Origin of the sequence: Burkholderia sp. SJZ089 (genome assembly GCF_007828315.1) — a bacterium.
GTDB lineage: Bacteria > Pseudomonadota > Gammaproteobacteria > Burkholderiales > Burkholderiaceae > Burkholderia > Burkholderia gladioli.
Map to the genome: position 1 here is coordinate 1 of NZ_VIUM01000023.1, position 56,833 is coordinate 56,833.

Here is a 56,833-nt window from a genome sequence, read left to right on the forward strand (position 1 = left end):
CTCAATTCGCCCGACAGCCGGCGACGCACCTGGTCGCGGTACTGCGCGACGCGTTCGTCGACGATCGTCTGGTCGTACTGGTCGTACTGATACATTCGGGGACCCCAGGGTTTCGTGTTGACCGCACGGCGTCCTAGCCACGCCGCGCCCGAATTCCACATCCGCCCGCACCGAGCTGCCGGCCGTCTAGCCCTCGGCCCGCTCATTTGCTAATGACGAATACAGATATCCATATTTGAAAAACCAGGGTGAATCGTAATAAACTCGCTTTATATATCAAACGACTAAAAAATTCTTTCCATATGCGGAAGGGTTATATATGAATCTGCACCAATTTCGCTTCGTGCGCGAGGCCGTGCGCCAGAACTTCAACCTCACCGAGGCGGCCAAGGCCCTGTTCACGTCCCAGCCGGGCGTCTCCAAGGCCATCATCGAGCTCGAGGACGAACTGGGCGTGGAGATCTTCACACGGCACGGCAAGCGCGTGCGTTCGCTGACCGAACCGGGGCGGATCATCCTCGCCTCGGTCGAACGCATCCTCCAGGAAGTCGAAAGCCTGAAAAGGGTCGGAAAAGATTACGCGGCGCAGGACCAGGGCAACCTGACCATCGCGGCGACGCACACACAGGCGCGCTACTCGTTGCCGGCCGCGATCGCCGAGTTCAAGAAGCGCTTCCCGAAGGTGCATCTGTCGATCCTGCAAGGCAGCCCGACCCAGGTGGCCGAGATGGTGATCCACGATCAGGCCGACCTGGCGATCGCCACCGAAGCGATCGCCGATTACAAGGAACTGGTGTCGCTGCCCTGCTTCCAGTGGCATCACGCCGCCGTGGTGCCGGCCGATCATCCGCTGCTGGAGCGCCGGCCGCCCTCGCTCGACGATCTGGCCCAGTACCCGCTGATTACCTACGACGACGCCTTCGCCGGCCGCAAGAAGATCAACCATGCGTTCGCGCTGCGCGGCTTGTCGCCCGATATCGTGCTCGAGGCGATCGACGCCGATGTGATCAAGACCTATGTGGAGCTCGGGCTCGGGGTCGGCATCCTGGCCGATATCGCCTTCAACCCGGAGCGTGACCGCAACCTGCGGTCGATCCCGGTCGGGCATCTGTTCGGCAGCAACGTGACGCGGGTGGCGCTCAAGCAAGGGGCGTATCTGCGTGGTTATGTGTATACGCTGGTGGAGTTGCTGTCGCCGACGCTCAACCGCAAGCTGATCGAGCAGGCGCTCAAGGGCGAGGCGGAGTCTTACGAGCTGTGAGCGGGCGCGGGCTGGCCTGTTTATATGTATGGATCATGGAGGATGCCCGTGGCAGCTTCAGCGCTTGCCGGGCGCCCGGATTTCCGACATAATCAGCGATTAGCCTTCGCGCAATCGTACGTGCAAGGTCTGAATTCTCTGCCCAGGTGGTGAAACTGGTAGACGCAGGGGACTCAAAATCCCCCGCCGCAAGGCGTGCCGGTTCGATTCCGGCCCTGGGCACCATGACATAGCTTCGGGACATTCCCTGAAGCCCTAAAACCCGCGTCAGCGCTAGGCTGTCGCGGGTTTTTCGTTTCAGGAGGCTCCAGGTGGAATCGGGCAAGCCCCAAATTCGGGGTGGAGATTTGTCGATTTGGGCGATACAGCTAGTGAGTGTCAGTGCAGCCAAATTGCAACCGGGACCTGCTGGATTGACCCTGAGCAGCCTCGGTCGTGCAGTTTGAAATTGCGTAAGCCCTTGACTCAACAGTATGTGTTGCGCGCAGGTAAAGCTCCCATGCGGTACTCAACGAGAACCGTTAGCGCCTCTGCCTCGGTGGACAACCATGCACCGACTGATCACGCGCGATCCGGTAATGTGCAGTCGGCATCGAGCAGCGGCGTATGAAGCAGCTTCGCCTTGTAGTCGACAAGCCGATCGTCTGATACATCGAAGCGCCGCAGCCAGTCATCGCTTTCGGCCGTCGTGGCGAAATACGGTGATGCCGAGCCTGGCTGGCCAATTTGCAACTGCCACACGGAAGGAACGCGCACCGATTTGAGGGCCGCGTTGAGGATCACGTAGTTGGGAGGCGGAACGGGTGGCCCGTTCTCATCGCCGTCGGTCGACGAGCCAGCTTCAGGGCGCCGGCCGGCCTGGATCACGACGCCGCCGTTCAGATCGTAGAGCGCGTACCAGTTAGGAGGCAGTTCGTTTCGCAGGGTATCGAGCCCACCGGCCTTATCGAGCAGTTCCTTGTCGAGCGCGGTAAGCCAGCCGACTGTCTTGATGCCGTCACGCAGTCGTGCCGCCTGTAGTAGCGGTTCGCCAACGTCGAAGGCAATCATCTGCTTGGCGAGCTGATATTCCGTCGGCACGTTTGCCGCGGTTTTTGCGAGACTGAGATTCAATGCGTATCCGGCATACCCACTGACAACTTTGAGCCGACGGGCGAAGTCTACGAACAGTGTCTGGAACGCAGCAGGGTTTTCGGCGACGTACAGCAACGACGTGGAAAATGTCAGTGCGTTCAGACCAGCATGCGGGCGAGCCTCGCGCCAGCGTTGCTGACCGAACACCTGAAAATGCCAGAACCCGGCGTCGGCGGAGGCATCCCCCGATGTCACGTATGCGGTCAATGCAGCCTTGTCGGAGTAGGACGTAAATGTGCCGGAGGGAAGGTTTCCGCCCTTGATCCTGACGGGTTCCTTGCCGTCCCGCCAAAGCCATTTCAATTCGTCCTTCGCGATCTCGCGATATTGCTCGTAGCACTCCGATATCGCCCGGCGTACTTCAGGGTCCGCAGCGTTCCGGAAGAACAGTGCGCCACGCACAGCGACGGCAGCACCGACATAGTCGTGCTTGTCGGTCGGCTCGAGCGCTCCTCCGGAAATCAGCGCTTCGAGCTGATGTGCTTTCGCGTATTCGATGAATGCTTTGTCGGTCATGTCCGTTAGAACACTGGAACGGGTACCGAAGGCGGCATGCCACCTTCTGGGGCGGGGCCAGCCCCGGTTTGGTTGAGCAGTTTCCTCACCTGCCTTCCAATCGACGAAAAGGCGTCACGCAGCGCGTCGGCGGTCGGACTGGATGACTCTTCGCCTCCGTCGTCAGGGCAGCCACAGGTCGCCGGATCGAATTCGGTGACCTTCGCGTGCGGGCCCGCGATTTCCCGGTAATCCGCTATCTGCTCGATGTCACGTCTGTCCGGCGGGAATTTCATTTCGACCACGCCGGACAGATTATCTTGCGTGGGCGGCTTTCCGGGGTCTTTGACGACCACGACATCAGGTCGTCGAATCCAGCCAGCGCCAGGGACGTAGCCTTCCGGGTGGTGAGCCTTGATCCAGTTCGGAATGAACCCGTGCGGCTCGAGCGGATTTCGCGACGACATGATGGGCGCGGGCGGGTATTCGTTCATGTTGTAGCTGATTTCGGGCTTGTAGATGCTATCGCCCCTGGCATCCAGCGCGTTCAGCTTCGTTGCCACGCATGCCTGCTTGAGTCGGGCGCCGATGATGCTGATGTTCGGGCCTTTCTTGCATTGGCAAAGCGCTCCGCAGAGTATTTTTTTATCCTGTTGATCGAGATCGTCGCCGAGATACACCTTAGTCGTCGTGCCTTCGGTCGACATTCCGCCGGGGACGTCGTGGCTCATTCAGGCTTCTCCCGACCAAAGATCAGGGAGACTGGCGAGTCTGCGTGATGCCACGGAGTGTAGCCGTCGGCATCGGTTGTGCCGCTGATGGTCTGGCCTTCTGGCGTTCGCAAACTGTACAGGCGGTTTGCGACCGGCTGCCCGTTCGCAGCGACGACCTGGAATCGACCGCGATAACGCTCCGCAGAACCATCGGCCTCATGCCGAGCTGATATCGTGGTTCCACCAGCACCCACCGGCATGTTCGCGACAGCATTGCCCTGGCTAGCCATCAGCGTCGCGCCACATGCGGTCATGTCTCCCTGGAATGCCGCTTGCCGACCGTCGAAATTCATGTCGGGATTCTTGCTGGTGACGATCGGAAATACTCCCTTGCACTTCGGGCAGGTAACCATCGTGCCAACAAACGCAATCGGCCGACCGTCGATGAAAGTAATCGCTCCGGACGACAGCACAGCGCCGCCGTGGGAAGTCGTGTCGCCTTCTCGAATGAATGCAAAGCTCATGGTGGGTCCCCGGACAAATGCACGCGAGGACTCTATAGGTGCAGGGCAGGAGCGACCAGATCGCTGATGCCGCATGCAGCCGAGATTCGAAGCGCGATCGAACCAGGGAGCGTGTGCATCTTTTTGCATGAACGGCGCCGCACCACGCGCCCTCTCCAATCGGGAAACCGGCAGCATCACAACGCCATCACATCAGATAGATGTGCCTCGATGCTACGTCGATTTATTTCTTTTGCTCGTGCATCGAGCCCGTATCACTCGACCGCATCTGGCATCCACCGCCTGAATATCTGACGTATCAGATCGACCGGTTGCCCGCCAGCGTCCAGAATCGCCCAGTCCCGTCCAGAGATCGACATCCCGCACGCAGCAACACCTCAGCCTCCATGAGCCAGCCGTCATTCCTTACTGTCGAAGGTGAACTCGCCAGGCCCTCGTTGCTGCCGCTGCTGGGCCTGCCGTTCGGTCGGGAATGGACCATCGGGAAATCGGCCTCGCCATGTCCCCTCGGCTATTGCGCCACGCTGTGGACATACTGCATCGACGTGATGGCACCGCATCCATCGTGTCGTTGGGGCGCTACCACATGCGAGTCCGCCGATCCGATCGACGTCGCCATTGCCCACATCCCATCGTCGCGCGGCCGCTCCCCGATCCGCCTCACGCCGAAACGACGAGAAGCCACAGCGTCGCTCGGTTCCATTACCTCGCGCATCTCCCTGATCAAGCTCATGCCGCGACCGCGATATCGCCCGATCGCCGTCAGCGCCGTGGCCGGCATGGCGATCGTGCTCGCCTGTCTGATGATCGGCTCGCCATATCGACGGACTCAGCCTCCCGAGGCGGTGACGGCGGACACTATCTCGCCGGCGCAGGCGGCACCGGCGACAACAACGACATCGAACCTCGCCGCGAAACCACGCCAACCCGCTTCGCCGAACGTGATTGCGCAAGTGCCGCGAGCAACCAATCCAAACCATGTCGCACGTAGCGATCGACGCAAAAACGCCGTGACAAAAATGTCACGGCACGAAGAAAACAAAACCAGGACATACACGGCTTCGGCAATGAAGCCTTCATCGCCTGACACCACGCGTCGGCACGCGAAGCCGCAAAGAGCATCGATCAAACCTCGCATCGCGACAGCTGAAGAAGCCGCGATTCTCGAGGCCTCGCCAATCGACACACCGCCGCTCGCGCCGCGCGCTGCAGCGTCCTTGCCGCAGATCGACTGGATGCCGCTGATGAAGCACCGCCGGCTTACCGAAGACAAGCGCTTCAGCCGCTAAGCCCTTATGCCCCTGACGTCGGGCACGGGACCAGTCACGCCAGCCAAGATCGTCCCAGCTCTGCACGCAGTGCATGCTGCAGCCCCTCATCCTTCCCGCGCCCGTCCAGGCTCCGAAATGCCTTCGCCTCGGCCTGCTGCAGCACCGCAAGCTCCTCGCGCAGGAAATCCAGCCAAGTGCGGATCTTCGCGTCCACATACTGCCTCGACGAATACAGCGCCCAGATCACCCCGCTGGGCGAGCGGCATTGCGGCATGACGCGCACGAAGTCCCCCGAGCGCAGGCCGTCGATCGCCGCGTGGACGGGCAGCACGCCGATCCCCATTCCCTCGCGAATCGCCACCGCCATCGCTTCATGGGAGTTCACGCGAAACGACGAAGCCGCCCTGGCGACATGCTCCGGGCCGTCGGGGCCGACCAGTTCCCACTCGCTCCTGCCGGGCGCCGGCGCTTCATAGGCCACGCAGGCATGCCTCGCCATGTCGGCGATGCGGCGCGGACTGCCATGACGATCGAGATAATCGCGCGAGGCGCACAGCACGCCGAAGGTCTCGCCGAGCCGCACGCCGATCAGCCCCGAACTCGGCAGCTCATCGTCGCCGACCACAACCGATACGTCGAAGCCCTCATCGACCAACGCAGGCGCCCGTTGCGACAAGGTCATGTCGAGCAGGACGTCCGGGTAGCGCTGCCGGTATTTCGCGAAGGCAGGAACGAGATAGTGCTGCCCGAGGCTCACCGCGCAATGCACGCGCAGGCAGCCGCTCGGATTGACATTGGCGTCGCGCGCCTCGGCTTCGGCTTCCTCGAGGTAGCCGAGAATCGAGCGGCAGCGATGCAAGTAGCGCTCGCCGGCTTCGGTCAGGGCAAGCCGCCGCGTGGTGCGGTTCAGCAAGCGCGTGTGCAGATGGGCTTCGAGCGCGGCAATCGCACGCGACACCTGCGGAATCGTCGTATTCAGCAGGCGCGCCGCGGCGGTGAAGCTGTTCGCGTTCGCGACGCACACGAAGATGCGCATGTTCTGTAGCTTGTTTTGCATGGTTCACGGCCGGGGAGAGGACGGCATCGCGAGCCGGACGCGGCGACGGCGGCGTGGCTGCGCTACGCGATGCCTATCCACAAAAGGAGGAGAACTGAGCAATTCATCGAGCCGGATCGACGACACGTCACCTCGCCCCGAGCTCGGGCAGTTTCTCGATGGAAAACGACATTCGCATGTTATGCGCCATGCCGCGCGACGATCATGAGAAGCATCAAGCCCAGCGCTGCACAGCGGCCTTGCACGCCCATCCGCCACCCGCTTGCTACAATGCGCGCGCCATGGATCTCGAAACCATTCTCTATTCGCAGGGCTTCGGCTCGCGCCGCCAGTGCCGCGCGCTCGTCGAGGCGGGCCGCGTCTCGATCGACGGTATCGTCCGCGACGATGCCGATGCCGACTTCGCCACCGACGATCTCCATTTCGACGTCGACGGCACGCGCTGGCCCTATCGCGCCCAGGCCTATCTCGTGCTGAACAAGCCGGCCGGCTACGAATGCTCGCGCGACCCGCAGCATCACCTGAGCGTGTTCTCGCTGCTGCCGCCGCAATTCGGCGCGCGCGGCGTGCAATGCGTGGGCCGGCTCGACCAGGACACCACCGGCTTGCTGCTGCTCTCCGACGACGGCCAGTTCGTGCATGCCTACACTTCGCCAAAGAAAAAAGTGCCCAAGACCTATCTCGCCGAAGTCAAGCACGCGCTCGACGAGGCGCAACTAGCCGCCCTGCGCGAAGGCGTGCTGCTGCATGGCGAACCGAAACCGATCGCGGCCGTCGCCGCGCGGGCACGCGAGCTGCGCAGCCTGGAGCTGACCGTGCTCGAAGGCAAGTATCACCAGGTCAAGCGCATGGTGGCCGCCTCGGGCAACCGCGTCGAGGCGCTGCACCGCGAGCGGGTGGGCGGCTACACGCTGCCGGCCGATCTCGCGCCGGGCGGCTGGCGCTGGCTCGACACCGCCGACCTGGCTGCCTTGCGCGCGGCACCGCCGGCCGCCTGAACGCGCCACGCTCCCCTGCGTTGCGCCGCCCCGACAGCTTCATTGCATCGCAATATGGACGCACGACAAACCGCCGCTATACTCGAATCACAAGAAGAAAAAAGAGCACAACGAGCGGGTCAGGGGAAGATCATGAGCATCAACAGTCCATTCGAACTTTCGACCGTGATACTGGTATTCGCGGTGATGGGCGCGGTCGCGATCGGCGCGCTGCTGGCGACGATGCATCTGCGACGAAAATATCATCCGAACCTGATTGGGGCGCTGATCGGCGCCCTGCTCTGCTTCCTGTTGATCGAGGCCTTGCCCGCGATCATCTGAGCGAGCCGAGTTCGCTGTCCGCGGATACGGTACGCAGGAAGTCGTCGACGGTCGGATAACGCAGCGCGAACCGCAGTTCGCGCTTGAGCCGCGTATTGACCAGCCGGCGCGATTCCCGCATGAAGGACAGCTGCACCGGTTCGAGCCGCGTCTCGGCCTCGGCGCGCGTGATGCGCGGCGGGCTGGCGCGCCCGCTGGCGCGAGCCACACGCTCGAAATACTCGCCCATCTTCATCTCGGTATCGTCCGAGGCGTGCACCACGCGCGCCGCGCGGCCGCGCACGGCCGCCGCCAGCAGGATGGCGGCCAGGTCGTCGGCGTGGATGTGGTTGGTATAGACGTCGTCGGCATCGACCAGCGCCGGCGTGCCGCGCTCGAGTCGCGCGATCGGCAGCCGGTTGGCGGCGTAGATCCCCGGAATCCGCACGATCCGCGCCGACAGCGCGCCGCGCGCCGTGGCCGCCCGCAGTTGGCGCTCCGCCGACACCCGCCGCACCGCGCGCGCGTTGGCCGGCCGCACCGGCCGCGTCTCGTCGACCCGCGCGCCGCCACAATCCCCGTACACGCCGCTGGTGCTGGCATAGACCAGGCGCAGGGGCGCGCCAGGCCCCTCGGGTACAATACGCGCTGCTCCAGGCGTGGCCTGGCCGCGGTCCGTGCCGCGCCGCCAGGCCCCGGCCAAGGCGCGCATCCGGCCCACCGGCGCCGCGCCCGAGCGGGCCGGGCCGCCCCGCGCACGGTGCCGTGCGCCGAGTGCCGCGATCAGCGCCCGGGTGCGCCGGTCGTCCGGGCCCGAAGGCTGCGGCGGCGCCAGCAGCAGCACCTGCCGCGCCAGGCCGCCGAGCCGCGCCAGCGTCGCCGGCCGGTCCAGGTCGCCGACCACCGGCACCACGCCCGCGGCGGCCAGCTCGGCGCGTCGCGCCGGCTGGCTGGTCAGCGCGATGATTCGCGGCGGACGAGCCCGCCCGCGCAACTGTTCGACGCAGCGCATGCCCACATCGCCGCAGCCGACGATCAGGACGCGCGAGCGGCGCAGGATTCGTGTCGCAATCATGGTGTTACCGGAATTCGTAGCGCAAACATTGTAGCCGCCGTGCACGATTCGCACGGTCCCCACTTTTGGTTCATGGACTTATGGCATTCAACGTAATCCTCAAGCAAAGCGGTCGACAGTTCCAGGTCGAGGCCGACGAAACCGTGCTGGCAGCCGCGCTGCGCCAGAACGTGCATCTGCCTTACGGCTGCAAGAACGGCGCCTGCGGCTCCTGCAAGGGGCAGATCGTCCAGGGGCAGGTCGAGCAGCGCCCGCATGCGGCCTCGGCGCTGTCCAACGACGAGCGCACGCGCGGGCTGGCCCTGCTCTGCTGCGCCACCGCCCAGTGCGACCTCGAGATCGACGTGCGCGAGATCGCCGGCGTCGACGGCGTGCAGGTCAAGAAGCTGCCTTGCCGCGTCAACGTGATCGAGCGGCGCGCCGACGACGTGATCGTGCTGAAGCTGCAGCTGCCGGCCAACGAGCGCATGCAGTACCTGGCCGGCCAGTACATCGAGTTCATCCTCAAGGACGGCTCGCGCCGCAGCTACTCGATGGCCAGCGCGCCGCACGAGGAAGGCCCGGTCGAGCTGCATATCCGCCACCTGCCCGGCGGCAAATTCACCGACCACGTCTTCAACACCATGAAGGAGCGCGAGATCCTGCGCTTCGAGGGGCCGCTCGGCACCTTCTTCCTGCGCGAGGATTCGGAAAAGCCGATCGTGCTGCTGGCCTCGGGCACCGGCTTCGCGCCGATCAAGGCGATCGTCGAGCACGCGCGGCATCGCGGATTCACGCGGCCGATGCGCCTGTACTGGGGCGCGCGCCGCAAGAAAGACCTCTACCTGTTCGAGCTGGCCGAGCAATGGGCGCGCGAGATCCCGAACTTCCGGTTCGTGCCGGTGCTCTCCGAGCCCGACGCCGACGACGCCTGGACCGGCCGCACCGGCTTCGTGCACCGCGCCGTGGTGGAGGACCTGCCCGACCTGTCCGATTTCCAGGTCTATGCCTGCGGCGCGCCGGTGATGGTCGAATCGGCCCAGCGCGATTTCACTGCCCACCACCAGTTGCCGGCCGAGGAGTTCTACGCGGACTCCTTCACCAGCGCGGCCGACCTGGCCCACGCCGTCTGAGGCACGCGGCGGGCGGCGGACCTGGGTCCGAACCGCCCGCTCGCGCCGCATCTTCATGCCCGGCCGGCGTCGCGCCCGGCATGAAAATGCAGCGCCGACACTCGTTTGTCGCAAGCGAGCGGTTTACTTGTTGCCGCGTCATGCCGTATGCTTGCGCCATGAACCGCTTCCTGTCCGCCCTCCGACGTCGCCGCTCGCCGCACCTCATGGCTGCCGCCGGCTCGTCACGGACGCACGCGTAACCCCCTCTTCGTTACGCACTAGCTGTTCGAACCACCAAGCCACGGCATTCCGTGGCTTTTTTGTTGTCTTTTTTTCCCTTGTCGCTACCCGCTGGAGCTCGCTGCCATGCCTCTGAACGAATTTCCGATCGACTCGCTGATGTACATCACGAACCGCCCCGACATCGTGTTCACGCACGGCAAGGGTTCCTGGCTCTACGATCACACCGGCAAGCGCTATCTGGATTTCATCCAGGGTTGGGCGGTCAACAGCCTGGGCCACTGCAACGACGGCGTGGTCGAAGCGCTGAAGACCCAGGCCGAGCGCCTGCTGAACCCCTCGCCGGCCTTCTACAACGAGCCGATGGCCAAGCTCGCCGGCCTGCTCACGCAGCACAGCGTGTTCGACAAGGTGTTCTTCGCCAACAGCGGCGCCGAGGCCAACGAAGGCGCGATCAAGCTCGCGCGCAAGTGGGGCCGCAAGTTCAAGGACGGCGCCTATGAAATCATCACCTTCGACCACAGCTTCCACGGCCGCACCCTCGCCACCATGTCGGCCAGCGGCAAGCCCGGCTGGGACACGATCTACGCGCCGCAGGTGCCGGGCTTCCCGAAGGCCGAGCTCAACGACATCGCCTCGGTCGAGAAGCTGATCACCGGCAAGACCGTCGCCGTGATGCTCGAGCCGATCCAGGGCGAGGGCGGCGTGATCCCCGCCACCCGCGAATTCATGCAGCAACTGCGCGAGCTCACCCGCAAGCACAATCTGCTGCTGATCGTCGACGAGGTGCAAAGCGGCTGCGGGCGTGCCGGCACGCTGTTCGCCTACGAGCTGTCGGGCGTCGAGCCGGACATCATGACGCTCGGCAAGGGCATCGGCAGCGGCGTGCCGCTCGCCGCGCTGCTCGCCAGGGCCGAGGTGGCGGTGTTCGAGGCCGGCGACCAGGGGGGCACCTACAACGGCAACCCGCTGATGACGGCCGCCGGCTACTCGGTGATCTCGCAACTGGTGGCGCCGGGCTTCCTCGAGAGCGTGCGCGAGCGCGCCGACTACCTGAAGCAAAGCCTGCTGCAACTGTCGGAGGAACGCGGCTTCGAGGGCGAGCGCGGCGAGGGCCTGCTGCGCGCCCTGCTGCTGGGCAAGGACATCGGCCCGCAGATCGTCGAGAAGGCGCGCGACATGGGACCGGACGGCCTGCTGCTGAACGCGGCGCGCCCCAACCTGCTGCGCTTCATGCCGGCGCTGAACGTGACGAACGCGGAAATCGACCAGATGATGGCGATGCTGCGCTCGATCCTCGACACGCTCTGATCGGACGACGAGGCCCGCCATGCATTCCGACGACGAGGACCTGAGCATCCGGATCTTCGAGCGCGCCGACACCGAGCGGGTGATCGCGCTCTGGATCGAGGCGTTCCCGAGCTACTCGGAGCGCAGCGCGCCGCATCGAGATCCGCGCTTCGCGATCGAGATGAAGCTCGCCACGCAGCCCGAGCTGTTCTTCGTCGCGCTGCGCGGCGCGCGCCTGGTGGGTACCGTGATGGCGGGCTACGACGGCCATCGCGGCTGGCTCTATTCGTTCGCGGTGGCCAACGATGCGCGCCGGCTCGGCATCGGCCGCGCGATGATGGCGCACGCCGAGGCCGAGCTCGCCGCCCTGGGCTGCCGCAAGATCAACCTGCAGGTACTGCAGGACAACGACGAGGCCTGCCGCTTCTACGCGGCGCTCGGCTACCAGGTCGAGCCGCTGGTCTCGTTCGGCAAGCGGCTGCCGATGACGGCCTGAGGCCATCCCGATCCGCGCCGGGCCGTGTTGGCCGGGCCGCCGCCCGAACGAAAAAAAGCCGCCACGGTTCATCACCGTGGCGGCTTTTTCATGTGCCGCGCGACACACCGGCCTGTCGACCGGCGTCGCGTGCCTTCATTGCGTCATTCGCCCAGGTAGGCGGCACGCACCTTCGGATCGTCGAGCATGTCCCGGGCATTGCCGGTCATGGTGACCGTGCCCGAGTCCATCACGTAGCCGCGGTCGGCCGCCTGCAGCGCGAGACGCGCGTTCTGCTCGACCAGCAGCACCGTCAGGCCTTCCTTGGAGATCTCGCGCACCACCTCGAAGATCTTCTCGACCATGATCGGCGAGAGGCCCATCGAGGGCTCGTCGAGCAGCAGCAGCTTGGGCTTGCTGATGATCGCGCGCGCCATCGCCAGCATCTGCTGCTCGCCGCCCGAGAGCGTGCCGGCGAACTGCGTGGCCCGCTCGCGCAGGCGCGGGAAGAAGCCGAACATGCGCTCGACGTCCTTCTTGATGCCTTCCTTGTCGGTACGCAGGTAGGCGCCCATCTGCATGTTCTCGAGGATCGACATGCGCGCGAAGATCCCGCGGCCTTCCGGCACCATCGCCAGGCCGCGCTTGAGCAGCTCGTGGGTGGGCACGCCCTTGATCGACTTGCCGTCGTAGAGAATGTCGCCCGCCGAGAACGGCTTGAGACCCGTGATCGCCTTCATGGTGGTGGTCTTGCCCGCGCCATTGGCGCCGATCAGCGTGACCAGCTCGCCCTGGCGAACCTCCATGTCGACACCCTTCACCGCCTGGATGCCGCCGTAGTTCACCTGCAAGCCCGTAACCGTCAACATTGCCGCTGCCATCAGTGCACCCCTGCGCCGAGATATGCCTCAATCACCTTCGGATCCTTCTGCACGTCCTGCGGCAGACCCTCGGCGATCACCTTGCCGTAATCGAGCACCGTCATCCGGTTGCACAATCCCATCACCAGCTTCACGTCGTGCTCGATCAGCAGGATGGTCTTGCCATCCGAGCGGATCTTGTCGAGCAGGCGCGTGAGCTCGACCTTCTCGGTCGCGTTCATGCCGGCCGCCGGCTCGTCGAGCGCGAGCAGCTTCGGATCGGTCGCAAGCGCGCGCGCGATCTCCAGGCGACGCTGGTGGCCGTAGGAGAGGTTGCGCGAGGTGTAGTCGGCGTATTGCAGCACGCCCACGTAGTCGAGCAGCTCGATCGCGCGCTCCTTGATCTCGCGCTCTTCCTGGCGCTCCGAGGGCGTCTGGAACACCGCGCCGAGCAGGCCGTGCTTCGTCCGCACGTGGCGGCCGACCATCACGTTCTCGAGCGCGGTCATGCCGCCGAACAGGCGGATGTTCTGGAAGGTCCGGGCAATGCCGGCCTTCGCCACTTCGTGCACGGCGGTCGGCGTGTAGTCGGTGCCGTCCAGCTTGAACTCGCCCGAATCGGGCGTGTAGAGGCCGGTGATCACGTTGAAGAAGGTGGTCTTGCCGGCGCCGTTCGGGCCGATCAGGCCGTAGATCTCGCCCTCGCGGATCTTCAGGCCGACGTCCGACAGCGCCTGCAGGCCACCGAAGCGCTTGTTGACGCCCGTCACGGACAGTCGAATGTTCTCGCTCATTGCTTGTTTCTCCGTAAGCGTGCGTTAGGCGCGAGCCGCGGCCTTCTTGCCGTTGCGCTTCGTGATCTTGGCGATCTTGTCCTCATGCTTCGCCGCCGGCCACAGGCCTTCCGAGCGGTACAGCATGATCAGCACCATGGCGAGGCCATAGAGAGCCTGGCGGATCACTTCGGTATCGACGATCTCATGGCCGAACAGCGCATGCTGCAGCGGGCCCATGGTGGAACGCAGCACTTCCGGGAACACCGCCAGCAGCACCGCGCCGAGGATCACGCCCGGGATGTGGCCCATGCCGCCCAGCACCACGCAGGCCAGCACCACGATCGATTCCCAGAAGGTGAACGATTCCGGCGACACGAAGCCCTGGAAGGCGCCGAACATCGAGCCCGACAGGCCGCCGAACGAGGCGCCCATCGCGAAGGCCAGCAGCTTGACGTTGCGGGTGTTGATGCCCATCGCCTTGGCGGCGATCTCGTCCTCGCGGATCGCCGCCCAGGCGCGGCCGATGCGCGAATGCTGCAGGCGCGTACAGACCCAGATCACCAGCAGCGAGCAGATCACGAACACGTAGTAGTACAGGTACACCGAGGTGATCGTGACGCCGAACAGCGTGTGCGATTGCGACAGGTTGAAACCGCCGATGTGCAGCGGCGCGACGCCCGTGATCCCCTGCGGCCCGTTGGTGATGTTCACCGGGCGGTCCAGGTTGTTCATGAAGATCCGCACGATTTCACCGAAGCCGAGCGTGACGATCGCCAGGTAGTCGCCGCGCAGGCGCAGCGTCGGCGCGCCGAGCAGCACGCCGGCCAGCGCGGCCAGCGCCATCGCGCAGGGCACCACGATCCAGTACGGCGTATGCAGGCCGTTCGGGAACATCGCGGCAATCCACGCGAACTGCGTGGTCAGGTGGGGCGAGGTCAGCAGCGCGGCGACGTAGGCGCCCACCGCGTAGAACGCGATGTAGCCGAGGTCGAGCAGGCCGGCGAAGCCGACCACCACGTTCAGGCCCAGCGCGAGCATCACGTACAGCATCGCGAAGTCCAGCACGCGCACCCAGTAGTTGCCGCCGGCCGCGCCGATCACGAACGGCGCGGCGGCGACCAGGATCGCCAGCACCACGCCGATGGCCAGGGTCTTGGCGGGGTTGCGCTCTTCGACGAGCGTGGTCGAGGTTTCGATCGGTTGAATGGAAGTCATCTTGGTCTCCTTATGCGCGATCGGCCACACGTTCGCCGAGCAGGCCCGACGGACGGAACACCAGCACGATGATCAGCACCACGAACGCGAACACGTCCTGGTAGTTCGAGCCGAACACGCCGCCCGTCAGGTTGCCGATGTAGCCTGCGCCCAGCTGCTCGATCAGGCCGAGCAGCACGCCGCCCACCATCGCGCCGCCGAGGTTGCCGATACCGCCCAGCACCGCCGCGGTGAAGGCCTTCATGCCGGGGATGAAGCCCATGTAGAAGTGCACGTTGCCGTATTCCGAGGCAATCATCACGCCGGCCAGCGCGGCCAGCGCCGAGCCGATCATGAAGGTCGCCGAGATCACGAAGTTCGGGTTCACGCCCATCAGGCTGGCGTTGTTCGGGTTCTCCGAGATGGCGCGCATGGCGCGGCCGAGCTTGGTCTTGTGCACCAGCAGCAGCAGGCCCGCCATCACGATGAAGGCCACCGCGATGATCACGATTTCAGTCGGCGAGATCACTGCGCCGGGCGTGGTGTCGGTCGGATGGATCACGTTGAGCGGATTGGTCGACAGCAGTTGCGGGAACGGCAGCGGGTTGCGCGACCAGATCATCATGGCAGCCGTCTGCAGCAGGATCGACACGCCGATCGCGGTGATCAGCGGCGCCAGGCGCGGCGCGCGACGCAGCGGCCGGTAGGCCACGCGCTCGATGGTGAAGCCGACCGCGGCGCAGACCGCGGCGGCGATCACCAGGCCGATCGTCAGGGTCGCGACGTTGCCCAGTTCCGGGAAGTGGTTCTGCAGCACCGTGATCGCCGACAGGGCCACCATGGCGCCGATCATCAGCACGTCGCCGTGCGCGAAGTTGATGATGCCGAGAATGCCGTACACCATCGTGTAGCCCAACGCGATGATGGCGTACACACTGCCGAGCACCAGCCCGTTGATGACCTGCTGGACGAAAATATCCATTAAAAGCTCCTTGGTCCGTGCCGTCGGACAGACGCTGCTCCACGCGGGTAGGCGAGGGATACACGCTCTCGACGGCACTGCGGGTACGAATAAATACCGATAAGGGTGATGACGTCCCGGCGCGCCTCGCGTGGCTGGTACACCACGGCCTGCCGCCGGGACGGATACAAAAACGGCACCGCACGATTCCGGTGCCGTCACGAGTCCCGTCGCTACATCGTCACGACATCGAGGACGTTGATCCTGGCCTCCATGAAGTCGTTAGGCATCCTTACACCCAGGTACGCCGCCTGCCGCCTGTCCGCGTCCGAGCGAGCGCCCGCCGCCGGACGGCGAGCGAACGGAACCCCTGGAACGGACATGAGGTGAGTGGCGCGCGCTGCGATGCGCTCGTCCTGCCGGCTCGCGTTCCGGCACGACCGCGCGGCACGCCGCGTCGGCCTGATGTCGGCGGCGCCGGCCTGCTGCCCGGCGGCCGACCCGCCCGCCGCCGATGCGAGCGCATCGACGGCGTGGCGAGCTTGCCGCGTCGCGTCTGGCGCGATCGCGGCGGATCCGGCGCCGCGCATCGCGCCGCCGGACATTCCCGCCCCGAAGACGGGCATCGCGACGCACATCATCGGTGCATCGATCCTGCCCGCCGTCTCGTCCGCCCGCGCTGCCGCGTCGGCCGGACGATTCAAGAAAAACGTATTCCGCACAATACCCAAACCGCCAAGAATGCCGGGCGCCCGAAGCGGGCTGGCCTGATGCGCCGCGCGGCTCGCGCGGCAGCTTCCGTTTCGCTCCGACAAATCAGCAATTTGCATGCCCATTGCAATCGGCACCGGCCATTCCGGGTCCGCCGAGCGGACCCGCGCGGCCCGCAGGCCACGCGCATGCATTGCTTCGATCCCCAAACAGACCTCGTTGTCGTTCTGCTTCCCGTTGTGCTGCTTCCCGTTCGACGCGCCGCGACCAGCTCCAAGCTCGTCATCCGGCCGGCACCCGGCCACCTCGATGACCATCGCGCCGACATGCGTCGCCGTACCCCGTTCCCGCGCTGCGCGAAGGATTGCAACCCTGCCTGTCACGGAGGGGGCAACGGCCAACTCCTGCTGCATTAAATCGGTCTCCTGCACACTGCAAAAACCTCGTCTGCAATGCATTACGGCCTGAAAACGCGCGCATTGTAACTCCAATTTCAGGACGACCAATATTCCTGATTCGACAGGGTTTTCCTGCATTGCAACCATTTTTTTATGAAATGGACGCAAAATCGTAGCAACCGGGTTGCACCTTATGCGAAGCGAGCAGTTGCAAAACGAAGCGCGAAAGCGAAACCGAAAGGCAAAACAAAAGCGCGCCGAGTGGCGCGCTTTGTCGGGGGACGATCGGATCGGGGAATTAATCCGACGAATGAAGCGGTTCGAACCTTAGACGGCGGGCGGCAGGTTGAGCCCGCGCGGAAGCGGGAACGAGACGTTTTCCTCGATCCCCTCGAGCGCGCGCACGTTGCGCACGCCGAGCTCGCGCAACCGCGCGATCACGGCCTGGGCCAGCACCTCGGGCGCCGAGGCGCCGGCCGTCACGCCGATGCGCCGCTTGCCGGCCACCCAGGCCGGGTTGATCTGGTCCGGCGAATCGACCATATAGGCTTCCACGCCGCGCTTTTCCGCGACCTCGCGCAGCCGGCTCGAGTTCGAGCTGTTCGGGCTGCCGACCACGATCACCACGTCGCATTGGGGGGCCATGAACTTGACCGCGTCCTGGCGGTTCTGCGTGGCGTAGCAGATGTCCTGCTTCTTCGGCTCGCGGATCGCGGGGAACTTGCGCTTGAGCGCGGCGATGATCTCGGCCGCGTCGTCCACCGACAGGGTGGTCTGCGTGACCAGCGCGACGCGCTCGGGATCGGGCAGTTCCAGCGCGAGCACGTCCTCGACGCTCTCGACCAGGTGCATGCCGCGCTCGACCTGGCCCATCGTGCCCTCGACCTCGGGGTGGCCCTTGTGGCCGATCATCACGATGTCGACGCCGTCCTGGCGCATCTTCGCGACCTCGACGTGGACCTTGGTGACCAGCGGGCAGGTCGCGTCGTAGATGCGCAGGCCGCGCACGTCGGCCTCGTCGCGCACCGCCTTCGACACGCCGTGCGCGCTGAAGATCACGGTGTTGCCCGAGGGCACTTCCTTGAGTTCCTCGACGAAGATCGCGCCCTTCTTCTTGAGATCCTCGACCACGTACTTGTTGTGCACGATCTCGTGACGCACGTAGATCGGCGAGCCATGCATCGCGATCGCGCGCTCGACGATCTCGATCGCGCGATCGACGCCGGCGCAGAAGCCGCGCGGCTGGGCGAGCAGGATTTCGGCGTCGGCCGCGACGGTCGGACCGGACAGCGTATCGGTAATGCTCATGGTTACAGAATCCCGATGATTTTCACTTCGAACGTAATGGCCTGCCCCGCCAGCGGGTGATTGAAGTCGAACAGCGCCGAGGTCTCGCCCACTTCCTTCAGCACGCCCGCATAGCGGCCGCCGTCAGGCGCATTGAACTCGATCAGATCGCCGGGCGTGAAATCCTCGCCGACCATGCCGTTCTCGCGCAGCGTCTTCATCGACACGCGCTGGATCATTTCCGGATTGCGGGGACCGAAGGCCTCGCCTGCCCCTAGCTGGAAGGTCGAGTGGTGCCCCGACTTCAGGCCGAGCAGAATGCTCTCGAGTGCCGGCGCGAGTTGCCCGGCGCCAAGCAGCAGGGTAGCCGGCTTGTCGGCGAAGGTGTTGACGATGTCGGCGCCATCGGCGAGCGCAAGCCGGTAATGAAGCGTGACGTGGGAACCGGGCTTCACTTCTGAAATATCGATGAGGCTCATGTTTACTCGTTCAGTCCGCCGCCGGGCGGCACAGCGCAAAACCCCTATTGTAAGTCACCTGAGCGCTCGGGGCGGAATGTCGCCCCGCGGCCGGCTCCGTCCGGTGTTGCGCGCTCGTCACCGGAGAACCGCGGATGCCTTCGAATCCGAGCGGCGCGTGCCATGACGCGCCCGAATCGCCAGAATCCCCCTGCGCGCCAGCGGTACGGGCCGCCGAGGCGGCACCCGCGCTGGCGGTGGTCGCGCCGGCCGCCGGCAGGCCCGTCGCGACGCCGGCCGGTTCAGCCGGCGCCCCTCGCAAGCGCAAGAAGCGCCTGGGCAAGGAGGCGTGCAAGAACCTGCCCCGCGAACGCCTGCTCCAGCGCGGCGCCGATGCGGTCACCGACGTGGAGCTGGTCGCGCTGTTGATCGGCAACGGGATCGGCTTCGGCCGCAGCGGCGACACCGCCCTGCGCGTGCTCGAGAAATTCGGCTCGCTGCGCGCGCTGCTCGACGCCCCGCACCACGAGATCCAGGCCGTCGAAGGTATTGCCGCGGCACGCGCGGCGGTACTGATCGCCACCACCGAGGTGGTGTGCCGCGCGCTGGTGGAGCGCGCCCGCGCGCGCTCGCAGGTCGATTCGCCGGGCGCCGTGCGCGACTACCTGCGGCTGAAGATCGGCACGCGCCGGCGCGAAACCTTCCTCTGCCTCTACCTGGACGCCCAGCACCGCCTGCTCGAACTGGAGGAAAGCACTATCGGCTCGCTCACGCGGATGGCCGTCTATCCGCGCGAAATCGTGCGGCGCGCGCTGGAATCCGGTGCGGCGGCGCTGATCGTGGCGCATAATCACCCCTCCGGCGTGGTCCGGCCCAGCGCCGAGGATCGTCGCCTCACGCAGTTGCTGCGCGACGCGCTCGCGCTGGTCGACGTGCGGCTGACCGATCACATCGTGGTGGGCGAGAGCGAGACCTTCTCCTTTGCCCAGGCGGGGCTGCTCTGATATGGCCCCGTTCGAGGCGACGCCACGTCGGGTCCATCAGGCAGGCCCGGTCGATCGACACCGGAAATTGGGTTGATTTTCCAGAATTTTTTCTGTTAGAATCGCCGTCTGACTTTTTTCCAACCAGTTCTGAAGCCAAAGAAGGGACGAGAGGTCTGGCCATCCAGTGTGGCTCGGTCTTTCCAAGACGGCAGCGGTCCGCAGTCGTTGAGCGAAGAAACTTCATCGGCGATTGAACCCGAATTCAGCGTATTAGGAGTGCTCTCATGGCACGCGTATGCCAAGTAACTGGGAAAGCGCCGATGAGCGGCAACAACGTTTCCCACGCCAACAACAAAACGAAGCGTCGCTTCCTGCCGAATCTGCAAAACCGCCGGTTCTGGGTGGAAAGCGAAAACCGCTGGGTGCGTCTGCGCGTCTCGAACGCCGGCCTGCGCCTGATCGACAAGAACGGCATCGATTCCGTGCTCGCTGACCTGCGCGCACGCGGCGAAGCCTAAGTCCAAGGAGCACGAAAATGGCGAAGGGCGCACGCGACAAGATCAAGCTGGAGTCGACCGCTGGCACGGGTCACTTCTATACGACCACCAAGAACAAGCGCAACATGCCGGAAAAGATGTTGATCAAGAAGTTCGATCCGGTCGTTCGCAAGCACGTCGAGTACAAGGAAACGAAGATCAAGTAATCTTCGCCTCCCTGGCCTGATGACACGAAAAGCCCCGCTCTCGCGGGGCTTTTTGTTTTCCGCGCACGCCGGCCCTGCGCCGCATCACGCGGGCGCCGTCTTTTTGTCTTCGCCGTGACACATTGCCACATGGATCGCGGTATGCTCTGCCTTCCTCTGCCAGGCCGCGCCGGCACGAGGCAAGCCAGCGGACGACAGCGCGGAAACGGAGAAGCAAGATGAATTTCGATGTGGCGATCGTCGGCAGCGGTCTTGCCGGTCTGTCGGTCGCGTTGAACCTGGCGCAGACGCGCAAGGTCGCGCTGATCGCGAAGCGATCGATGATGGAAGGCGCGAGCGACTACGCGCAGGGCGGCATCGCGGCGGTGCTCGATTCGGCCGACAGCGTCGAGAACCATGTCAGCGACACGCTGATCGCCGGCGGCGGCTTGTGCGACGAGACCACCACCCGCTTCATCGTCGAGCACGGCCGCGCGGCGATCGAATGGCTGATCTCGCAGGGCGTGCCGTTTACGCGCGACGCGGCGGCCGAACTCGGCTTCCACCTGACTCGCGAGGGCGGCCACAGCCATCGCCGCATCATCCACGCAGCCGACGCGACCGGCCATGCCGTGCTGGCGACGCTGAGCGAGCGCGCACGCAAGCATCCGAACATCACCTTCCTCGAAAACCATCACGCGGTGGACCTGATCACCTCGGATCGGATCGGCCTGCCCGGCGGGCGCTGCGTCGGCCTCTACGCGCTCGATGTGCGCACCGGGCTGACCGTGACCATCGAGGCGCCACACACGGTGCTGGCCACCGGCGGCGCGGGCAAGGTCTATCTCTACACCACCAACCCCGACACGGCGACCGGCGACGGTATCGCGATGGCTTCGCGCGCGGGCTGCCGCGTCGCGAACATGGAATTCATCCAGTTCCATCCGACCTGCCTCTACCATCCCTACGCGAAATCCTTCCTGATCTCGGAAGCGGTGCGCGGCGAGGGCGGGCTGCTCAAGCTGCCGGACGGCACGCGCTTCATGCCGGCCCACGATCCGCGCGCCGAACTCGCGCCGCGCGACATCGTGGCACGCGCGATCGACTTCGAGATCAAGAAGCGCGGCATCGATTGCGTCTATCTCGACATCAGCCACCAACCCGAGGCCTTCCTGCGCGAGCACTTCCCGACCATCCACGCGCGCTGCCTCGAATTCGGCATCGATATCGCCAAGCAGCCGATTCCCGTGGTGCCGGCCGCGCACTACACCTGCGGCGGCGTGGTGACCGACCTGGCCGGGCGCACCGACCTGGCGGGGCTCTATGCGGTCGGCGAGACCTCGTACACGGGCCTGCACGGCGCCAACCGGCTCGCCAGCAATTCCCTGCTCGAATGCCTGGTGATCGGCCGCGCTGCCGCCGAGGCGATCGAGACGGCCGGCTACGAGCGCGTCGCGCACGACGCCCTGCCCGCCTGGGACGAAAGCCGCGTGTCGGATCCGGACGAGGAAGTGGTGGTCGCCCACAACTGGGACGAACTGCGCCGCCTGATGTGGAACTACGTCGGCATCGTGCGCACCGACAAGCGCCTGGCGCGCGCCAAGCATCGCATCGAGCTGCTGCGCGACGAGATCCAGGAGTATTACGCGAACTTCCGCGTCAGCCCGGATCTGCTGGAGCTGCGCAATCTGGTCGACGTGGCCTCGCTGATCGTCGAGAGCGCGCGTTCGCGGCGCGAGAGCCGCGGCCTGCATTTCAGCCGCGACTGGCCCGATACGCTGCCGAAGGCGCTGCCGACGGTGCTCTCGCCGCGCCGCTGAGCGACGTGCGAGCGCGTGCCGCCGTCAATGACAAAGGCCGCTTGCGGAGGGTTTCCGCAAGCGGCCTTGTTCTTTCCAGGGATGGCGAGCCAGCGAGGACGGCGCATCACGCGCCACCATCGCCCGCGATCTCAGTCGACGATCCGCATCGAGAAATCGGTGGCGCGTACGTCCTTGGTCAGCGCGCCGATCGAGATCCGGTCGACGCCGGTCGAGGCGATATCGCGCACGGTCTCGGCATTCACGCCGCCCGACACCTCGAGCACGGCCCGGCCGCCAGTCACACGCACCGCCTCGCGCATCATCTCGAAGCTGAAATTGTCGAGCAGCACAGATTTCGCACCATGCGCGAGCGCCGTGTCGAGCTGGGCCAGCGTCTCCACCTCGACCTGCACGGGCACGCCCGCCTTGAGCGCGAAGGCGGCGTCGAGCGCCTCGCCGACCCCGCCCGCCGCGGCGATATGGTTCTCCTTGATCAGGATGCCGTCGTACAGCGCCAGGCGCTGATTCGCGCCGCCGCCGATGCGCACCGCGTACTTCTGCGCGAGCCGCAGGCCCGGCAGCGTCTTGCGCGTGTCGAGGATGCGCGCGCGATGGCCATCGATCAGCCCGACGTAGCGGCGCGTGGCGCTGGCCACGCCCGAAAGCAACTGCAGGAAGTTCAGGCCATTGCGCTCGGCCGTCAGCAGCGAGCGCGCCGGGCCCCGCAGTTCGCAGACGGTGGTGTCGGCGCGCATCAGATCGCCTTCGCGATAGGTCCAACTGACCTCGATGGCCGGATCGACCGAGCGCATCACCGCCTCGAACCAGGGCACGCCGCACAGCACCGCGTCCTCGCGCACGATGATGCGCGCGAGGCGGGCCGGGCCGTCGGGCACCAGGCGGCCGGTCTGGTCGCCGCTGCCGACGTCCTCGGCGATCGCATCGGCGACGTTGCGCGCGATCGCGGCCTCGAAGGCCGCGCCGTATTCGCCAACGATGTCCTGGTAGATCGGGGAAACCGCCGTGCTCATGCCGCCCCCACGTTCGAGAACAACTGCGCATCGCGCTGCAGGTCGCCGCTGGCCTGGACGCGCCGCTTGTGCTGCGCCGCGAATTCCAGCATGCGATCGATCGGCAGGCGCGCGCGCTCGCCGATCGCGCGATCGACGAAGATCTCGTTATGGCCGCGCTCCAGCACCTCGGCCAGGTTCGCCAGGCCGTTCATCGCCATCCAGGGGCAATGCGCGCAGCTCTTGCAGGTGGCGCTGTTGCCGGCCGTCGGCGCGGCGATGAAGGTCTTGCCGGGCGCCGCGAGCTGCATCTTGTGCAGGATGCCGAGGTCGGTCGCGACGATGAAGCGTTGCGCGTCGAGCTTGACGGCCGCGTCGATCAGCTGGGTGGTCGAGCCGACCACGTCGGCCAGCGCCACCACGTTCTCGGGCGATTCCGGATGCACCAGCACCTTCGCGTCCGGATGCTCGGCGCGCAACAGGTCGAGCTCGATGCCCTTGAATTCGTCGTGCACCAGGCAGGAGCCCTGCCACATCAGCATGTCGGCGCCGGTCTTCTTCTGGATATAGCTGCCGAGGTGCCGGTCCGGCGCCCAGATCAGCTTCTCGCCGCGCGCATGCAGGTCGGCCACGATCTCCAGGCCGATCGAGGAGGTAACCATCCAGTCCGCGCGCGCCTTCACGGCCGCGCTGGTGTTGGCATACACCACCACCTTGCGATCCGGATGCGCATCGCAGAAAGCCGAGAAGTCGTCGACGGGGCAGCCGAGGTCGAGCGAGCAGGTGGCATCGAGATCGGGCATCAGGATGCGCTTGTCCGGGCTCAGGATCTTCGCCGTCTCGCCCATGAAGCGCACGCCGGCCACCACCAGCGTCTGCGCCGCGTGATCGCGGCCGAAGCGCGCCATCTCGAGCGAATCGGCCACGCAGCCGCCGGTCTCGTCGGCCAGCTCCTGCAATTCGGCATCGACGTAATAGTGCGCGACGAGCACGGCCTTCTCGCGCTCCAGCAGCGCCTTGATGCGTGCCTTGAGCGCTGCGCGCTCCACCGCGGACGGGCTGTCGGGCACCTTGGCCCAAGCCTGCCCGACTCCGCACACGGCACCCGGCCGGTCGTATTCGACGGGTTTGATCGCGGCTTGCATCTTCCTCTCCTCTGCTCCTTCGCGCTGCCGATCGGCCGCCGCGCAAAGCGGCGGCACAAAAGAAAAAACCCCGCCAGCGCGGGGTTTGTGACGTTCCGAAATTCTAATCGATTTCAGATCAGGCGTAGCGGCGCAGACGCGTCGCGAACTCCTGCAGCGCCTTGATGCCGCTTTGTTCGGCACGATGGCACCAGTCCTGCAATTGGGCCAGCAGCTGCTCGCGCGAGGCGTTCGAGCGGTCCCACATCGAGGCCAGGTCCTGGCGCAGCTGGAAGTAGGTATGCATCTTCTGGCTGTTGGCGAAGATCTCGGGCAGCAGGCGCTTCTGCGGCTCGTTCAGGCCCTCTTCGTCCTTGTGGAACCAGGAGCGGGCGCCGCGCAGCAGTTGGTACTTCTCGCTCGAACCGAGCTCCTTCAGATGCGCGAGCTCCTGGCGGTAGGCGCGCTTCAGTGCCTTGCCGTAGTTCGCCATCACTTCGTAGCGGTTCGACAGCACGGCCTGCAGCGTTTCCTGGTCGACCACGGCCTTGCGTGCCACCAGGCGCGGCGTGGGCGCGATCTTCTTGACCTTGGCGAGCTTGAACGCCGACAGGATGCGGATGTACATCCAGCCGATGTCGAACTCGTACCACTTGTTCGAGAACTTCGCCGAGGTGGCGAAGGTGTGGTGGTTGTTGTGCATTTCCTCGCCGCCGATCACGATGCCCCAGGGAATCAGGTTCGTGCTCGCATCGGCCGAGTTGAAGTTGCGATAGCCCCAGAAGTGCGCGAGGCCGTTGACCACGCCGGCCGCCCAGAACGGGATCCAGATCATCTGCACGGCCCAGACCGACAGGCCGACGATGCCGAACAGCGCGACGTCGATCACCATCATCAGGCTCACGCCGAGGATCGTGTATTTCGAGTAGACGTTGCGCTCGATCCAGTCGTTCGGCGTGCCGTGGCTGAACTTGCGCAGCGTTTCCTCGTTCTTGGCTTCGGCGCGATAGAGCTCGGCGCCTTCGAGCAGCACCTTCCAGATGCCGCGCGTCTGCGGGCTGTGCGGATCCTCTTCGGTCTCGCACTTGGCGTGGTGCTTGCGATGGATGGCCGCCCACTGGCCGGTCAGCATGCCGGTGGACATCCACAGCCACAGCCGGAAGAAATGGCTGACGGCCGGATGCAGGTCGAGCGCGCGATGCGCCTGACAGCGATGGAGATAGATGGTGACGGAGACGATCGTGACGTGCGTGGCCACAAGCGTGGCCAGAACGATCTGCCACCACGAGAAATGCAGCAGCCCGTGGGCCAGGAAGTCGAGCACAGAATTCAGCAAGGCAGGTTACCTGTAATTCAGAGACGGCGCCGGTCAGGACCGCGCGCCGACGTCATAAAAATGAAAGCATACCGTGTGTAGACGAAATTTTACTGTATCCGTTCCGGGCAACTGTCAAAAATGAATGATTGTTGCTACGACGCAAGGGGCTTCCGGTCCAGCGCCGGACTAGCCCGGCGAAGCGGTCCATTCGCGGCCCGACAAACGGAAAAAGGGTCGTTTCAAGCACCCGGCACCGGGTCCGATCGTGCCCCATTCGCCCCGATTCCGGCGCTCGCCGCCGGGCCCTGCCCGACGATGCGCAGCTCGCGCTGCGGCAGCGGCACCGATATGCCGTGCTCGCCGAACAGCCGCCACAGCTTGCGATTCACCGCCGAGCGCACGCCCGAGGTGCCGCGCGCGGCATCGGCGATCCAGAAGCCCAGCTCGAGCTCGATGCCGTCGGTGCCGAAACCCACCAGGTAGGGCGCCGGCGCCGGGTCCTCGAGCACCCGCTCGACATCCCTCGCCGCCTCGGCCAGCAACGCCAGCGCCGCCTCCACGTCGCTGCTGTAGGCGATGCGCACCGCCACCTTGGCGTAGCCGCGAGTCTGGAACGAGGACTGGTTCTGCACCACGTCGGTGATCAGCTTCTCGTTCGGGATCAGCTTCTCGTAGCCATCCAGCCCGCGCACCACCGTGTAGCGGGTGCGGATCTGGGTGACGATGCCCTGCAGGCCGCCCACGTCGATCGCGTCGCCGAGCCTGAGCGAGCGGTCGAGCAGGATGATGAAGCCCGACACGTAGTTGCTGGCGATTTTCTGCAGGCCAAAACCGAGCCCCACGCCGAGCGCGCCGCCGAACACGCCGAGCACGGTCACGTCGATGCCGACCAGCGAGAGCCCGATCAGCACCGCCGCCACCACCAGCAGCGCGCGACCGACCCGCGACAGCACCACCTTGAGGTTGGCGTCGAGCGTCGCGGCACGCGACAGGCGGTCCTCCAGCAGCGAGCCGAGCCACATCGCCACCACCAGGGTGACGCAGATCCACAAGCAGCCCGACAGCAGCGAGAGCAGGCTCAGGTGAGCGCTGCCGACATGGAAGCGCACGCCGTCGAGCCAATCGACCACGTCGCGCTGGATGCCGAGCACGGTGAGCACCATCGCCACCCACACCAGCACCGAGACCAGCTTCTCGATGATCGACAGCCAGGCGTGAGTATCGCCGTCACGGGCGAAGGCGCGGCGCGCGACCGAGAACAGCAGGTAGATCAGCGCGATGCCGAAGAGGGGCACCAGCGCGAGCTGCAGCAGCGAGGTGGAGAAGAAGCGCTCGCCGACCTCCTGCGCGACCAGCAGCAACACGCCGCCGGCCAGCGGGAACAGCGCCCGGTCGAGGCTGCTCGCGCCGGTACCGGGGGCGCGGCCGGCGGCACGCCGGCGCGCCTCGATGCGCGAACGCAGCCAGCGCGCCAGCAGCCAGGCCAGCGCGAGCGTGCCGGCCAGCACCGCGAGCTGCCAGATCATCACCGGCTGGCCGAAGTCGCGCGCGACGCCGGCCAGCCGTTTCGACAGCAGCGGATCCTGCATGGCGCCGCCCGCGATCAGCTCGCCTCGTCGGCCGCTTCCGCGCCCGCGGCGTCGGCCTTGGCTTCGACGGCCTTGGCTTCGACGGCCTTGGCTTCGTCGGCCTTGGCTTCGTCGGCTTCGGCTTCGTCGGCTTCGGCCGCGTCGGCGGGGGCCGCCGCCTCGGCGCCGGCCTTGGCGGCAGCCGGCTTGGCCGGCTTCGTGCGCCGCTCCAGCACGGCCGCGAAGAAACCGTCGGTGGCATGGCGATGCGGCCACAGCGACAGGTAATCGCCGGTATCGAGCGCGATGCGCTGCTCGGCCAGCACCTTGTTGGCCGGCACCAGCACGAAGTCGGGATGCGCGGCGAGGAACTGCACGACGATCGCCTCGTTCTCCGCCTCCAGCACGCTGCAGGTCGCGTAGACCAGGCGGCCGCCCGGCTTCACCAGGCGCGCGGCGCTGGCGAGGATCGAGCCCTGCTTGGGCGCGAGTTCCTCGATCGAGTCGCGCGTCTGGCGCCACTTGAGGTCGGGATTGCGGCGCAGCGTGCCCAGGCCGCTGCAGGGCGCGTCGACCAGCACGCGGTCGATCTTGCCGGCCAGGCGCTTGATCTTGGCGTCGTGCTCGCTGTCGATCAGCACCGGGTTGACGTTGGACAGCCCGCTGCGCGCCAGGCGCGGCTTGAGCTTGGCCAGGCGCTTCTCGGACACGTCGAAGGCATAGAGGCGCCCGGTCGAGCGCATCGCCGCGCCCAGCGCCAGGGTCTTGCCGCCCGCGCCGGCGCAGAAGTCGACCACCATCTCGCCGCGGCGCGGCGCCATCAGCGAGCAGAGCAGCTGGCTGCCCTCGTCCTGCACCTCGATCAGGCCGTCCTGGAAGATCGACAGCTTGGTCAGGGCCGGCTTGCCGATCACGCGCACGCCGTTCGGCGCGAACGGGGTCTCGCCGGCCTCGATGCCGGAGGCCTTGAGCGCGTCGAGCACCTGGTCGCGAGTGGCCTTCTGCACGTTCACGCGCAGGTCCAGCGGCGCCGGGTAGTTGACCGCGGCCGCGAACTGCGCGAGCCCGTCGGCATCGAAGCGCTGCGACAGCGCCTGGTGGATCCAGTCGGGCAGGTTGGTGCGCACGCGCAGCGGCAGGCTGGCCGGGTCGATCTTGGCGACGTGGTCGAGCCAGGACCATTCGGCCTCCGACACATGGGGCTTGAGCGCCGAGCGACCCGCCGTCTGCATCAGCCCCAGCAGGGTCAGGCGGCGCGCCGGCGTGCCGGTGCCGCTCTCGGCCAGGTGCGCGTATTCCATCTTCCGGCGCAGCACCGCGAACACCGCCTCGGCGATCACGCCGCGCTCGGCATGGCCGAGCTTGGGATGCGCGCGGAAGAACCGGCTCGTGGTCGCGTCGGCCGGGCCCGCGAATTTCAGTACGTCGCCGAGCAGCGTCTCGGTCTGGCCAATCAGAAAACCATGCAGCTTCATACACCCTCACCCTGTTTGTTGTTGTCATCCGCGACCAGCCAGCGGCAGGTGCCGTCGGCCAGCACCGCGCGCCCCGCCTCGAGCCGCAATTGCCCCTCGACGAACCAGCGCACCGCGCGCGGATAGAGCACATGCTCGGCCCCGAGCACGCGCGCGGCCAGCGTCTCGGGCGTGTCGCCCTCGCGCACCGGCACCGCCGCCTGCGCGACGATCGCGCCGCTGTCGAGCTCCGGAATCACGAAATGCACGGTGGCGCCGTGCAGGGCCACGCCGGCGGCCAGCGCCGCCTCGTGCGTGCGCATGCCCTTGAAACTGGGCAGCAGCGAGGGATGGACGTTTAGCATCCGGCCCTCGAAACGCGACACGAAGCCGGGCGTGAGGATCCGCATGAAGCCGGCCAGCACCACCAGGTCGGGCGCGAAACGCTCGATCTCGGCGGCCAGCGCGGCGTCGAAGGCCTCGCGGCCGTCGTGCTCGCGATGGTCGACGACGGCCGTCGCGATCCCGCGCTCGGCCGCGAACGACAAACCGGCCGCCTCGGGCCGGTTCGCGATCACGGCGGCCACGCGGGCCGGCCAGGCGTCGCGCGCGCAGGCGTCGACGATGGCCTCCATGTTGCTGCCGCGGCCTGAAATCAGGATGACAAGATTTTTCATCCGCGGATTTTAGCATTCGGGACCACCGTTTCCCGGCCGCCGAGCCGCCCATCGCCCCGAACCGTTTATAATCTTGTGCTTTGCGGCATCCGCCCGCCCCGTTTGTGCCGTATTTCGGTTCCCTAGTCTTCATCGAGCCCGCTGCCAACCCGCTATCGTGAAAGTCTTTCGCGGCCTGCCCAACGCCGAGAGCCGCGCCCCGTGCGCGCTGACGATCGGTAATTTCGACGGTGTCCACCGTGGCCATCAGGCCCTGCTCGCGCGCGTGCGCGCGGCCGCGGACGCGCGCGGGCTGCCGGTCTGCGTGATGACCTTCGAGCCGCACCCGCGCGAGTTCTTCAATCCGGCCGGCGCCCCGCCCCGGATCGCGATGCTGCGCGACAAGCTCGAGGCGCTGCGCGAGAACGGCGTGGACCGGGTGGTGGTCGAGCACTTCAACCATACCTTCGCCAACCAGGCGCCCGAGGCCTTCGTCGAGCAGACCCTGGTCAACGGCCTGCACACGCGCTGGATGATCGTGGGCGACGATTTCTGCTACGGCGCCAGGCGCGCCGGCAATTTCGCCTCGCTGCAGGAAGCCGGGGCGCGCCACGGCTTCGACGTCGAGCAGATGGCCACGCTGGCCGCGCCCAACGGCGCGCGTATTTCGAGCTCGGGCGTGCGCGCCTCGCTGGCCGCGGGCGATCTCGACGCGGCCAAGCAGGCGCTCGGCCACGGCTACGCGATCAGCGGCCACGTCGCGCACGGGCTCAAGCTCGGCCGCGACCTCGGCTTCCCCACCCTGAACCTGTCGATCGCGCACAAGCGCCCGGCCCTGTCGGGCATCTTCGTGGTGCTGGTGCACGGCCTGGGCGAGAAGCCGCTGCCGGCGGTGGCCAGCCTCGGCGTGCGGCCCACCGTGGTGGACGCGGGCCGCGTGCTGCTCGAGGTGCACATCCTCGACTGGCATGGCGACGCCTACGGCAAGCTGGTTCGCGTCGAGTTCCTCAAGAAGCTGCGCGACGAGGCCAAGTTCATCGACCTTGAGACGCTGACCCGCGCGATCGCGCAGGACGTGGTCGACACGCGCGCCTATTTCGCCGCGCACGGCGTGCCGCCCGGCGGCCGCGCCACCGGCTTCGCCACCTCGGCGACCGACCGAATTAGCTGACCCGTCCGGGCGCGCCAGGCGCCCGCCGCGCCGTCACGGCGCCCGTCCCCCGATCACGACGCGCGAGCGTCCCCGAACGAGATAGCGATTCCCGACATGAGCAACAAGAAAGCCGATTCCAAACCGCAGGCCAAGTATCCGGTCAACCTGCTCGACACGCCGTTCCCGATGCGCGGCGACCTGCCCAAGCGCGAGCCCCAGTGGGTGCAGGACTGGGAGGACCGCGGCATCTACGAGAAGATCCGCGCGGCCAGCGCCGGCCGCCCGAAGTTCATCCTGCACGACGGCCCGCCCTACGCGAACGGCGACATCCACCTCGGCCACGCGGTCAACAAGATCCTCAAGGACATCGTCGTCAAGTCGCGCAACATGGCCGGCTTCGACGCGCCCTACGTGCCGGGCTGGGACTGCCACGGCATGCCGATCGAGATCCAGATCGAGAAGCAGTTCGGCAAGTCGCTGCCGGCCGCGGAGGTGCAGAAGAAGGCGCGCGCCTACGCCACCGAGCAGATCGAGAAGCAGAAGGTCGGCTTCAAGCGGCTGGGCGTGCTCGGCGACTGGAAGAACCCGTACAAGACGATGAACTTCCAGAACGAGGCGGAGGAGTTGCGCGCGCTCGGCAAGATCATCGAGAAGGGTTTCGTCTATCGCGGCCTGAAGCCGGTCAACTGGTGCTTCGACTGCGGCTCGGCGCTGGCCGAGGCCGAGGTCGAGTACAAGGACCGCACCGATCCGACCATCGACGTGATGTTCCCGTTCGCCGAACCGGAGCGCACCGCCCAGGCCTTCGGCCTGCCGGCGCTGCCGCGCGCCGACGGCGGCATCGTGATCTGGACCACCACGCCCTGGACGATCCCCGCCAACCAGGCGCTCAACGCGCACCCGGAAATCGTCTACGCGCTGGTCGACACCCCGCGCGGCCTGCTGATCCTCGCCGAGGAACGCGTGGCCGCCTGCCTGGAAGCCTTCAAGCTGAGCGGCAAGGTGATCGCCACCGCGCCCGGCGCGAAGCTCTCGGGCCTGCGCTTCCACCACCCGCTGGCCGGCTCGCATCCGGGCTACCAGCGCAGCTCGCCGGTCTACCTCGGCGACTACGTCACCACCGACACCGGCACCGGCATCGTCCACTCCTCGCCCGCCTACGGCGTGGAGGACTTCGTCTCCTGCAAGGCGCACGGCATGAGCGACGCCGACATCATCAACCCGGTGATGGGCGACGGCCGCTACATCGAATCGCTGCCGCTGTTCGGCGGCCTGCCGATCTGGGACGCGAACCCGAAGGTGGTCGAGGCGCTGCAAGCCGCCGGCACGCTGCTGCGCAGCGAGAAGTACACCCACAGCTACATGCACTGCTGGCGCCACAAGTCGCCGATCATCTACCGCGCGACCTCGCAATGGTTCGCCGGCATGGACACCCAGCCCAACGACGGCGGCCGCACGCTGCGCGAAGTCGCGCTGCAGGGCGTCGAGGACACCGCCTTCTACCCCGCCTGGGGCAAGCAGCGCCTGTACAGCATGATCGCGAACCGGCCGGATTGGACGCTGTCGCGCCAGCGCCAGTGGGGCGTGCCGATGGCCTTCTTCGTCCACAAGGAAACCGGCGAGCTGCATCCGCGCACGCTGGAGCTGCTCGAGGAAGTGGCCAAGCGCGTCGAGGCCGGCGGCATCGAGGCCTGGCAGACGCTGGAAGCACGCGAGCTGCTCGGCGACGAGGCCAACCTCTACGAGAAGAACCGCGACACGCTCGACGTCTGGTTCGACTCGGGCACCACGCACTGGCACGTGCTGCGCGGCTCGCACAAGGACGCGCTGCAGTTCCCGGCCGACCTCTACCTGGAAGGCTCGGACCAGCATCGCGGCTGGTTCCACTCCTCGCTGCTGACCGCCTCGATGATCGATGGCCGCGCGCCCTACAAGGGCCTGCTCACGCACGGTTTCACGGTCGACGGCGAAGGCCGCAAGATGAGCAAGTCGCTCGGCAACGGCATCGACCCGCATGAGGTCTCGAACCGCCTGGGCGCGGAAATCGTGCGCCTGTGGATCGCCTCGACCGATTACTCGGGCGAACTGGCGATCTCCGAGGAAATCCTCAAGCGCGTCACCGAGGGCTATCGCCGGATCCGCAACACGCTGCGCTTCCTGCTCGCCAACCTGTCGGACTTCGACTACGCGAAGGACGCGCTGCCGGCCGCCGAATGGCTCGAGATCGACCGCTACGCGATCGCCTTCTCGGCCCAGTTGCAGGCCGAGCTGCTCGCGCACTACGAAAAGTACGAGTTCCACCCGATCGTGGCGAAGCTGCAGACCTACTGCTCGGAGGATCTCGGCGGCTTCTACCTCGACGTGCTGAAGGACCGGCTGTACACCAGCGCGCCCGCCTCGCCGGCGCGCCGCTCGGCGCAGACCGCGCTCTACCACGTCACGCAGGGCCTGCTGCGGGTGCTCGCGCCCTTCCTCTCGTTCACCGCCGAGGAAGCCTGGAAGGTGTTCCAGCCGGCCAGCGAGACGATCTTCACGGAAACCTACTACGCTTATCCCGAGATCGACGGCGCGGCCGCCCTGCTCGACAAGTGGACGCTGCTGCGCGCGGTGCGCGCGGACGTGACCAAGGCGCTGGAGGAAGCGCGCAGCGCGAACCGGATCGGCTCCTCGCTGCAGGCCGAGGTCGAGATCCGCGCGAGCGGCGCGCGCCACGCGGCGCTCGCGAGCCTCGGCGAGGACCTCAAGTTCGTGCTGATCACCTCGGCGGCCACCGTCACCGAGGTGGCCTCGGAAGCCGACGAAGCGGTCGAGGTGGCCGCCTCGACCTACCAGAAGTGCGAGCGGTGCTGGCACTACCGCGCCGACGTGGGCGCGCACGCGGAGCACCCGACACTGTGCGGCCGCTGCTTTTCCAACCTCTTTGAAAACGGCGAAACCCGGAGCGCTGCATAACCATGGCGAAAACCCTGTCGAAATCCACTGGCGGCGCGCTCGCGCCGTGGCTGGGCATTTCGCTGATCGTGATCCTGTTCGACCAGCTCTCGAAGATCGCGGTGCTGAAGACCTTCAGCTACGGCGCGATGCATGCGCTGACCGGCTTCTTCAACCTGGTGCTGGTCTACAACCGCGGCGCGGCCTTCGGCTTCCTGTCGGCCGCCAGCGGCTGGCAGCGCTGGGCCTTCACGGCGCTGGGCATCGGCGCGACCCTGGTGATCTGCTACCTGCTCAAGCGCCACGGCCACCAGCGTCTGTTCAGCCTGTCGCTGGCGCTGATCCTGGGCGGCGCGCTCGGCAACGTGATCGACCGGCTGATGTACGGCCACGTGATCGACTTCCTCGATTTCCACGTCGGCGGCTGGCACTGGCCCGCCTTCAATCTGGCCGATTCGGCGATCACCATCGGCGCGATCCTGCTGATCTACGACGAGCTGCGCCGCGTGCGCGGCACGCGCTGAAGCCAAGCCGGCCGCCGCCGGCGCGCGAGCGTCGGCAGGCGCCGCGCGGTAAATTACGGGGCCGGGCCTTGGGGCGCCGGCCCGTTTCATTCGCGGAGGTCCAGTTGGAACACCAGGAACTCGCAGGAAAGCACCTCGTCGTCGGCCTGACGGGCGGCATCGCCTGCTACAAGATCGCCGAGCTCACACGCCTGCTGACCAAGGCCGGCGCGAGCGTGCAGATCGTCATGACCGAGGCGGCCGCCCAGTTCATCACGCCGGTGACCATGCAGGCGCTGTCGGGGCGGCCGGTCTACACCAGCCAGTGGGATGCGCGCGTCGACAACAACATGGCGCATATCGACCTGTCGCGCGAAGCCGACGCGATCCTGATCGCGCCGGCCTCGACCGACTTCATCGCCAAGCTCGCCCACGGTTTCGCCGACGACCTGCTCTCGACGCTGTGCATCGCACGCGACTGCCCGCTGCTGGTGGTGCCGGCGATGAATCGCCAGATGTGGCAGAACCCGGCCACCCAGCGCAACGCCGCGCAGCTGCGCGCGGACGGCATCTCGGTGCTGGGCCCCGATTCGGGCGCGCAGGCCTGCGGCGAGGTCGGCGACGGCCGCATGCTGGAGCCGGCGGCCATCTACGAGGCGATCGTCTCGCACTTCCGGCCCAAGCTGCTGGCCCACAAGCGCGTGCTGATCACCGCCGGGCCGACCTTCGAGCCGCTCGATCCGGTGCGCGGCCTGACCAACCTGTCCAGCGGCAAGATGGGTTTCGCGCTGGCGCGCGCGGCCCAGCAGGCCGGCGCCGAGGTGCATCTGGTGGCGGGGCCGGTCCACCTGGCCACGCCCTGGGGCGTCTATCGCCAGGACGTGCAGACCGCCCAGCAGATGCACGACGCGGTGATGCATGCGGTGCCCGACGCGGACCTGTTCATCGCGGTGGCCGCGGTGGCCGACTGGCGTGTCGCGCAGCCGGCCGCGCACAAGATCAAGAAGACCGCCGATCGCAAGATGCCGGTACTGGAGTTCGTCGAGAACCCGGACATCCTGGCCAGCGTGGCCGCCCTGCCCGACGCGCCCTACTGCGTCGGTTTCGCGGCCGAGAGCGGCGACCTCGAGGTGCATGGCGAGGAGAAGCGCCGCCGCAAGCAGGTGCCGCTCCTGATCGGCAACCTCGGCCCCTTGACCTTCGGCCTCGACGACAACGAGGTGGTGCTGTTCGAGGCCGCCGGTACCACGCGCCTGCCGCGTGCGGCCAAAGCCACGCTCGCGCACACGCTGATCGAGGAGATCGCGAAACGCCTGCCCGATACGCGCCTGATCTGACGCAATCCCCTGCCGGGCGCCCGCGCGCGAAGCGGGCCGCCCGGCGCTTCCTTCCAGACTTCTTGCCAGCGACCTGCCGGATGAAACTCGACCTGAAGATCCTCGACGCGCGCATGCGCGACTACCTGCCGAACTACGCCACGCCGGGCAGCGCGGGCCTCGACCTGCGCGCCTGCCTGGACGCGCCGATCACGCTGAAGCCGGGCGACACCGCCCTGGTGCCGACGGGCCTGGCGATCCACGTGGCCGACCCCGGCTACGCGGCGCTGATCCTGCCGCGCTCGGGCCTCGGCCACAAGCACGGCATCGTGCTCGGCAACCTGGTCGGCCTGATCGATTCCGACTACCAGGGCCAGCTGATGGTCTCGACCTGGAACCGCGGGCAGGGCGAATTCGTGCTGAATCCGTTCGAGCGCCTGGCCCAGTTGGTGATCGTGCCGGTGGTGCAGGCCAGCTTCAACATCGTCGAGGATTTCGCGCAGAGCGAGCGCGGCGAGGGGGGTTTCGGCAGCACCGGCCGCCAGTAAGCCGGTCGCCGTTCGTCGCCCGACAAGGCAGGGAACGGCAGCACAAAAGAAAACGGCGCGGGATTCGCATCCCGCGCCGTTTGTTCATGGCGCCGTGGCTAAAGCTTCGCGCCTCACTCCACTTCGACTGTTTCCTCGCTCGGCTTCGGCGGTTCGGCCGAATTGTCGAAGGACAGCTGCACGGTGTTGTTCTCGTCGACGTCGACCGTCACGCGGCCGCCGTTGACGAGCTTGCCGAACAGCAGTTCGTCGGCCAGCGCGCGACGAATCGTATCTTGGATCAGGCGCTGCATCGGGCGCGCGCCCATCAGCGGATCGAAGCCGTTCTTCGACAGGTACTTGCGCAGCGCGTCGGTGAACAGCGCATCGACCTTCTTCTCGTGGAGCTGGTCCTCGAGCTGGATCAGGAACTTGTCGACCACGCGCATGATGATTTCCTCATCGAGCGAGCGGAAGCTGATCGTCGCGTCCAGGCGGTTGCGGAACTCCGGCGTGAAGAAGCGCTTGATCTCCGACATCTCGTCACCGACCTCGCGACGCGTGGTGAAGCCGATGGTGCCCTTCTGCATCGACTCGGCGCCCGCGTTGGTCGTCATGATGATGATGACGTTGCGGAAATCCGCCTTGCGGCCGTTGTTGTCGGTCAGCGTGCCGTGGTCCATCACCTGCAGCAGCACGTTGAAGATGTCCGGATGCGCCTTCTCGATTTCGTCGAGCAGCAGCACGCAATGCGGCTTCTTGGTGACGGCCTCGGTCAGCAGGCCGCCCTGGTCGAAACCGACATAACCGGGCGGCGCGCCGATCAGGCGGCTGACCGCGTGACGCTCCATGTACTCGGACATGTCGAAGCGGATCAGCTCGATGCCGAGTGTGAACGCGAGTTGCCGCGCCACCTCGGTCTTGCCGACGCCGGTCGGGCCCGAAAACAGGAAGGCGCCGATCGGCTTGTCGAGCTTGCCGAGGCCGGCACGCGCCATCTTGATGGCGGCGGCCAGCGCGTCGATCGCCGGGTCCTGGCCGAACACCACGCTCTTCAGGTCGCGATCGAGCGTCTGCAGCTTGCTGCGATCGTCCTGCGACACGCTTTGCGGCGGGACGCGCGCGATCTTCGAGATGATTTCCTCGATCTCGGACTTGCCGATGGTCTTCTTCTGCTTCGACTTCGGCAGGATCCGCTGCGCCGCGCCCGCTTCGTCGATCACGTCGATCGCCTTGTCCGGCAGGTGACGATCGGTGATGAAGCGTGCCGACAATTCGGCGGCGGCCGACAGCGCGCCCGACGAATACTTCACGCCGTGATGCTCTTCGAAGCGCGACTTGAGCCCGCGCAGGATCGCCACCGTCTGCTCGACCGAAGGCTCGTTGACGTCGACCTTCTGGAAGCGCCGCGACAACGCCGCGTCCTTCTCGAAGATGCCGCGATATTCGGTGAAGGTGGTCGCGCCGATGCACTTCAGGTTGCCCGAGGACAGCGCCGGCTTGAGCAGGTTCGACGCATCGAGCGTGCCGCCCGAAGCCGCGCCCGCGCCGATCAGCGTGTGGATCTCGTCGATGAAGAGGATCGCGTGCGGACGTTCCTTCAATTCCTTGAGCACCGTCTTCAGGCGTTGCTCGAAATCGCCGCGATACTTGGTACCCGCCAGCAGCGCGCCCATGTCGAGCGAGAACACCTGGGCGTTGGCCAGGATGTCCGGCACCTCGCCGCGCGTGATGCGCCAGGCCAGGCCCTCTGCGATCGCGGTCTTGCCGACCCCGGCCTCGCCGACCAGCAGCGGATTGTTCTTGCGACGGCGGCAAAGCACCTGCACCACGCGCTCGACCTCGGTCTCGCGACCGATCAGCGGATCGATGCGACCGTCCTTGGCCATCTGGTTCAGGTTCTGCGTGAACTGCGCGAGCGGGGTTTCCTTCTGCGCGTTCGCGTCTTCCGATTCGGGTGCGCCGTCGCCGGCCTTGGCCGCATCCGCGCTGCCCGTCTTCGCGATGCCGTGGGAAATGAAGTTCACCACGTCCAGGCGCGTAACGCCCTGCTGCTGCAGGTAGTAGACCGCATGCGAATCCTTCTCGCCGAAGATCGCCACGAGCACGTTCGCGCCCGTCACTTCCTTCTTGCCGTTCGAGGTGGATTGCACGTGCATGATCGCGCGCTGGATCACGCGCTGGAAACCGAGCGTCGGCTGGGTGTCGACGTCCTCGGTGCCCGGCACCGTGGGTGTGTTGTCGTGGATGAAGTTGCGCAGGTTCTGGCGCAGGTCCTCGATATTGGCCGCGCAGGCGCGCAGCACTTCGGCCGCGGTCGGGTTGTCGAGCAGCGCCAGCAACAGGTGTTCGACTGTAATGAACTCGTGCCGCGCCTGGCGCGCTTCCATGAACGCCATGTGCAGGCTGACTTCCAATTCCTGGGCAATCATGCTTCCTCCATCACGCACTGCAGCGGATGCCCTGCCTGCCGCGCATGGGTAACGACTTGCTCAACTTTGGTCGACGCGATGTCCCGCGTATAGACCCCACATACCCCCCGCCCCTCGCGATGGACCTTGAGCATGATCTGCGTCGCGGTCTCGCGATCCTTCTTGAAGTACTCCTGCACCACCATGACGACGAATTCCATCGGGGTGAAATCGTCGTTCAGCAGCACCACCTTGTACATCGAAGGCGGCTTCAGCTTCTGCTCGCTGCGTTCCAGGACGGTGTTGTCCTGCTTGTCCGGGATAATCGCCATACACCCATTCTAAACAACTCGGACAGGCCCGCAATCCTGTCATAAACCAGCCTTGCGGCCGGCACCGTTTAGCCCGCATGCTCACAGACTCGCGCCACTTGCACGCCGCGAAAATCGGCTCGCGGCGCCGACTTCCGAAGGTGTCCGCAACCCGGCAGGCAGCCCGGTGTCGCGACGCGTGGATCGAGTATCCCATATTCCCGCCAAGCTCGAAGGCCTGACGCCCGAGCATGCTATATGGGCCGATTATGGGGCTTTTCAAGCAGCCTCGCTTGGCACCCGTATGACAGTGGAAAGCGGGATAAACCCTGAAAATGGGTTCTTTACAACGGCCCCCAAACCACCGACAAATTCCCCTTGACACTCAAATAAAGAGCGCCAACAATCAAGCTGGCACTTTTTTCAATCTGTCTTTTTTGACGACGGAGAATGGGCCGAGGTGAGCTTGTGAGGGGGGAACGGCTGCATTTGCCGGTCGTTTAGCTTTTCGAGCGTGCTCGTGGTAACGACTGAGTGACAGGGGAAGTAGGTATGGCAACTGGTATTGTCAAATGGTTCAATGACGCGAAGGGCTTCGGCTTCATCACGCCCGACGAAGGCGGCGAAGATCTGTTTGCACATTTCTCGGCTATCAACATGCAGGGTTTCAAGACCCTGAAGGAAGGCCAGAAGGTGAGCTTCGAGGTCGTCCAAGGCCCGAAGGGCAAGCAGGCTTCGAACATCCAGGCAGCCTGAGCGCATTGGATTCTCGATAAAAAACCCGGCTCCGAGCCGGGTTTTTTTTGCGCCTTTGCCGGCGTCTTTTTCGTGCATTGTCCTGCGCGCTTTCCGTCGGCCTCGCCCGAGACCGACGGTCTCTTCTAGTCGCGCGATCACACCACCTTCAGCGTGCCCATCATGCCGAGGTCCTCGTGCTCGAGGATATGGCAGTGGAACATGCGTTCGCCTGCCTCGTGCTGGACCGTCGCGATCCGCACCGTCTCGCCCTTCCTCACGTTCACGGTATCGCGCCACGCGCGGTAAGGCTCCGCCGTGCGCCGGCCGCGATACTCGCGCTCGATCACCTGGAATTGCGTGCCATGCAGATGAAACGGGTGATCCATGTCCGTATTGTTCGCAATACTCCACAATTCGACGTCACCGCGTCGGCTGGTGAGCGTGGCGCGATGCGGCGACCAGCTCTGCCCGTTCACCATGAAGCGCATGCCGGCGGGGCGCGACCCCGGCTTCGAGGCCATCATCGCATTCATGTCCATCGCTTCGCCGAACGTGACGGTCTTGCGCGCAACCGGCGCGCCCAGCGGCGGCACCGGGCGCAGCGTGGCCGGCACCGCGCGGGCCGCGGCCGGCGAGAACGCCACCTCGGCCAGCGGCAGCGGCGGGTCCGCCGGCAGCGAGGGTTCGTCGTCCTCGGACATGGCCATCGCCATCTTGCTGCGATCGTAAGTCCCTGCCCGCAGCATGGCCTTTGCGGCCCGATCGCCGGCGCGCACCAGCAATTCGGCGCGCTCGCCCGGCGCGAGCAGCAGGGCGCTCACGCTGCGCGAGCGCTCCAGCAGGCCGCCGTCGGTGCCGACCTGCTCGAAGGCGCGGCCGTCGTCGAAGGACAGGTTCAGGTAGCGGGCGCTGCTGGCGTTCCAGACGCGCCAGCGTTCGTCCTGCGCGACATCGATGCGCGGCAGGCGCGCGCCGTTGACCAGCGCGAACTGCCCTTCGCGGCCGTTCATCCAGTCCATCATGTCGTTCGGCGGGATCGTGCCGTCCGAGGCCAGCTTGAGGTCGGAGATGAACAGTTGCCGCTCGGGCCAGCCGGCCAGCGGATCGTCGGCCGCGCGCACCACGATCGGGCCGGCCAGGCCGCGGAACACCTGCTCGGCCGTCATGTCGTGAGGATGCGGGTGATACCAGTAGGTGCCGGCGCAGCCTTTCGGTAGCGTAAAGCGGTAGATGCGCGATGCGCCCGGCTCGATCAGCGCGAGCGGGTTGCCGTCCTGGTCGGGCGGCACCGGCAGGCCGTGCCAGTGCATGGTGGTCGGTTGCGGCAGGCGGTTGACGACGCGGATTTCCACCTGGTCGCCCTCGCGCAACTCGATCAGCGGGCCGGCGACCGAACCCTGCGCGGCATCGCCATACAGCCACATCGGCGTGGGCGCGGCGCCCGGCAGCAATTGGCGCGCCACCGGCTGGGCGACCAGCGTGGCGCTGAAACGGCCCGGCGTGTCGCTCTGGTTGGCGAGCACGCGCAGAGGAGCGAGCGGCGCGCCGCCGGGCAGCGCGTCGGCGGCCGCCAGTTCCATGTCGGGCGCGGCTTCGGAAGCCGGCGCGTCGTGCATGCCGGCCATGCCCTTCATGTCGTCCATGCCCGCCATGCCGTGCATCGCGTGCGACTGAGCGAACGCGGCGCGGGCGAAGGCCAGCGTGGCTGCCGCGCCTAGCGCGCGGCGCAGGAATTGCCTGCGTATCATCGATCGAATCCCGAGTCAGCGAAGCGATGACGATACACCAGACGCGCGCCGCGCAAGCAGCGCCATCGCAAACGCGAAACCTCGCGGATGCAAGCCGCGATCCCGCTCGCGCTCGCGCTCGCGCGCAGCCTGCCGCTCACGCGGCGGCCCCGACGTCGCCTCAGCTCGCCAGCTTGCGGAAGGTCTCGAGCACCGCCTCGCCGCGGAACGGCTTGACGATCCAGCCGCGCACGCCGGCGGCCTTGCCGCGTTCCTTCATGGCCGGGCTGCTCTCGGTGGTCAGCATCACCACGTTGACGGCCGCGTTGCCGAGCTCGCCGCGGATCTTCTCGACCATCGTCAGGCCGTCCATGTTCGGCATGTTGACGTCGCTGACCACCAGCTTGATGCCCGGGCTGCCTTTCAGTTTCGTCAGGCCGTCCTTGCCGTCGACGGCCGTCTCGACCTCCAGCCCGTTCTTGCGCAGAAAGCCCGCGACCTCGTCGCGCACCGTGCTCGAATCGTCCACCACCAGAATCTTTGCCATGTCTGTTTTCCGTTTGTCACTCAAAACCAGTCAAGTTCGCCCGCCTCGACCATCTCGCCGACCGCCTGCGCGCTGTCGTCGAACGATTCCGGCGACCATTGCAGGCTGAACACGAAGCGCTGATGGAGGGTCACGGTGCGGCCCGACGCATCGTCGGTCACCCGATACTTGAAGCAGAGCTGCGGGTTCTCGGACCCGAAGGAGATGTACTTCTGCTTGTGATTGACGAGCAGCGGCACCTGCACCGTGCTGCTCGCCGGCATGCCGTTGCTGCTGCCGAGGAAGCGGTCCTTGAAGGCGCCCCAGACCAGGTTGGTCAACTCGCCGAGCACGCCGTTGAGGTCGCGGAAATCGGGCGCGCGCTCGTCCGGGTGCATCGCCGCGACGAAGTCCAGCATCGGCTGCTCGTCGGCCTGCAGCATCATGTAGCCGCGGCACCAGGCGCTCTCCAGCGCGATCAGGCTGAACACCTCGCCGTAGATGATCTGGTCGCGCACGATGCAGGGCGTCTCGCACTCGATGCTCATGCCGCGGAACATGGTGCCCAGGCGTGCCTCGGTGATCTCCTCGATGCCGCGCACCAGCGCGTTCGGATAGGCCAGGCTGAACAGGTACTCGTCCACCGCGCGGCGCAGCGGCTCGAGGTCGGGCAGCGCGTAGCTGGCGCAGGCCACGCGGCGCAGCGCGTCCGGCAGGCTGGCCTCGTCGCTGCCATCGGCGCGGCGCACGATGATCGGCAGCTCGGGGCGCAGCGCGTCGATCTGCGCGGCCACCGCGGCGGCCTCGTCGGCCGAGCCGCCATAGTCGGCCGCCAGCAGCACCGCGCCGAGGTCGATGTTCGAGCGCAGCACCTTCAGCAGGCGGTTGCGGCGCGCCTTGAGCCCGACCAGGTGGTGCTCGTCGCAGAACTGCCGGATCGCATCGAGATGCGTGTCGCTGTCGTCGAGCATCAGCACCTTGCTGACGGGCGTATCGTGGGTCGTCATGGCTTCTCCTGCCGCGAGTTCGTTCGCGGTGGTTCGTCGTTCAAAACAGTTCGAGCTCGCCCGCGCCCGCGTCGACATCGAGCATGTCGGCGACGAAATCGATCGGCGCGTTGGCGCACACGCACAGCGTCGCGCCGAGCTTCACGCTCTCGCCGAGGCTCAGGTCGTAGGCGGCCAGGTGATCGGGTTTCAGTTCGTCCAGGTGCGCGGCGCTCGCGCCGTTCAGCCGGTAGGGCGTGGACATGCCGAGATCGGGAAAATGCTCGACCAGCGCCTGGTTGATCGCGCCGCAGCAGAGGTTGGCCACCTCCAGGATCGCCTCGCGCAGGCTGCGCTGGGCGGCGGCGCCGACGTAGTGGGCGCGCGTCGCGTCGTCGTCGCGGTAGTGCAGCAACAGCAGCAGCCGGAAGCTCAGCGAGGAGATCGTCAGCACCACCGCCTCCACCCCGCGCCCGGCATCGGGCGCCTCGCGCGGCACGATCTGGCAGGCGCCGTCGCCGGCCAGCCGCGCGCGCGCCGCGCCGAAGAAGATCCGCTCGAAGCTCTCGATCGCATTCGATCCGATCACGCGGCGCTCCGTTCGAGCTGGCCGCGCAACTGGGTGGCGAGCGCGTCGACATTGCCGAGCGAGGCGGTGATCATCTTGCCGCCGGCCTGGATGTCCTGGAAGGTCGCGGTGGTCACCAGGTCGTTGCGGTTCAGGCTGTCCTGGTAGCTCTTCGACAGCTCCTGCGAGCGCGAGGCCAGCGAGCGCACCTCGCTGGCGACGATCGAGAAGCCGCGCCCGGCGGTGCCCGCGCGCGCCGCCTCGATCGAGGCGTTCAGCGAGACGATCAGCACGTGCGCGACGATCGAGGACAGCTCGCGGTTCTTCGCGTGCATGTCCTGGTTCTGCGTCATCAACGAGATCATCTGCTCGTGCCAGCGCTCGAAGGTGCCGGCCAGCCCGCGCAGGCGCGCCGCCTCGGCGGCGATCCGCGCAGCCAGGGCGGCGGCGGCATCGCGCTCCTGCACGGCCGCGGCCAGCGCCGCGCGCAGCTCGGCGATCTGCGCGCAGGCGTCCTCGATGGTCTCGGCGAGCGCCTGCTCGCGCGCCGCCGCGGCGTCCTCGGCCTGCTGGCCGCGCCGCGTCCAATCGGCTTGCAGCGAGGCGAGATGCGCCTGCGCGGCCTCACGCTCGGCCAGGCCGCGCCGCAGCTCGTCGCGCGCGCCGGCCAGGCGCAGGCGCAGCACCACGGCCGCCGCGATCGCCGCCACCGCGACGATCGCGAACACGGCCACCAGAACTTCTGCTTGCATCATCAAGACCCCGTCACGCCCGATCGATTGCCCGGTCCGCGTCGCGCACCGGCGCTTCGCCGCCCTCGACCACGATGCCGACGCTGTCGACCGCGAAGCGGTCCGGCAGGCTGACGATGGTCTGGAAGCGGCGATAGGCGGCGCCCTGGCGATCGTCGGTGAAGCGCAGCGCGATGCTGCCGCCGGCGCGCACCACGAAGCTGCGCACCGCGTCCATGCCCACGCCGCGGCCCGACACGTCGGTGACGGTGCTGGCGGTCGAGAAGCCGGGGCGGAAGATCAGCGCGGCCACCGCCTCGTCGTTGCCGGCCACGGCCGGATCGTCGAGCCAGCCGCGCTCGGCGGCGATGCCGCGGATGCGCTCCAGCGCCAGGCCGCGGCCGTCGTCGCTGACGGTGATCTGCAGCATGCCAGCGTCGACGCCGACCTCGATGTCGATGGTGCCCGCCTCGGCCTTGCCGATCTCTCGACGCGCCTCGACCGGCTCGATGCCGTGGTCCAGCGCATTGCGCAACAGGTGCATGAAGACGTCCTTCAACACGCCCGCCGCCTCGCTGCGCACGCGGTAGCCGTTGTCGTCGATGCGCACCAGCGGTTCGGCACGACCCAGGTCGCGCGCCAGCGCCGGCAGCGAATCGGTCACGCCGGCGATCATCTCGCCCAGCGTCTCGGTGCCCAGCAGGCGCAGCGTGTCGCGTACCGAATCGCGCATGCTCAGCCAATCGTGCGGATCGGAAGGATCGGCCGCCTCGAGCAGGCGCAGGCTCTCGTGGATGCGGCGGCGCTCCACCACCAGGTAGCGATCCGGCTCGACCGCGGCGCCCGGGCCACCCGGGCCGCGACGGCCGAGGCTCACGCTGTTGATGGTCGCGTAGTGGTCGAGCGCCTCGCGCACGCGCGCCAGGTCGGTCATCAGCTCGTGCTGGTCCCAGGCGCGCGCGGCCTCGGCGCTGCGCAACTCGTCATAGACCTGCTCGGCCTCGTGGACGATGTTGGTCAGGTGCTGCAGGCTGTAGGTCCGCGCATTGCCCTTGATGGTGTGCATGTTGCGGAACAGCTCGGCCAGCGCGGAGCTGTCGGCGCGCTCGTGCTGGCGGATGATGCGTTCGTTCTCGTGCAGGAAGCCGGTGGCGCTCTCGACGAAATCGTGGAACTTGTCCTGGCTGACCGCCAGGATCTCGCCGATCATCTCCAGGCGGCGGCGCTGCTCGTTGGCCTGCGCCGACAGCGCGCGCAGCTCGGTGACGTCGCGCACGCAGAGCATCAGGCGCACGATGGTGCCGGTCTCGTCGGTGATCGCAGACCAGGACAGGTCCAGGCGCTTCTCGCTGCCATTCGGCATGCGCTTGCCGATCTCGTTGACCAGCAGGTGCTGGTTGAACTCGAAGTTGATGCCGTCCTCGCCGAGACAGGAGTCGATCGCCGCGTCGATCTGCGCGCGGCCGTCCGAGCCGATGTCGGAATCGGCGAACACCAGCTCCATCACCGGGCGGCCGGCGATATCGCCGGTCTCGAAGATGCGTTCGAGGAAGGCCGAGTATTCGCGATGCACGGTGCCGCCGGGCACGATGGTCAGGATGCCCTGCTGCATGTTCTGCAGCATCGCCTGGATGTCGGCGGTGCGCTGCTTGAGCTGGGCGGCGTTGCGCTGGATCGTCTCGATCATGCCGTTGAAGGCGACGATCGAGCGGCCGATCTCGTCCATCCGGCCCACCGGCACGCGGCGCGTGAAGTCCTGGCTCGCGGCGATCTCGCTCATCATCTCCTGCATGCGGCCGAGCGGGCGCACGATCTGGCGATAGAGCATCAGGCCGACGGCGATCAGCACGATGATCACCACGCCGGCCACCGCCGAAATCGTCATGGTGGTGGTGGCGAGCATGCCGTTGAGCGTCGAGATCGCCTCGTCCTTCTGGCGGTTCTTCTCGATGCGCAGCGTCTCGATGATGCCCTCCAGCTCGTCGCGATACTGGGCGACGTTGGCGAACAGGTTGGCCTGGGCCAGCTCGGCCTTGCCGTCGGCCTTCATCCTGGCGGTGTCGTGGATCGCGTCGAAGTAGTTCTTGAGGCTCTCGCGGGCCTGATCGACCAGCCCGGCCTGGGCGTGGCTGGCCGCCGAGCGGCCCTGCGCGTCGAGCGCGGTGTTCAGCGACGCTTCCTTGGCGTCGAGTTCGGCGCGCGCCTGCGAGGCCATGGCGGCGTCGGGCGCGTAGATGAGCGTCATCGTCGCGATCTGGACGTCCTTGACGTCGGCGACGAGATCAGACGATGCGAGCGCGCTGGGCACCACGCCCTGCGTCACCTGACGAACGCTCGCCGCGCTGCGTTGCGCCTGATAAACGGCGTAGCCGCCGATCGCCGCCAGCGCGACGAACATCAGCGCGACAAGCAACGTAATGCGATGTCGGATGGTCATGTGAATCCCCGTAGCAGCCATGTGTTTTGTGTCGGCCCGCCCGTCCGCTCGAACTGTCGGACGAATCGGCGGGCGGGCGCATTATGGCGGCCGCGATATGACCGAACGATGACCCTCCGGAATTCGGTATCGAAATGGACAATTTCCACGTGACATCCCGGAGGAAGCCTAAAGATCGTCGAAACGATGCCGTTAACCTCCGGCCGGATCGCATTTTCGGGCTGCTTTCCGGGATCGTCCGCAGCCTGCTCGGGCTCGGCTCCCGCGGGTCCATTTCTCCTCTCGTTTCACCCTTCCTCTGCCCCGTTCGCCCGCGCTTCCCGCCCCGGTTTTTCGTGTCGGCCATCCCGTCGTCGCCCTGAATCCCGAAAATTTCACGATACGGAACGTTGCCGCGTGTCGTAAAAAATCGTGGTGCGGGGCACAAATCGGCGTTTTCGCAATGCCGCACAACGTTGCGCATCGCGAAATATATTTTTCAAGATATTGTTTTTATTGATTTATTTTTGTTTGGAACGAGGCCTCTACGGGCTCGATCCGGATTCGGCGCGCACGTAGACTGGTTTCCATGGATCGACGGTTTCGCAGGCAGACAGCGCCACCCACGATGACCGTCACACACCGGATTTTTTTTGACTAGCAGGCGGAGGATGAAATGAAAGGATTTCGCTACGGATCGGACCAGGGATCGTTCTATATCCTGCCGGGCAACGACGGCTGGGAAGCCACTTTCGGCAACGACTCGCTCGGTGAATTCCAGAGCCCCGAGCACGCGGTCGACTACCTGGCGCGCGGCGTGAACTGCCCGACGCTCGAGGAAGTCGATACGTCCACGCTCGATATCCCGGGCCAGCTCGACGACTGGGAAATCGTCCACGTGTAAACGGCAGCGGGAGGCCCGCGCAGCGATGCGCGGGCCTCCCGCTTCGCCCGGTCGACAGCCGGCATCCCGGCTATCGACACAAGCCGCGGCGCGCAAGGTGAACCCCACCTCGCGCGCCGTGTTTCGTCCGGCGCCGGTTGTCGCACTCGCATGCGATCGATCGGCGCCGGGCACTCGCCCGGCTTACTTGCCCAGTGCGTCGATCACGCCGTTGAGCGTCGCGCTCGGGCGCATCGCCTTGCTGGTCAGCTCGACGTTCGGGCGGTAGTAGCCACCGATGTCGACCGGCTTGCCCTGCGCCGCGCCGAGTTCCTCGACGATGCGCGCCTCGTTCTCCGTCAGCGTCTTGGCGACGCCGGCGAATTGCGCGGCCAGTTCCGCGTCATCGGTCTGCGCGGCCAGCGCCTGGGCCCAGAACAGGCACAGGTAGAAGTGGCTGCCGCGGTTGTCGATGCCGCCCACCTTGCGTGCCGGCGAACGGTTCTCGTCGAGGAACTTGCCGGTGGCCTGGTCGAGCGTCTTGGCCAGCACCAGCGCCTTCGGGTTGTGGTACTGGTTGCCCAGGTGCTCCAGCGAGGCGGCCAGCGCGAGGAATTCGCCCAGCGAATCCCAGCGCAGGAAGCCTTCCTCGTTGAACTGCTGGACGTGCTTGGGCGCCGAACCGCCCGCGCCCGTCTCGAACATGCCGCCACCGGCCATCAGCGGCACGATCGACAGCATCTTGGCGCTGGTGCCCAGCTCCATGATCGGGAACAGGTCGGTCAGGTAGTCGCGCAGCACGTTGCCGGTCACCGAGATGGTGTCCTTGCCGGCGCGGATGCGCTCCAGCGAGAAACGGGTCGCCTCGACCGGCGGCAGCACGCGGATATCGAGACCGCTGGTGTCGTGATCCTTCAGGTACTGCTCGACCTTCTTGATGATCTGCGCGTCGTGGGCGCGGTTCGCGTCGAGCCAGAACACGGCCGGCGTGTTCGAGGCGCGCGCGCGGTTCACGGCCAGCTTGACCCAGTCCTGCACCGGAGCGTCCTTGGTCTGGCACATGCGCCAGATGTCGCCCGTCTGCACCGTGTGCTCGAGCAGCACGTTGCCGGCTTCGTCGGTGACGCGCACCACGCCGTCGGCGGGAATCTGGAAGGTCTTGTCGTGCGAACCGTATTCCTCGGCCGCCTGCGCCATCAGGCCGACGTTGGGCACGCTGCCCATCGTCACCGGATCGAACGCGCCGTGCTGCTTGCAGTCGTCGATCACGGCCTGGTACACGCCCGCGTAGCAGCGGTCCGGAATCACGGCCTTGGCGTCGTGCAGCTTGCCGTCGGCGCCCCACATGCCGCCCGAGTCGCGGATCATGGCGGGCATCGAGGCGTCGACGATCACGTCGCTCGGCACGTGCAGGTTGGTGATGCCCTTGTCCGAGTTGACCATCGCCAGGTGCGGACGCTTCTCGTACTGGGCCTTGATGTCGGCTTCGATCGCTGCACGCGTCTCGGCCGGCAGGTCCTTCAGGCGCGCGTAGAGATCGCCGATGCCGTTGTTCGGGTTGAAGCCGATCTTGGCGAGCGTGTCGGCATGCTTGGCCAGCACGTCTTCATAGAACACCGACACCACCTGGCCGAACAGGATCGGATCGGACACCTTCATCATGGTGGCCTTCAGGTGCACCGAGAACAGCACGTCCTTGGCCTTCGCGTCGGCGACCTGCGCCTCCAGGAAGCTGCGCAGCGCGGCGCGGCTCATCAGCGAGGCGTCGATGATCTCGCCGGCCTTCACGGCGGTCTTTTCCTTCAGCACCTTCTTGGTGCCGTCGGCCGTGGTCAGCTCGATCTTGACGTTGCCGGCCGTGCCGATCAGCGCCGACTTCTCGCTGCCGTAGAAATCGCCCTCGCTCATGCTCGAGACGTGCGACTTCGAATCGGCGGTCCAGGCGCCCATCTTGTGCGGGTGCTTGCGGGCGTAGCTCTTGACCGACAGCGGCGCGCGGCGGTCCGAGTTGCCCTCGCGCAGCACCGGGTTCACGGCGCTGCCCTTGATCTTGTCGTAGCGTGCCTTGACGTCCTTCTCGGCGTCGTTGCCCGCTTCGTCGGGATAGTTCGGCAGCTTGTAGCCCTGCGCCTGCAACTCGGCGATGGCGGCCTTGAGCTGCGGCACCGAGGCGCTGATGTTGGGCAGCTTGATGATGTTCGCTTCCGGGCGCAGCGTGAGCTGGCCGAGTTCGGCCAGGTCGTCGCTGATCTTCTGCTCGGGCGTCAGCGCCTCGGGAAAGGCGGCGATGATGCGGCCGGCCAGCGAGATGTCACGCGTTTCGACGTCGACGCCCGACGAATGCGTGAAGGCCTTGACGATCGGCAGCAGCGAATAGGTCGCGAGTGCCGGAGCTTCGTCGGTGAGGGTGTAGATGATCTTGGACGTGGACATGTTTGATGCTTGGAACCGAGAAATTGACAGAAGATCGCTGAGAGCGAACCAACCGGGCCGCGATCTAACCAACCGCGAATGCGAGGCCGACGAACCGCTTTCTTGCCCCGGCGACATCGGCCGCGCGCCGGGGTGGCCGGATCGCTCCGGCGATACCGCTGGGCTTGCTTACATGTTTTCGATCAGCACGTTGCCGAAGCCCGAGCACGAGACCTGCGTCGCGCCCTCCATCAGCCGCGCGAAATCATAGGTGACGCGCTTCTGCTGGATCGACTTCTCCATCGCGGCGATGATCAGGTCGGCCGCCTCGGTCCAGCCGAGGTGGCGCAGCATCATCTCGGCAGACAGGATTTCCGAGCCCGGGTTCACGTAATCCTTGCCCGCGTACTTCGGCGCCGTGCCGTGGGTGGCCTCGAACATCGCCACCGAATCCGACAGGTTCGCGCCCGGCGCGATGCCGATCCCGCCGACCTGCGCGGCAAGCGCATCGGAAATATAGTCGCCGTTCAGGTTCAGCGTGGCGATCACGTCGTATTCGGCCGGGCGCAGCAGGATCTGCTGCAGGAAGGCGTCGGCGATCGAATCCTTGATGGTGATCTCGGCGCCCGTCCTGGGGTTCTTCACGCGCACCCAGGGGCCGCCGTCGATCAGCTCGCCGCCGAATTCCTTCAGGGCCAGGGCGTAACCGTAGTCGCGGAACGCGCCTTCGGTGTACTTCATGATGTTGCCCTTGTGCACCAGGGTGACCGACTTGCGGTCGTGGTCGATCGCGTACTGGATCGCCTTGCGCACCAGGCGCTCGGTGCCCTCGCGCGAGACCGGCTTGATGCCCAACCCGGAGCTGTCGGGGAAGCGGATCTTGGCGCCCATCTCCTCGCGCAGGAAGCGGATCACCTTCTTGGCCTGCTCCGAATCGGCCGGCCATTCGATGCCGGCGTAGATGTCCTCCGAGTTCTCGCGGAAGATCACCATGTCGGTCTTCTCCGGGGCGCGCACCGGCGAGGGCACGCCCTTGAAGTAGCGCACCGGGCGCAGGCAGACGTAGAGATCGAGTTCCTGGCGCAGCGTGACGTTCAGCGAACGGATGCCGCCGCCGACCGGCGTGGTGAGCGGGCCCTTGATCGAGACCAGGTAGTCGCGCACCACCTCGACCGTCTCCTCGGGCAGCCAGACGTCGGGACCATAGACGCGCGTGGCCTTCTCGCCCGCGTAGATCTCCATCCAGTGGATCTTGCGCTGGCCGCCGTAGGCCTTCTCCACCGCGGCGTTGACCACCTTCAGCATCACCGGCGTGACGTCGACGCCGCAGCCGTCGCCCTCGATGTAAGGGATGATCGGCTGATTCGACACGTTGAGCGTCAAATCCGGATTGACGGTGATCTTGTCACCCCCGTCCGGAACCACGATGTGCTGATACGGCATGGTCGACTCCAGTGAATGGCTGGGCTGATTGGAAAGCGTGTAGTTGCCTGGCTGATGCACAGAAAACCTTGGCCGCTATTCTAGCGCCCCGACCGGGCAAGGCGGCGCGAGCAACGCGCGCGGCTGCCGACGACCATCAAGTCTTATATAAGACAAAAGACTTGGCGTTCCGTATTATGCATTAAGATTCCGCCATTTGCCACACGATGCGGCCCGCCCCGCGCCCGCTCCCTCGATGCCCCTGATCGCCCTCAACAAGCCGTTCGGCACCATCTGCCAGTTCTCGGCGCACGAAACCCGCCCCTCGCTGGGCGACTGGGTGCGCACGCCCGGCGTCTATCCGGCCGGGCGGCTCGACGCCGACAGCGAAGGCCTGCTGCTGCTCACCGACGACGGCGCGCTGCAGGCTCGCATCGCCGAACCGCGTCACAAGCTGGTCAAGCGCTATTGGGCGCAGGTGGAAGGCGCGCCCGACGACGCCGCGCTCAAGGCGCTGGCGCGCGGCGTCGATCTCGGCGATTACGTGACGCGCCCCTGCCGCGCCGACTACGTCGAACCGCCCGAGACGCTGTGGCCGCGCAATCCGCCGGTGCGTTTTCGCGCCGCGATCCCCACCACCTGGATCGAGCTGTCGATCACCGAAGGCAAGAACCGCCAGGTGCGCCGCATGACGGCCGCGGTCGGCTACCCGACCTTGCGCCTGGTGCGCGTGGGCATCGGCGCGCTCGACCTGTTCGCGCTGGGCCTTGCACCGGGTGACACGCTCGCGCTGCCGCCGCGCGCGCCCTGGGACGGTTTTGCGCCCCACGCATGAAAGTTTCATGACGTGCGTCAACCGATCCTCTCGACCGCCCGTTATCAGACGCAGATGCCGACCGAAGCTATCCGGCATTGGCGCCAAGCCGCGGTAAGCCTGGTCCTTCCAGACCGAAGCCGCCCGCAGCCGTGTCCGCAGCGCCAGGAAAAATTTCCTGTCGCGTCTGTCAACCGAAAGGTGGATGGCCTCGTTAGACGAATTGACTCCTATGCCGGGTCATTTGGTTAATTAACTAAAGCTGAGGAAACACAAGATGAACAAACTGATCGCCGCTCTGGTCGCTGGCCTGTTCGCAACGGCTGCATTCGCACAAGCTTCGGCTCCGGCCGCTGCTCCGGAAGCCGCTTCGGCACCGGCCAAGAAGGCAACGCACAAGAAGCACGCTGCCAAGCACCACGCAAAGAAGAAGGCAGCTGCAAGCGAAGCAGCAGCCCCGGCAGCTGCTTCGAACTAAGCAAGCAGGCTGTAAACAGCATCGGGATCAGCAGTTCGGCTCCCGTGCCGTTGAAAGGCAGATCACCGCGAGGCGATCTGCCTTTTTGTTTTGGCCGCGCCCCAGGCGCGCACGGCCGCGAAGCTTTCAGCCGGCCTCGAGGCGCGCCCCCCCGCTGCACCGGCGCGCGCGCATCGCGTACCATGCAGCCCTCGATTACCCGTTCAGGAGTTCCGTCGTGCGATTCTCCCCGCGCTCTTCGCTGTCCCGCCTCGTGCGCCTTGCCGTGGTTCCCGTCGCGCTCGCGTTCGCCGCCGGCGGCATCGCGCCCGCCCTCGCGCAATCGAACGGCATTCCGCCGGGCGCGAAGCAGCCGAGCGAGTTCCCGCGCGTCAAGCTGCGCGCCGGCATGTACGTGATCGACGCGGCCGTGGCCGCCAACGAGGCCGATCGCGAACAGGGGCTGATGTATCGCAGCCAGCTCGCGCCGAACGAGGGAATGCTGTTCGTCTTCAACGAGAACGCGGTCCATTGTTTCTGGATGAAGAACACGCTGATCCCGCTGTCGATCGCCTTCATCCGCGCCGACGGCACCGTCACCGACATCGACGAGATGCAGGCAGAGACCACCGACAACCATTGCCCGCGCAACAACGGCGTCTATGCGCTGGAAATGAGCAAGGGCTGGTTCACGGCCAAGGGCATCAAGCCGGGCATGAAGCTCGACGGCCTGCCGCAGCCGCAGCAGCAGTGAGCGCGGCCGGCACGACGTTCTTGTAGCCCCCTGTCGTCCCTGTAGTCCTTGTATACAGCTGCAGCCTGCCGCCGCCAGCGCGCGCGGCGGGTCTGAAATCTCGCGCGGCGCACGCGGGGCCGGGGCTCATGCCCGGGCCGAAACCTCGTCCGGCGCCACCGCGTCCTCGCCGAATCCCTCCGAATTCCCCCTGAATTTCTCCCGGGCATCGCCCGCCGCGGCACGCCCGATGCGGCTTTCCGGCCGTCTGCCTGCCTCGCCCGCCCGGTTTCGCGCCCCCGCTTGAATCCCGGCCCGCGATCCCCACCTGCAAAAGCCACGAGCACAGGCTATGCTTGAAATCTCGAAAAAGTAGTCCCGGACCGGTCAATCTCGGCCGATCCGTACGTCCAGGAACCATCAGGAGGTTCACGTGCCCCGCAAAACCCCCATCGAGCGCTATCGGAATATCGGAATCAGCGCTCACATCGACGCCGGCAAGACCACGACGACCGAGCGCATCCTGTTCTACACCGGCGTGAGCCACAAGATCGGCGAAGTGCATGACGGTGCGGCCACGATGGACTGGATGGAGCAGGAGCAGGAGCGCGGCATCACGATCACGTCGGCCGCGACCACCGCGTTCTGGAAAGGCATGGCCGGCAACTATCCCGAGCACCGGATCAACATCATCGACACCCCGGGGCACGTCGACTTCACGATCGAGGTCGAGCGCTCGATGCGCGTGCTGGACGGCGCCTGCATGGTCTACGACTCGGTGGGCGGCGTGCAGCCGCAATCGGAAACCGTCTGGCGCCAGGCCAACAAGTACAAGGTGCCGCGCATCGCCTTCGTCAACAAGATGGATCGCGTCGGCGCGGATTTCTTCCGCGTGCAGAAGCAGATCGGCGATCGCCTGAAGGGCGTGGCGGTGCCGATCCAGATCCCGATCGGCGCCGAGGATCATTTCCAGGGCGTGGTCGACCTGGTCAAGATGAAGGCGATCCTGTGGGACGACGAGAGCCAGGGCGTGAAGTTCAGCTACGAGGAGATCCCCGCGAACCTCGTCGAGCTGGCCCATGAATGGCGCGAGAAGATGGTCGAGGCGGCCGCCGAGTCGAGCGAGGAACTGCTCGACAAGTACCTGACCGACCACGATTCGCTGACCGAGGACGAAATCAAGGCGGCGCTGCGCCAGCGCACCATCGCCAACGAGATCGTGCCGATGCTGTGCGGCAGCGCGTTCAAGAACAAGGGCGTGCAGGCCATGCTCGACGCCGTGATCGACTACCTGCCCTCGCCGGTCGACGTGCCCGCCATCCTCGGCCACGACTTCGCCGATCCGGAAAAGCAGGCCGAGCGTCATCCGAGCGACGACGAGCCGTTCTCGGCGCTGGCCTTCAAGATCATGACCGACCCCTTCGTCGGCCAGCTGATCTTCTTCCGCGTCTATTCGGGCGTGGTGGAATCGGGCGACACCCTGCTCAACGCGACCAAGGACAAGAAGGAGCGCCTGGGCCGGATCCTGCAGATGCACGCCAACGAGCGCAAGGAAATCAAGGAAGTGCGCGCGGGCGACATCGCCGCCGCGGTCGGCCTGAAGGACGCGACCACCGGCGACACGCTGTGCGCGGTGAACGCGCCGATCATCCTGGAGCGCATGGAATTCCCCGAGCCGGTGATCTCGCAGGCCGTCGAGCCGAAGACCAAGGCCGACCAGGAGAAGATGGGCCTGGCGCTGAACCGCCTGGCGCAGGAGGATCCCTCGTTCCGCGTGCAGACCGACGAGGAGTCGGGCCAGACGATCATCTCCGGGATGGGCGAGCTGCACCTGGAAATCCTGGTGGATCGGATGCGCCGCGAGTTCGGCGTCGAGGCCACGGTCGGCAAGCCGCAGGTGGCCTATCGCGAGACGGTGCGCACCGAGGCGAAGGACGTCGAGGGCAAGTTCGTCAAGCAGTCGGGCGGCCGCGGCCAGTACGGGCATGCCGTGATCACGCTGGAGCCGAACCCGGGCAAGGGCTACGAGTTCCTCGACGAGATCAAGGGCGGCGTGATTCCGCGCGAGTACATCCCGGCCGTCGACAAGGGCATCACCGACACGCTGAAGGCCGGCGTGCTGGCGGGCTACCCGGTGGTCGACGTGAAGGTGCACCTGACCTTCGGCTCGTACCACGATGTCGACTCGAACGAAAACGCCTTCCGCATGGCCGGCTCGATGGCCTTCAAGGAAGCGATGCGCCGCGCCAAGCCGGTGCTGCTCGAGCCGATGATGGCGGTGGAAGTGGAAACGCCCGAGGACTTCATGGGCAACGTGATGGGCGACCTGTCGAGCCGTCGCGGCATCGTGCAGGGCATGGACGACATCGCCGGTGGCGGCGGCAAGATCGTGCGCGCCGAGGTGCCGCTCTCGGAGATGTTCGGCTACTCGACCTCGCTGCGCTCAGCCACCCAGGGCCGCGCCACCTACACGATGGAGTTCAAGCACTACGCGGAAACGCCGAACAACGTCTCGGAAGCCGTGATCAAGTCGAAGGCGGGTTGAGGTCGGCCCGCTGATCGACACGGGGCGCCGCTCGCGGGCGGCACCCTGAATTCCGAAGCCCGTCCCTGGTGGACGGGCTTTTTATTGGGCGCGCCGCGGCGGCAAGGCGGTCGATGCCGCGACCGGCTCGGGCAGCGGATGGCGGCGGGCTCGCCGGGGCGCGCCGAGCTTCAGCATCGTGCTTCAGCGCCGCGCGGGCGGCTCGCGGGAAGCGGCCGAGGCCTGCCCGGCCGCCGGCTCCGAGGCGATCGCCTGCACCACGTCGAAGGCCTTGGCCGCCGCCGCAGCCTCGCCGTCGCGCGCCTGGCGCCGCATCGCGCGGATGGCGACCAGCGCGGCCGCCACGCCTGCGGCGGCGCCCACCCCGAGCGCCCAGCGCGGGCCGAAGCGATCGGCCACCCAGCCGACGATGGGCGCGCCGATCGGCGTGCCGCCCATCACGATCGCCACCCGCAGCGCCGTCACGCGCCCGCGCATGCCGGGCTCGGTGGACAACTGCATCAGGCTGTTCGAGGTATTGGTGATGGTCAGCGAGGCGATGCCGGTCACCACCAGCATCACGGCGAAGACCCAGAAGCCCGGCGAGAGCGCCGCGCAGGCGCAGCCGAGCGCGAACATCGCCGAGCCGGCCAGCAGGGTGCGCAGGTTCGGCTGCTCGCGGCCGGCGGCCACCAGCGCTCCCGCGATGGTGCCGATCGCCATGATGGACGACAACAGGCCGAAGCCGCTCGCGCCGGCATGGAACACGTCCACCGCCATGGTCGAGATGAAGATCTGGAAGTTCAGGCCGAAGGTGCCGATCAGGAACAGCATGGCGAGGATCGCGATCAGGTCGGGCCGCCCGCTCACGTAGCGCAGCCCGGCCGCGAGCCCGCCCTGGGCGCGCCGCGAACGCGCGCCCGGATGCCGGGCCGGGACGCGCAGCCGCGACAGCGACAGCAGCAACGCGCCGAACGACAGCCCGTTGATCACGAAGGCCCAGCCGGTGCCGACCGAGGCGATCACCACGCCGGCCACGCCAGGGCCGACCATGCGCGCAGCATTGAACACGGTGGAATTGAGCGCGACCGCGTTGGGCAGGTCCTCGTCGCCGACCAGCGAGGTGACGAAGGTCTGGCGCACCGGCGCGTCGAAGGCGGCCGCGCTGCCGAACAGCAGCGCGAACACATAGACATGCCAGAGCCGCGCCACGCCGGTCACCACGATCAGGCCCAACAGCAGCGCGAACAGGCCCATCAGCGCCTGGGTCACGCGCAGCAGCTTGCGCTGGTCGAAATGGTCGGCGGCGTAGCCGGTCCAGGGCAGCAGCAGCATCTGCGGCGCGTATTGCAGCGCCATCACCAGGCCCACCGCCGAGGCGTCGTGGCGCGTGAGCTGGGTCAGCACCAGCCAGCTCTGCGCGGTGCGCTGCATCCAGGTGCCGATGTTGGAGACCAGCGCGCCGGCCGCCCAAAGGCGGTAGTTCGGATGACGCAGCGAACGGAACGAGCGGGCCAGGTTCATCGCGGCTCCGGGCTGGCGGTGGACGTGCAGGCGACGGGAGCGCGGGAG

General features: G+C 66.5%; 51 protein-coding genes and 1 tRNA gene. 23 read left to right on the plus strand and 29 right to left on the minus strand.

What is annotated here, in order from left to right; genetic code table 11:
- Positions 1-319 precede the first annotated feature (319 nt).
- Positions 320-1,261 carry a CysB family HTH-type transcriptional regulator gene (locus FB600_RS31540; RefSeq protein WP_013699099.1) on the plus strand — a complete coding sequence of 314 codons (942 nt, stop codon included), beginning with the start codon at positions 320-322 and terminating at the stop codon, positions 1,259-1,261.
- Positions 1,262-1,401: 140 nt separating this feature from the next.
- Positions 1,402-1,486, plus strand: a tRNA-Leu gene (locus FB600_RS31545).
- Between the two features lie 336 nt (positions 1,487-1,822).
- Here FB600_RS31545 and FB600_RS31550 read toward each other — a convergent pair.
- The 3 genes from FB600_RS31550 to FB600_RS31560 are packed head-to-tail and all read right to left on the minus strand — an operon-like array spanning position 1,823 to position 4,127.
- Positions 1,823-2,911, minus strand: a complete 1,089-nt coding sequence (locus tag FB600_RS31550) for a type VI immunity family protein (RefSeq protein ID WP_098181640.1) — start codon at positions 2,909-2,911, stop codon at positions 1,823-1,825.
- Positions 2,912-2,916: 5 nt separating this feature from the next.
- Positions 2,917-3,621 carry a VRR-NUC domain-containing protein gene (locus FB600_RS31555; protein WP_145757973.1) on the minus strand — a complete coding sequence of 235 codons (705 nt, stop codon included), beginning with the start codon at positions 3,619-3,621 and terminating at the stop codon, positions 2,917-2,919.
- Positions 3,618-4,127 carry a PAAR domain-containing protein gene (locus tag FB600_RS31560; RefSeq protein ID WP_105819913.1) on the minus strand — a complete coding sequence of 170 codons (510 nt, stop codon included), beginning with the start codon at positions 4,125-4,127 and terminating at the stop codon, positions 3,618-3,620. Before FB600_RS31560 ends, FB600_RS31555 begins: the two co-directional genes overlap by 4 nt.
- A gap of 386 nt (positions 4,128-4,513) precedes the next feature.
- On the opposite strand from FB600_RS31560, the gene FB600_RS31565 reads away from it, so the two are divergent.
- Positions 4,514-5,416: a hypothetical protein gene (locus FB600_RS31565; RefSeq protein ID WP_145757972.1), complete on the plus strand. Its 903-nt coding sequence runs from the start codon at positions 4,514-4,516 to the stop codon at positions 5,414-5,416.
- A gap of 34 nt (positions 5,417-5,450) precedes the next feature.
- Here FB600_RS31565 and FB600_RS31570 read toward each other — a convergent pair whose 3' ends face one another.
- A complete protein-coding gene (locus tag FB600_RS31570; RefSeq protein WP_096750337.1) occupies positions 5,451-6,455 on the minus strand; it encodes a LysR family transcriptional regulator in 1,005 nt (334 codons plus the stop codon).
- Positions 6,456-6,736: 281 nt separating this feature from the next.
- On the opposite strand from FB600_RS31570, the gene FB600_RS31575 reads away from it, so the two are divergent.
- Together FB600_RS31575 and FB600_RS31580 are read left to right on the plus strand one after the other, a co-directional pair.
- Positions 6,737-7,453 carry a 16S rRNA pseudouridine(516) synthase gene (locus FB600_RS31575; protein WP_096750336.1) on the plus strand — a complete coding sequence of 239 codons (717 nt, stop codon included), beginning with the start codon at positions 6,737-6,739 and terminating at the stop codon, positions 7,451-7,453.
- Between the two features lie 132 nt (positions 7,454-7,585).
- Entirely contained in the window at positions 7,586-7,774 is a 189-nt protein-coding gene (locus FB600_RS31580; RefSeq protein ID WP_013699119.1) for a hypothetical protein, read from the plus strand.
- Here the strand turns inward: FB600_RS31580 and FB600_RS31585 are convergent.
- Positions 7,767-8,882, minus strand: coding sequence for an NAD-dependent epimerase/dehydratase family protein (locus FB600_RS31585; RefSeq protein WP_409995259.1), 1,116 nt, complete (start codon positions 8,880-8,882; stop codon positions 7,767-7,769). The genes FB600_RS31580 and FB600_RS31585 overlap by 8 nt on opposite strands.
- 26 nt (positions 8,883-8,908) lie before the next feature.
- On the opposite strand from FB600_RS31585, the gene FB600_RS31590 reads away from it, so the two are divergent.
- From FB600_RS31590 to FB600_RS31600, 3 genes are all read left to right on the plus strand, one after another.
- Complete coding sequence (locus FB600_RS31590; RefSeq protein WP_036049502.1) at positions 8,909-9,940, plus strand: CDP-6-deoxy-delta-3,4-glucoseen reductase; 1,032 nt, start codon at positions 8,909-8,911, stop codon at positions 9,938-9,940.
- A 348-nt stretch (positions 9,941-10,288) separates the two neighbouring features.
- On the plus strand, positions 10,289-11,473 hold the full coding sequence (locus FB600_RS31595) for an acetylornithine transaminase (protein WP_043216487.1): 1,185 nt from the start codon (positions 10,289-10,291) through the stop codon (positions 11,471-11,473).
- A gap of 19 nt (positions 11,474-11,492) precedes the next feature.
- A complete protein-coding gene (locus tag FB600_RS31600; protein WP_025098160.1) occupies positions 11,493-11,948 on the plus strand; it encodes a GNAT family acetyltransferase in 456 nt (151 codons plus the stop codon).
- A 143-nt stretch (positions 11,949-12,091) separates the two neighbouring features.
- On the opposite strand, the gene FB600_RS31605 is transcribed toward FB600_RS31600, so the two are convergent.
- The 7 genes from FB600_RS31605 to FB600_RS31635 all read right to left on the minus strand — a co-directional run bounded on the left by FB600_RS31605 (position 12,092) and on the right by FB600_RS31635 (position 18,593).
- Positions 12,092-12,808 carry an ABC transporter ATP-binding protein gene (locus FB600_RS31605; RefSeq protein WP_013699124.1) on the minus strand — a complete coding sequence of 239 codons (717 nt, stop codon included), beginning with the start codon at positions 12,806-12,808 and terminating at the stop codon, positions 12,092-12,094.
- Positions 12,808-13,581, minus strand: a complete 774-nt coding sequence (locus FB600_RS31610; protein WP_096750333.1) for an ABC transporter ATP-binding protein — start codon at positions 13,579-13,581, stop codon at positions 12,808-12,810. Before FB600_RS31610 ends, FB600_RS31605 begins: the two co-directional genes overlap by 1 nt.
- A 24-nt stretch (positions 13,582-13,605) precedes the next feature.
- Complete coding sequence (locus tag FB600_RS31615) at positions 13,606-14,778, minus strand: ABC transporter permease subunit (protein ID WP_036049496.1); 1,173 nt, start codon at positions 14,776-14,778, stop codon at positions 13,606-13,608.
- A gap of 10 nt (positions 14,779-14,788) precedes the next feature.
- Positions 14,789-15,739, minus strand: a complete 951-nt coding sequence (locus tag FB600_RS31620) for a branched-chain amino acid ABC transporter permease (RefSeq protein ID WP_013699127.1) — start codon at positions 15,737-15,739, stop codon at positions 14,789-14,791.
- Between the two features lie 212 nt (positions 15,740-15,951).
- A complete protein-coding gene (locus FB600_RS31625; RefSeq protein ID WP_145757970.1) occupies positions 15,952-16,842 on the minus strand; it encodes a hypothetical protein in 891 nt (296 codons plus the stop codon).
- Between the two features lie 312 nt (positions 16,843-17,154).
- Positions 17,155-18,135: a 4-hydroxy-3-methylbut-2-enyl diphosphate reductase gene (gene ispH, locus FB600_RS31630; RefSeq protein WP_098153672.1), complete on the minus strand. Its 981-nt coding sequence runs from the start codon at positions 18,133-18,135 to the stop codon at positions 17,155-17,157.
- A 2-nt stretch (positions 18,136-18,137) separates the two neighbouring features.
- Positions 18,138-18,593: a peptidylprolyl isomerase gene (locus tag FB600_RS31635; RefSeq protein ID WP_096750331.1), complete on the minus strand. Its 456-nt coding sequence runs from the start codon at positions 18,591-18,593 to the stop codon at positions 18,138-18,140.
- 134 nt (positions 18,594-18,727) lie between these two features.
- Here FB600_RS31635 and radC point away from each other — a divergent pair, with 134 nt between their 5' ends.
- From radC to nadB, 4 genes are all read left to right on the plus strand, one after another.
- A complete protein-coding gene (gene radC / locus FB600_RS31640) occupies positions 18,728-19,576 on the plus strand; it encodes a RadC family protein (protein ID WP_145757969.1) in 849 nt (282 codons plus the stop codon).
- Positions 19,577-19,842: 266 nt separating this feature from the next.
- Positions 19,843-20,076 carry a 50S ribosomal protein L28 gene (gene rpmB, locus FB600_RS31645; RefSeq protein WP_004186391.1) on the plus strand — a complete coding sequence of 78 codons (234 nt, stop codon included), beginning with the start codon at positions 19,843-19,845 and terminating at the stop codon, positions 20,074-20,076.
- A 17-nt stretch (positions 20,077-20,093) separates the two neighbouring features.
- Complete coding sequence (gene rpmG, locus FB600_RS31650) at positions 20,094-20,261, plus strand: 50S ribosomal protein L33 (protein WP_007180630.1); 168 nt, start codon at positions 20,094-20,096, stop codon at positions 20,259-20,261.
- Positions 20,262-20,479: 218 nt separating this feature from the next.
- Positions 20,480-22,060: an L-aspartate oxidase gene (nadB, locus tag FB600_RS31655; protein WP_013699131.1), complete on the plus strand. Its 1,581-nt coding sequence runs from the start codon at positions 20,480-20,482 to the stop codon at positions 22,058-22,060.
- A gap of 131 nt (positions 22,061-22,191) precedes the next feature.
- Here the strand turns inward: nadB and nadC are convergent, their stop codons facing one another.
- From nadC to purN, 6 genes are all read right to left on the minus strand, one after another.
- Positions 22,192-23,073 (minus strand): carboxylating nicotinate-nucleotide diphosphorylase, encoded by an 882-nt coding sequence (gene nadC, locus FB600_RS31660; protein WP_145757968.1) that lies wholly within the window; start codon positions 23,071-23,073, stop codon positions 22,192-22,194.
- A complete protein-coding gene (nadA, locus tag FB600_RS31665; RefSeq protein ID WP_013699133.1) occupies positions 23,070-24,197 on the minus strand; it encodes a quinolinate synthase NadA in 1,128 nt (375 codons plus the stop codon). The genes nadC and nadA overlap by 4 nt, the downstream gene beginning before the upstream one ends.
- A 118-nt stretch (positions 24,198-24,315) precedes the next feature.
- Positions 24,316-25,512, minus strand: coding sequence for an acyl-CoA desaturase (locus tag FB600_RS31670; protein WP_013699134.1), 1,197 nt, complete (start codon positions 25,510-25,512; stop codon positions 24,316-24,318).
- A 221-nt stretch (positions 25,513-25,733) separates the two neighbouring features.
- Positions 25,734-27,083, minus strand: a complete 1,350-nt coding sequence (locus tag FB600_RS31675) for a mechanosensitive ion channel family protein (protein WP_098153669.1) — start codon at positions 27,081-27,083, stop codon at positions 25,734-25,736.
- 14 nt (positions 27,084-27,097) lie between these two features.
- Positions 27,098-28,537, minus strand: coding sequence for an RsmB/NOP family class I SAM-dependent RNA methyltransferase (locus FB600_RS31680; RefSeq protein WP_145757967.1), 1,440 nt, complete (start codon positions 28,535-28,537; stop codon positions 27,098-27,100).
- Positions 28,534-29,193, minus strand: coding sequence for a phosphoribosylglycinamide formyltransferase (gene purN, locus FB600_RS31685; RefSeq protein WP_096750326.1), 660 nt, complete (start codon positions 29,191-29,193; stop codon positions 28,534-28,536). Before purN ends, FB600_RS31680 begins: the two co-directional genes overlap by 4 nt.
- Positions 29,194-29,347: 154 nt before the next feature.
- On the opposite strand from purN, the gene FB600_RS31690 reads away from it, so the two are divergent.
- From FB600_RS31690 to dut, 5 genes are all read left to right on the plus strand, one after another.
- Entirely contained in the window at positions 29,348-30,343 is a 996-nt protein-coding gene (locus tag FB600_RS31690) for a bifunctional riboflavin kinase/FAD synthetase (RefSeq protein ID WP_308416487.1), read from the plus strand.
- Positions 30,344-30,439: 96 nt separating this feature from the next.
- Complete coding sequence (ileS, locus tag FB600_RS31695; protein WP_145757966.1) at positions 30,440-33,277, plus strand: isoleucine--tRNA ligase; 2,838 nt, start codon at positions 30,440-30,442, stop codon at positions 33,275-33,277.
- A 2-nt stretch (positions 33,278-33,279) separates the two neighbouring features.
- Positions 33,280-33,780, plus strand: coding sequence for a signal peptidase II (gene lspA, locus FB600_RS31700; RefSeq protein ID WP_013699140.1), 501 nt, complete (start codon positions 33,280-33,282; stop codon positions 33,778-33,780).
- 104 nt (positions 33,781-33,884) lie between these two features.
- Positions 33,885-35,096 (plus strand): bifunctional phosphopantothenoylcysteine decarboxylase/phosphopantothenate--cysteine ligase CoaBC, encoded by a 1,212-nt coding sequence (gene coaBC, locus FB600_RS31705; RefSeq protein ID WP_013699141.1) that lies wholly within the window; start codon positions 33,885-33,887, stop codon positions 35,094-35,096.
- Between the two features lie 80 nt (positions 35,097-35,176).
- Positions 35,177-35,623, plus strand: a complete 447-nt coding sequence (dut, locus tag FB600_RS31710; protein ID WP_046577359.1) for a dUTP diphosphatase — start codon at positions 35,177-35,179, stop codon at positions 35,621-35,623.
- Positions 35,624-35,736: 113 nt separating this feature from the next.
- Here dut and clpA read toward each other — a convergent pair whose 3' ends face one another.
- Entirely contained in the window at positions 35,737-38,034 is a 2,298-nt protein-coding gene (gene clpA / locus FB600_RS31715) for an ATP-dependent Clp protease ATP-binding subunit ClpA (RefSeq protein WP_025098176.1), read from the minus strand.
- Positions 38,031-38,345 (minus strand): ATP-dependent Clp protease adapter ClpS, encoded by a 315-nt coding sequence (gene clpS, locus FB600_RS31720; RefSeq protein WP_013699144.1) that lies wholly within the window; start codon positions 38,343-38,345, stop codon positions 38,031-38,033. Before clpS ends, clpA begins: the two co-directional genes overlap by 4 nt.
- 531 nt (positions 38,346-38,876) lie before the next feature.
- Here clpS and FB600_RS31725 point away from each other — a divergent pair.
- A complete protein-coding gene (locus FB600_RS31725; RefSeq protein ID WP_004196460.1) occupies positions 38,877-39,080 on the plus strand; it encodes a cold-shock protein in 204 nt (67 codons plus the stop codon).
- Positions 39,081-39,217: 137 nt separating this feature from the next.
- Here the strand turns inward: FB600_RS31725 and FB600_RS31730 are convergent, their stop codons facing one another.
- The 6 genes from FB600_RS31730 to FB600_RS31755 all read right to left on the minus strand — a co-directional run bounded on the left by FB600_RS31730 (position 39,218) and on the right by FB600_RS31755 (position 46,037).
- The gene (locus FB600_RS31730; RefSeq protein WP_098153666.1) at positions 39,218-40,810 is read right to left on the minus strand and encodes a multicopper oxidase family protein; all 1,593 of its coding nucleotides are present in this window, start codon (positions 40,808-40,810) and stop codon (positions 39,218-39,220) included.
- A gap of 160 nt (positions 40,811-40,970) precedes the next feature.
- On the minus strand, positions 40,971-41,336 hold the full coding sequence (locus tag FB600_RS31735; protein ID WP_013699147.1) for a response regulator: 366 nt from the start codon (positions 41,334-41,336) through the stop codon (positions 40,971-40,973).
- 20 nt (positions 41,337-41,356) lie between these two features.
- Positions 41,357-42,322, minus strand: a complete 966-nt coding sequence (locus FB600_RS31740) for a chemotaxis protein CheX (RefSeq protein ID WP_036038478.1) — start codon at positions 42,320-42,322, stop codon at positions 41,357-41,359.
- A gap of 40 nt (positions 42,323-42,362) precedes the next feature.
- Positions 42,363-42,890, minus strand: a complete 528-nt coding sequence (locus FB600_RS31745; protein WP_096750323.1) for a hypothetical protein — start codon at positions 42,888-42,890, stop codon at positions 42,363-42,365.
- The gene (locus FB600_RS31750; protein ID WP_098154735.1) at positions 42,887-43,621 is read right to left on the minus strand and encodes a methyl-accepting chemotaxis protein; all 735 of its coding nucleotides are present in this window, start codon (positions 43,619-43,621) and stop codon (positions 42,887-42,889) included. The genes FB600_RS31745 and FB600_RS31750 overlap by 4 nt, the downstream gene beginning before the upstream one ends.
- A gap of 13 nt (positions 43,622-43,634) precedes the next feature.
- Positions 43,635-46,037: an ATP-binding protein gene (locus FB600_RS31755; protein ID WP_013699151.1), complete on the minus strand. Its 2,403-nt coding sequence runs from the start codon at positions 46,035-46,037 to the stop codon at positions 43,635-43,637.
- Between the two features lie 655 nt (positions 46,038-46,692).
- Between FB600_RS31755 and FB600_RS31760 the strand changes: the two genes are divergently transcribed.
- Positions 46,693-46,920, plus strand: a complete 228-nt coding sequence (locus FB600_RS31760; protein ID WP_013699152.1) for a hypothetical protein — start codon at positions 46,693-46,695, stop codon at positions 46,918-46,920.
- 183 nt (positions 46,921-47,103) lie between these two features.
- Here FB600_RS31760 and FB600_RS31765 read toward each other — a convergent pair whose 3' ends face one another.
- Entirely contained in the window at positions 47,104-49,332 is a 2,229-nt protein-coding gene (locus FB600_RS31765) for an NADP-dependent isocitrate dehydrogenase (RefSeq protein WP_098153664.1), read from the minus strand.
- A 168-nt stretch (positions 49,333-49,500) separates the two neighbouring features.
- Positions 49,501-50,754 (minus strand): NADP-dependent isocitrate dehydrogenase, encoded by a 1,254-nt coding sequence (icd, locus tag FB600_RS31770; RefSeq protein ID WP_046577369.1) that lies wholly within the window; start codon positions 50,752-50,754, stop codon positions 49,501-49,503.
- A 235-nt stretch (positions 50,755-50,989) separates the two neighbouring features.
- Here icd and FB600_RS31775 point away from each other — a divergent pair, with 235 nt between their 5' ends.
- The 4 genes from FB600_RS31775 to fusA all read left to right on the plus strand — a co-directional run bounded on the left by FB600_RS31775 (position 50,990) and on the right by fusA (position 55,282).
- Complete coding sequence (locus FB600_RS31775; protein WP_017920498.1) at positions 50,990-51,568, plus strand: pseudouridine synthase; 579 nt, start codon at positions 50,990-50,992, stop codon at positions 51,566-51,568.
- A gap of 256 nt (positions 51,569-51,824) precedes the next feature.
- Entirely contained in the window at positions 51,825-52,025 is a 201-nt protein-coding gene (locus FB600_RS31780; protein ID WP_082193305.1) for a hypothetical protein, read from the plus strand.
- A 217-nt stretch (positions 52,026-52,242) separates the two neighbouring features.
- Positions 52,243-52,758 carry a DUF192 domain-containing protein gene (locus tag FB600_RS31785; RefSeq protein WP_098181626.1) on the plus strand — a complete coding sequence of 172 codons (516 nt, stop codon included), beginning with the start codon at positions 52,243-52,245 and terminating at the stop codon, positions 52,756-52,758.
- Between the two features lie 412 nt (positions 52,759-53,170).
- A complete protein-coding gene (gene fusA / locus FB600_RS31790; RefSeq protein ID WP_013699158.1) occupies positions 53,171-55,282 on the plus strand; it encodes an elongation factor G in 2,112 nt (703 codons plus the stop codon).
- A 183-nt stretch (positions 55,283-55,465) separates the two neighbouring features.
- On the opposite strand, the gene FB600_RS31795 is transcribed toward fusA, so the two are convergent.
- On the minus strand, positions 55,466-56,785 hold the full coding sequence (locus FB600_RS31795; protein WP_145757965.1) for an MFS transporter: 1,320 nt from the start codon (positions 56,783-56,785) through the stop codon (positions 55,466-55,468).
- Between the last annotated feature and the right edge of the window lie 48 nt (positions 56,786-56,833).

Bases quoted from the DNA above. Each gene is read 5' to 3' on its own strand.
- FB600_RS31560 (WP_105819913.1), bottom strand. From the start codon at position 4,127: ATGAGCTTTGCATTCATTCGAGAAGGCGACACGACTTCCCACGGCGGC.
- ileS (WP_145757966.1), top strand. From the start codon at position 30,440: ATGAGCAACAAGAAAGCCGATTCCAAACCGCAGGCCAAGTATCCGGTC.
- FB600_RS31780 (WP_082193305.1), top strand. From the start codon at position 51,825: ATGAACAAACTGATCGCCGCTCTGGTCGCTGGCCTGTTCGCAACGGCT.
- dut (WP_046577359.1), top strand. From the start codon at position 35,177: ATGAAACTCGACCTGAAGATCCTCGACGCGCGCATGCGCGACTACCTG.
- FB600_RS31565 (WP_145757972.1), top strand. From the start codon at position 4,514: ATGAGCCAGCCGTCATTCCTTACTGTCGAAGGTGAACTCGCCAGGCCC.
- FB600_RS31735 (WP_013699147.1), bottom strand. From the start codon at position 41,336: ATGGCAAAGATTCTGGTGGTGGACGATTCGAGCACGGTGCGCGACGAG.
- FB600_RS31730 (WP_098153666.1), bottom strand. From the start codon at position 40,810: ATGATACGCAGGCAATTCCTGCGCCGCGCGCTAGGCGCGGCAGCCACG.
- FB600_RS31555 (WP_145757973.1), bottom strand. From the start codon at position 3,621: ATGAGCCACGACGTCCCCGGCGGAATGTCGACCGAAGGCACGACGACT.
- FB600_RS31625 (WP_145757970.1), bottom strand. From the start codon at position 16,842: ATGCAGCAGGAGTTGGCCGTTGCCCCCTCCGTGACAGGCAGGGTTGCA.
- nadA (WP_013699133.1), bottom strand. From the start codon at position 24,197: ATGCAAGCCGCGATCAAACCCGTCGAATACGACCGGCCGGGTGCCGTG.
- FB600_RS31795 (WP_145757965.1), bottom strand. From the start codon at position 56,785: ATGAACCTGGCCCGCTCGTTCCGTTCGCTGCGTCATCCGAACTACCGC.
- FB600_RS31675 (WP_098153669.1), bottom strand. From the start codon at position 27,083: ATGCAGGATCCGCTGCTGTCGAAACGGCTGGCCGGCGTCGCGCGCGAC.
- ispH (WP_098153672.1), bottom strand. From the start codon at position 18,135: ATGAGCATTACCGATACGCTGTCCGGTCCGACCGTCGCGGCCGACGCC.
- FB600_RS31590 (WP_036049502.1), top strand. From the start codon at position 8,909: ATGGCATTCAACGTAATCCTCAAGCAAAGCGGTCGACAGTTCCAGGTC.
- FB600_RS31620 (WP_013699127.1), bottom strand. From the start codon at position 15,739: ATGGATATTTTCGTCCAGCAGGTCATCAACGGGCTGGTGCTCGGCAGT.
- clpS (WP_013699144.1), bottom strand. From the start codon at position 38,345: ATGGCGATTATCCCGGACAAGCAGGACAACACCGTCCTGGAACGCAGC.
- FB600_RS31615 (WP_036049496.1), bottom strand. From the start codon at position 14,778: ATGACTTCCATTCAACCGATCGAAACCTCGACCACGCTCGTCGAAGAG.
- FB600_RS31570 (WP_096750337.1), bottom strand. From the start codon at position 6,455: ATGCAAAACAAGCTACAGAACATGCGCATCTTCGTGTGCGTCGCGAAC.
- FB600_RS31575 (WP_096750336.1), top strand. From the start codon at position 6,737: ATGGATCTCGAAACCATTCTCTATTCGCAGGGCTTCGGCTCGCGCCGC.
- FB600_RS31605 (WP_013699124.1), bottom strand. From the start codon at position 12,808: ATGGCAGCGGCAATGTTGACGGTTACGGGCTTGCAGGTGAACTACGGC.
- FB600_RS31765 (WP_098153664.1), bottom strand. From the start codon at position 49,332: ATGTCCACGTCCAAGATCATCTACACCCTCACCGACGAAGCTCCGGCA.
- FB600_RS31540 (WP_013699099.1), top strand. From the start codon at position 320: ATGAATCTGCACCAATTTCGCTTCGTGCGCGAGGCCGTGCGCCAGAAC.
- nadC (WP_145757968.1), bottom strand. From the start codon at position 23,073: ATGAGCACGGCGGTTTCCCCGATCTACCAGGACATCGTTGGCGAATAC.
- icd (WP_046577369.1), bottom strand. From the start codon at position 50,754: ATGCCGTATCAGCACATCGTGGTTCCGGACGGGGGTGACAAGATCACC.
- FB600_RS31595 (WP_043216487.1), top strand. From the start codon at position 10,289: ATGCCTCTGAACGAATTTCCGATCGACTCGCTGATGTACATCACGAAC.
- FB600_RS31750 (WP_098154735.1), bottom strand. From the start codon at position 43,621: ATGCAAGCAGAAGTTCTGGTGGCCGTGTTCGCGATCGTCGCGGTGGCG.
- FB600_RS31740 (WP_036038478.1), bottom strand. From the start codon at position 42,322: ATGACGACCCACGATACGCCCGTCAGCAAGGTGCTGATGCTCGACGAC.
- FB600_RS31775 (WP_017920498.1), top strand. From the start codon at position 50,990: ATGCCCCTGATCGCCCTCAACAAGCCGTTCGGCACCATCTGCCAGTTC.
- lspA (WP_013699140.1), top strand. From the start codon at position 33,280: ATGGCGAAAACCCTGTCGAAATCCACTGGCGGCGCGCTCGCGCCGTGG.
- radC (WP_145757969.1), top strand. From the start codon at position 18,728: ATGCCTTCGAATCCGAGCGGCGCGTGCCATGACGCGCCCGAATCGCCA.
- FB600_RS31755 (WP_013699151.1), bottom strand. From the start codon at position 46,037: ATGACCATCCGACATCGCATTACGTTGCTTGTCGCGCTGATGTTCGTC.
- FB600_RS31580 (WP_013699119.1), top strand. From the start codon at position 7,586: ATGAGCATCAACAGTCCATTCGAACTTTCGACCGTGATACTGGTATTC.
- purN (WP_096750326.1), bottom strand. From the start codon at position 29,193: ATGAAAAATCTTGTCATCCTGATTTCAGGCCGCGGCAGCAACATGGAG.
- FB600_RS31550 (WP_098181640.1), bottom strand. From the start codon at position 2,911: ATGACCGACAAAGCATTCATCGAATACGCGAAAGCACATCAGCTCGAA.
- clpA (WP_025098176.1), bottom strand. From the start codon at position 38,034: ATGATTGCCCAGGAATTGGAAGTCAGCCTGCACATGGCGTTCATGGAA.
- FB600_RS31760 (WP_013699152.1), top strand. From the start codon at position 46,693: ATGAAAGGATTTCGCTACGGATCGGACCAGGGATCGTTCTATATCCTG.
- rpmB (WP_004186391.1), top strand. From the start codon at position 19,843: ATGGCACGCGTATGCCAAGTAACTGGGAAAGCGCCGATGAGCGGCAAC.
- FB600_RS31725 (WP_004196460.1), top strand. From the start codon at position 38,877: ATGGCAACTGGTATTGTCAAATGGTTCAATGACGCGAAGGGCTTCGGC.
- rpmG (WP_007180630.1), top strand. From the start codon at position 20,094: ATGGCGAAGGGCGCACGCGACAAGATCAAGCTGGAGTCGACCGCTGGC.
- FB600_RS31610 (WP_096750333.1), bottom strand. From the start codon at position 13,581: ATGAGCGAGAACATTCGACTGTCCGTGACGGGCGTCAACAAGCGCTTC.
- FB600_RS31680 (WP_145757967.1), bottom strand. From the start codon at position 28,537: ATGAAGCTGCATGGTTTTCTGATTGGCCAGACCGAGACGCTGCTCGGC.
- FB600_RS31635 (WP_096750331.1), bottom strand. From the start codon at position 18,593: ATGAGCCTCATCGATATTTCAGAAGTGAAGCCCGGTTCCCACGTCACG.
- nadB (WP_013699131.1), top strand. From the start codon at position 20,480: ATGAATTTCGATGTGGCGATCGTCGGCAGCGGTCTTGCCGGTCTGTCG.
- FB600_RS31600 (WP_025098160.1), top strand. From the start codon at position 11,493: ATGCATTCCGACGACGAGGACCTGAGCATCCGGATCTTCGAGCGCGCC.